This is a genomic window from Halobacillus ihumii, assembly GCF_902726645.1.
Classification (GTDB): domain Bacteria; phylum Bacillota; class Bacilli; order Bacillales; family Halobacillaceae; genus Halobacillus_A; species Halobacillus_A ihumii.
On record NZ_CACVAO010000001.1, the window covers coordinates 4,086,959 to 4,144,629 of the forward strand.

At 38.3% G+C, this 57,671-nt stretch carries 60 protein-coding genes and 1 pseudogene (2 of these 61 running past the window's edge); 46 read left to right on the forward strand and 15 right to left on the reverse strand.

The annotated features are described in order from the left end of the window. The 8 genes and pseudogenes from pglX to G6R08_RS22550 all read left to right on the forward strand — a co-directional run. On the forward strand, positions 1-1,631 hold the 3' end of the coding sequence (gene pglX, locus G6R08_RS20440; RefSeq protein WP_163530741.1) for a BREX-1 system adenine-specific DNA-methyltransferase PglX. 1,855 nt of this gene lie to the left of the window's left edge; the window shows 1,631 of its 3,486 coding nt (coding positions 1,856-3,486); its start codon lies beyond the left edge, outside the window; its stop codon occupies positions 1,629-1,631. Between the two features lie 51 nt (positions 1,632-1,682). Continuing rightward, positions 1,683-4,178, forward strand: coding sequence for a BREX-1 system phosphatase PglZ type A (pglZ, locus tag G6R08_RS20445; RefSeq protein WP_163530743.1), 2,496 nt, complete (start codon positions 1,683-1,685; stop codon positions 4,176-4,178). Positions 4,179-4,205: 27 nt separating this feature from the next. Beyond that, the gene (locus G6R08_RS20450; protein WP_163530745.1) at positions 4,206-7,379 is read left to right on the forward strand and encodes a DEAD/DEAH box helicase; all 3,174 of its coding nucleotides are present in this window, start codon (positions 4,206-4,208) and stop codon (positions 7,377-7,379) included. Further along, positions 7,378-8,103: pseudogene (locus tag G6R08_RS20455) on the forward strand (restriction endonuclease); the annotation flags it as partial. The gene G6R08_RS20450 and the pseudogene G6R08_RS20455, both read left to right, overlap by 2 nt. 79 nt (positions 8,104-8,182) lie before the next feature. Further along, complete coding sequence (locus G6R08_RS20460; RefSeq protein WP_163530747.1) at positions 8,183-8,773, forward strand: hypothetical protein; 591 nt, start codon at positions 8,183-8,185, stop codon at positions 8,771-8,773. 645 nt (positions 8,774-9,418) lie between these two features. Continuing rightward, positions 9,419-10,561 (forward strand): DUF3578 domain-containing protein, encoded by a 1,143-nt coding sequence (locus tag G6R08_RS20465; RefSeq protein WP_163530749.1) that lies wholly within the window; start codon positions 9,419-9,421, stop codon positions 10,559-10,561. 469 nt (positions 10,562-11,030) lie between these two features. Further along, the gene (locus G6R08_RS20470) at positions 11,031-11,321 is read left to right on the forward strand and encodes a tyrosine-type recombinase/integrase (RefSeq protein ID WP_163526120.1); all 291 of its coding nucleotides are present in this window, start codon (positions 11,031-11,033) and stop codon (positions 11,319-11,321) included. Then, a complete protein-coding gene (locus G6R08_RS22550; protein WP_163530752.1) occupies positions 11,275-11,541 on the forward strand; it encodes a tyrosine-type recombinase/integrase in 267 nt (88 codons plus the stop codon). Before G6R08_RS20470 ends, G6R08_RS22550 begins: the two co-directional genes overlap by 47 nt. Before the next feature lie 344 nt (positions 11,542-11,885). On the opposite strand, the gene G6R08_RS20480 is transcribed toward G6R08_RS22550, so the two are convergent. The 8 genes from G6R08_RS20480 to G6R08_RS20515 form a co-directional block, all read right to left on the reverse strand. Then, positions 11,886-12,632, reverse strand: coding sequence for a DUF4145 domain-containing protein (locus tag G6R08_RS20480; RefSeq protein WP_163530753.1), 747 nt, complete (start codon positions 12,630-12,632; stop codon positions 11,886-11,888). Positions 12,633-12,872: 240 nt separating this feature from the next. Continuing rightward, positions 12,873-13,625 (reverse strand): IS21-like element helper ATPase IstB, encoded by a 753-nt coding sequence (istB, locus tag G6R08_RS20485; protein WP_079526737.1) that lies wholly within the window; start codon positions 13,623-13,625, stop codon positions 12,873-12,875. Beyond that, positions 13,625-15,169: an IS21 family transposase gene (gene istA, locus G6R08_RS20490; RefSeq protein WP_163531415.1), complete on the reverse strand. Its 1,545-nt coding sequence runs from the start codon at positions 15,167-15,169 to the stop codon at positions 13,625-13,627. Before istA ends, istB begins: the two co-directional genes overlap by 1 nt. 95 nt (positions 15,170-15,264) lie before the next feature. Then, positions 15,265-16,272 (reverse strand): hypothetical protein, encoded by a 1,008-nt coding sequence (locus G6R08_RS20495; RefSeq protein WP_163530755.1) that lies wholly within the window; start codon positions 16,270-16,272, stop codon positions 15,265-15,267. A 259-nt stretch (positions 16,273-16,531) separates the two neighbouring features. Next, positions 16,532-17,635, reverse strand: coding sequence for an IS4 family transposase (locus tag G6R08_RS20500; protein ID WP_163528707.1), 1,104 nt, complete (start codon positions 17,633-17,635; stop codon positions 16,532-16,534). 101 nt (positions 17,636-17,736) lie between these two features. Next, positions 17,737-18,222: a hypothetical protein gene (locus G6R08_RS20505; protein ID WP_163530757.1), complete on the reverse strand. Its 486-nt coding sequence runs from the start codon at positions 18,220-18,222 to the stop codon at positions 17,737-17,739. Positions 18,223-18,225: 3 nt separating this feature from the next. Then, positions 18,226-19,491 (reverse strand): DUF3427 domain-containing protein, encoded by a 1,266-nt coding sequence (locus tag G6R08_RS20510; RefSeq protein ID WP_240339788.1) that lies wholly within the window; start codon positions 19,489-19,491, stop codon positions 18,226-18,228. A gap of 21 nt (positions 19,492-19,512) precedes the next feature. Beyond that, positions 19,513-20,451, reverse strand: a complete 939-nt coding sequence (locus G6R08_RS20515) for a COG2958 family protein (protein WP_163530758.1) — start codon at positions 20,449-20,451, stop codon at positions 19,513-19,515. 246 nt (positions 20,452-20,697) lie between these two features. On the opposite strand from G6R08_RS20515, the gene G6R08_RS20520 reads away from it, so the two are divergent. Next, positions 20,698-21,399 carry a hypothetical protein gene (locus G6R08_RS20520; protein ID WP_163530760.1) on the forward strand — a complete coding sequence of 234 codons (702 nt, stop codon included), beginning with the start codon at positions 20,698-20,700 and terminating at the stop codon, positions 21,397-21,399. 753 nt (positions 21,400-22,152) lie between these two features. Continuing rightward, the gene (locus G6R08_RS20525) at positions 22,153-22,734 is read left to right on the forward strand and encodes a cupin domain-containing protein (RefSeq protein WP_420810412.1); all 582 of its coding nucleotides are present in this window, start codon (positions 22,153-22,155) and stop codon (positions 22,732-22,734) included. A gap of 338 nt (positions 22,735-23,072) precedes the next feature. Here the strand turns inward: G6R08_RS20525 and G6R08_RS20530 are convergent, their stop codons facing one another. Then, positions 23,073-23,408: a DUF4363 family protein gene (locus G6R08_RS20530; RefSeq protein ID WP_079529963.1), complete on the reverse strand. Its 336-nt coding sequence runs from the start codon at positions 23,406-23,408 to the stop codon at positions 23,073-23,075. 95 nt (positions 23,409-23,503) lie between these two features. Here G6R08_RS20530 and G6R08_RS20535 point away from each other — a divergent pair, with 95 nt between their 5' ends. From G6R08_RS20535 to G6R08_RS20575, 9 genes are all read left to right on the forward strand, one after another. After that, positions 23,504-24,349 (forward strand): YetF domain-containing protein, encoded by an 846-nt coding sequence (locus G6R08_RS20535; protein ID WP_079529964.1) that lies wholly within the window; start codon positions 23,504-23,506, stop codon positions 24,347-24,349. Between the two features lie 215 nt (positions 24,350-24,564). Beyond that, positions 24,565-24,825: a metal-sensitive transcriptional regulator gene (locus tag G6R08_RS20540; RefSeq protein ID WP_079529965.1), complete on the forward strand. Its 261-nt coding sequence runs from the start codon at positions 24,565-24,567 to the stop codon at positions 24,823-24,825. A gap of 87 nt (positions 24,826-24,912) precedes the next feature. After that, entirely contained in the window at positions 24,913-25,392 is a 480-nt protein-coding gene (locus G6R08_RS20545; protein ID WP_079529966.1) for a DsrE/DsrF/DrsH-like family protein, read from the forward strand. 80 nt (positions 25,393-25,472) lie between these two features. Beyond that, the gene (locus tag G6R08_RS20550) at positions 25,473-25,772 is read left to right on the forward strand and encodes a rhodanese-like domain-containing protein (protein ID WP_079529967.1); all 300 of its coding nucleotides are present in this window, start codon (positions 25,473-25,475) and stop codon (positions 25,770-25,772) included. 12 nt (positions 25,773-25,784) lie between these two features. Beyond that, positions 25,785-26,357, forward strand: coding sequence for a sulfurtransferase TusA family protein (locus G6R08_RS20555; protein WP_079529968.1), 573 nt, complete (start codon positions 25,785-25,787; stop codon positions 26,355-26,357). A 27-nt stretch (positions 26,358-26,384) separates the two neighbouring features. Further along, entirely contained in the window at positions 26,385-26,783 is a 399-nt protein-coding gene (locus G6R08_RS20560) for a DsrE/DsrF/DrsH-like family protein (RefSeq protein WP_079529969.1), read from the forward strand. An 18-nt stretch (positions 26,784-26,801) separates the two neighbouring features. Then, a complete protein-coding gene (locus G6R08_RS20565) occupies positions 26,802-27,935 on the forward strand; it encodes an MBL fold metallo-hydrolase (protein ID WP_163530763.1) in 1,134 nt (377 codons plus the stop codon). Between the two features lie 19 nt (positions 27,936-27,954). Beyond that, a complete protein-coding gene (locus G6R08_RS20570) occupies positions 27,955-28,182 on the forward strand; it encodes a sulfurtransferase TusA family protein (protein ID WP_079529971.1) in 228 nt (75 codons plus the stop codon). Positions 28,183-28,237: 55 nt separating this feature from the next. Beyond that, positions 28,238-29,017 (forward strand): sulfite exporter TauE/SafE family protein, encoded by a 780-nt coding sequence (locus G6R08_RS20575; RefSeq protein ID WP_079529972.1) that lies wholly within the window; start codon positions 28,238-28,240, stop codon positions 29,015-29,017. Here the strand turns inward: G6R08_RS20575 and G6R08_RS22020 are convergent. Then, complete coding sequence (locus tag G6R08_RS22020; RefSeq protein ID WP_205439444.1) at positions 29,014-29,184, reverse strand: hypothetical protein; 171 nt, start codon at positions 29,182-29,184, stop codon at positions 29,014-29,016. The two genes, G6R08_RS20575 and G6R08_RS22020, sit on opposite strands and share 4 nt — an antisense overlap. A 109-nt stretch (positions 29,185-29,293) precedes the next feature. On the opposite strand from G6R08_RS22020, the gene G6R08_RS20580 reads away from it, so the two are divergent. From G6R08_RS20580 to G6R08_RS20610, 7 genes are all read left to right on the forward strand, one after another. Further along, positions 29,294-29,857: a class I SAM-dependent methyltransferase gene (locus tag G6R08_RS20580; RefSeq protein ID WP_079529973.1), complete on the forward strand. Its 564-nt coding sequence runs from the start codon at positions 29,294-29,296 to the stop codon at positions 29,855-29,857. Positions 29,858-29,915: 58 nt separating this feature from the next. Next, the gene (locus tag G6R08_RS20585) at positions 29,916-30,305 is read left to right on the forward strand and encodes a DUF302 domain-containing protein (RefSeq protein ID WP_163530764.1); all 390 of its coding nucleotides are present in this window, start codon (positions 29,916-29,918) and stop codon (positions 30,303-30,305) included. 201 nt (positions 30,306-30,506) lie between these two features. Beyond that, positions 30,507-31,163 (forward strand): hypothetical protein, encoded by a 657-nt coding sequence (locus tag G6R08_RS20590; RefSeq protein ID WP_163530766.1) that lies wholly within the window; start codon positions 30,507-30,509, stop codon positions 31,161-31,163. Then, entirely contained in the window at positions 31,164-31,907 is a 744-nt protein-coding gene (locus G6R08_RS20595) for a cytochrome c biogenesis CcdA family protein (protein WP_163530768.1), read from the forward strand. Between the two features lie 16 nt (positions 31,908-31,923). Further along, positions 31,924-32,520 (forward strand): TlpA disulfide reductase family protein, encoded by a 597-nt coding sequence (locus G6R08_RS20600; protein WP_163530770.1) that lies wholly within the window; start codon positions 31,924-31,926, stop codon positions 32,518-32,520. Between the two features lie 38 nt (positions 32,521-32,558). Further along, a complete protein-coding gene (locus G6R08_RS20605) occupies positions 32,559-33,239 on the forward strand; it encodes a response regulator transcription factor (RefSeq protein WP_163530772.1) in 681 nt (226 codons plus the stop codon). Then, a complete protein-coding gene (locus tag G6R08_RS20610; protein WP_163530774.1) occupies positions 33,229-34,305 on the forward strand; it encodes a sensor histidine kinase in 1,077 nt (358 codons plus the stop codon). The genes G6R08_RS20605 and G6R08_RS20610 overlap by 11 nt, the downstream gene beginning before the upstream one ends. A gap of 382 nt (positions 34,306-34,687) precedes the next feature. Here the strand turns inward: G6R08_RS20610 and G6R08_RS20615 are convergent, their stop codons facing one another. Continuing rightward, a complete protein-coding gene (locus G6R08_RS20615; RefSeq protein WP_163530776.1) occupies positions 34,688-35,617 on the reverse strand; it encodes a DMT family transporter in 930 nt (309 codons plus the stop codon). Between the two features lie 128 nt (positions 35,618-35,745). Between G6R08_RS20615 and pdxR the strand changes: the two genes are divergently transcribed. Both pdxR and G6R08_RS20625 read left to right on the forward strand, forming a co-directional pair. Continuing rightward, positions 35,746-37,134 (forward strand): MocR-like pyridoxine biosynthesis transcription factor PdxR, encoded by a 1,389-nt coding sequence (gene pdxR, locus G6R08_RS20620; protein ID WP_163530778.1) that lies wholly within the window; start codon positions 35,746-35,748, stop codon positions 37,132-37,134. A 66-nt stretch (positions 37,135-37,200) separates the two neighbouring features. Next, positions 37,201-38,100, forward strand: coding sequence for a DMT family transporter (locus G6R08_RS20625; protein WP_163530780.1), 900 nt, complete (start codon positions 37,201-37,203; stop codon positions 38,098-38,100). Positions 38,101-38,318: 218 nt separating this feature from the next. Here the strand turns inward: G6R08_RS20625 and G6R08_RS20630 are convergent, their stop codons facing one another. Together G6R08_RS20630 and G6R08_RS20635 are read right to left on the reverse strand one after the other, a co-directional pair. Continuing rightward, complete coding sequence (locus tag G6R08_RS20630) at positions 38,319-38,777, reverse strand: hypothetical protein (protein ID WP_079529981.1); 459 nt, start codon at positions 38,775-38,777, stop codon at positions 38,319-38,321. A 122-nt stretch (positions 38,778-38,899) separates the two neighbouring features. Beyond that, positions 38,900-39,907 carry a DUF3231 family protein gene (locus tag G6R08_RS20635; protein WP_163530782.1) on the reverse strand — a complete coding sequence of 336 codons (1,008 nt, stop codon included), beginning with the start codon at positions 39,905-39,907 and terminating at the stop codon, positions 38,900-38,902. An 861-nt stretch (positions 39,908-40,768) separates the two neighbouring features. On the opposite strand from G6R08_RS20635, the gene G6R08_RS20640 reads away from it, so the two are divergent. From G6R08_RS20640 to G6R08_RS20650, 3 genes are read left to right on the forward strand one after another with little or no spacing between them, the layout of a single operon-like run. Continuing rightward, positions 40,769-41,590, forward strand: coding sequence for an ABC transporter permease (locus tag G6R08_RS20640; protein ID WP_163530784.1), 822 nt, complete (start codon positions 40,769-40,771; stop codon positions 41,588-41,590). Between the two features lie 18 nt (positions 41,591-41,608). After that, positions 41,609-42,394, forward strand: coding sequence for an ABC transporter ATP-binding protein (locus G6R08_RS20645; protein WP_163530786.1), 786 nt, complete (start codon positions 41,609-41,611; stop codon positions 42,392-42,394). Positions 42,395-42,409: 15 nt separating this feature from the next. Continuing rightward, complete coding sequence (locus tag G6R08_RS20650; RefSeq protein ID WP_163530788.1) at positions 42,410-43,525, forward strand: ABC transporter substrate-binding protein; 1,116 nt, start codon at positions 42,410-42,412, stop codon at positions 43,523-43,525. 81 nt (positions 43,526-43,606) lie between these two features. Here the strand turns inward: G6R08_RS20650 and G6R08_RS20655 are convergent, their stop codons facing one another. Beyond that, entirely contained in the window at positions 43,607-43,966 is a 360-nt protein-coding gene (locus tag G6R08_RS20655) for a helix-turn-helix domain-containing protein (RefSeq protein WP_163530790.1), read from the reverse strand. A gap of 183 nt (positions 43,967-44,149) precedes the next feature. Between G6R08_RS20655 and miaA the strand changes: the two genes are divergently transcribed. The 7 genes from miaA to glnA all read left to right on the forward strand — a co-directional run bounded on the left by miaA (position 44,150) and on the right by glnA (position 50,902). After that, a complete protein-coding gene (gene miaA, locus G6R08_RS20660; RefSeq protein WP_163530792.1) occupies positions 44,150-45,076 on the forward strand; it encodes a tRNA (adenosine(37)-N6)-dimethylallyltransferase MiaA in 927 nt (308 codons plus the stop codon). A gap of 47 nt (positions 45,077-45,123) precedes the next feature. After that, complete coding sequence (hfq, locus tag G6R08_RS20665) at positions 45,124-45,348, forward strand: RNA chaperone Hfq (RefSeq protein ID WP_163530794.1); 225 nt, start codon at positions 45,124-45,126, stop codon at positions 45,346-45,348. A 150-nt stretch (positions 45,349-45,498) separates the two neighbouring features. Then, positions 45,499-46,440, forward strand: coding sequence for an AAA family ATPase (locus tag G6R08_RS20670; protein WP_240339789.1), 942 nt, complete (start codon positions 45,499-45,501; stop codon positions 46,438-46,440). Between the two features lie 79 nt (positions 46,441-46,519). Continuing rightward, entirely contained in the window at positions 46,520-47,758 is a 1,239-nt protein-coding gene (gene hflX / locus G6R08_RS20675; RefSeq protein ID WP_163530796.1) for a GTPase HflX, read from the forward strand. A gap of 14 nt (positions 47,759-47,772) precedes the next feature. Continuing rightward, positions 47,773-49,032, forward strand: a complete 1,260-nt coding sequence (locus G6R08_RS20680; protein WP_163530798.1) for a methionine gamma-lyase family protein — start codon at positions 47,773-47,775, stop codon at positions 49,030-49,032. A 118-nt stretch (positions 49,033-49,150) separates the two neighbouring features. After that, complete coding sequence (locus G6R08_RS20685; protein WP_163530800.1) at positions 49,151-49,552, forward strand: MerR family transcriptional regulator; 402 nt, start codon at positions 49,151-49,153, stop codon at positions 49,550-49,552. 18 nt (positions 49,553-49,570) lie between these two features. Continuing rightward, positions 49,571-50,902: a type I glutamate--ammonia ligase gene (gene glnA, locus G6R08_RS20690; protein WP_163530802.1), complete on the forward strand. Its 1,332-nt coding sequence runs from the start codon at positions 49,571-49,573 to the stop codon at positions 50,900-50,902. An 88-nt stretch (positions 50,903-50,990) separates the two neighbouring features. Here glnA and lexA read toward each other — a convergent pair whose 3' ends face one another. Then, complete coding sequence (lexA, locus tag G6R08_RS20695; protein ID WP_163530804.1) at positions 50,991-51,614, reverse strand: transcriptional repressor LexA; 624 nt, start codon at positions 51,612-51,614, stop codon at positions 50,991-50,993. Between the two features lie 312 nt (positions 51,615-51,926). On the opposite strand from lexA, the gene G6R08_RS20700 reads away from it, so the two are divergent. The 8 genes from G6R08_RS20700 to G6R08_RS20735 form a co-directional block, all read left to right on the forward strand. After that, complete coding sequence (locus G6R08_RS20700) at positions 51,927-52,586, forward strand: YneB family resolvase-like protein (RefSeq protein WP_163530806.1); 660 nt, start codon at positions 51,927-51,929, stop codon at positions 52,584-52,586. 75 nt (positions 52,587-52,661) lie between these two features. Then, positions 52,662-52,895 carry a DUF896 domain-containing protein gene (locus G6R08_RS20705; protein ID WP_163530808.1) on the forward strand — a complete coding sequence of 78 codons (234 nt, stop codon included), beginning with the start codon at positions 52,662-52,664 and terminating at the stop codon, positions 52,893-52,895. A gap of 182 nt (positions 52,896-53,077) precedes the next feature. Next, the gene (gene tkt, locus G6R08_RS20710) at positions 53,078-55,087 is read left to right on the forward strand and encodes a transketolase (RefSeq protein WP_163530810.1); all 2,010 of its coding nucleotides are present in this window, start codon (positions 53,078-53,080) and stop codon (positions 55,085-55,087) included. Between the two features lie 149 nt (positions 55,088-55,236). After that, positions 55,237-55,662, forward strand: coding sequence for a sporulation inhibitor of replication protein SirA (gene sirA / locus G6R08_RS20715; protein WP_163530812.1), 426 nt, complete (start codon positions 55,237-55,239; stop codon positions 55,660-55,662). A 74-nt stretch (positions 55,663-55,736) separates the two neighbouring features. Further along, positions 55,737-55,964 (forward strand): YneF family protein, encoded by a 228-nt coding sequence (locus G6R08_RS20720; RefSeq protein ID WP_079529997.1) that lies wholly within the window; start codon positions 55,737-55,739, stop codon positions 55,962-55,964. Between the two features lie 171 nt (positions 55,965-56,135). Next, positions 56,136-56,840 carry a cytochrome c biogenesis CcdA family protein gene (locus G6R08_RS20725; protein WP_163530814.1) on the forward strand — a complete coding sequence of 235 codons (705 nt, stop codon included), beginning with the start codon at positions 56,136-56,138 and terminating at the stop codon, positions 56,838-56,840. A gap of 65 nt (positions 56,841-56,905) precedes the next feature. Then, positions 56,906-57,334: a Na(+)/H(+) antiporter subunit B gene (locus tag G6R08_RS20730; RefSeq protein WP_163530816.1), complete on the forward strand. Its 429-nt coding sequence runs from the start codon at positions 56,906-56,908 to the stop codon at positions 57,332-57,334. A gap of 104 nt (positions 57,335-57,438) precedes the next feature. Beyond that, positions 57,439-57,671 carry the 5' portion of a CcdC family protein gene (locus G6R08_RS20735; RefSeq protein WP_163530818.1) on the forward strand. The gene runs 229 nt beyond the window's last position, so only the first 233 of its 462 coding nucleotides appear in the window; the start codon lies at positions 57,439-57,441; the stop codon falls past the right edge of the window.

The following is a 57,671-nucleotide window of genomic DNA, read 5'->3' on the forward strand; positions in this document are numbered from 1 at the left end:
TAGTCTCGTCAGATGTATTTAAAAACTTACCAAGTAACCCAATAGCTTATTGGATGAGTGAAAAAGTTCAAAATGCTTTTAAAAAGTATAGCAGACTTAAACAGATTGCTGATGTTAAAAAGGGTAGTTTTACTGGTAATAATGACTATTTTTTGAAGTTATGGTTTGAAGTCTCATATAAAAAGATTGGTTTTAATATTAATAATAGAGAGGAATCAAAGAACTCTGGGTACAAATGGTTTCCATATAATAAAGGAGGCAGTTTTAAAAAATGGTATGGCAATAACGAATATGTTATAAATTGGGAAAACGACGGCGAGGAATTGAAAAATTTCGAAAAGTTCGGGATGAGGAATCCTAGATTCTTCTTTAGAGAAGGTATAACGTGGTCATCCCTAACTTCAGGAAATGTCTCATTCAGATATTCGCCGCAAGGCTCCCTTTTTGATAGTAAGGGACCAATGATATTTCCAAAGGATGATAAAGACCTTTATTATATTTTAGCTTTATTAAATTCAAAGGTATCACATCTCCTTTTAACACTAATTGCCCCTACGATGGATTTTAACCCTACTCCCGTAAGTAACATACCAATTGCTGAAGTTACTAAAGAAAATAGCCAAAGCTTACAAGAATTGGTTGAGTCTAATATAAAACTGGCCAAATTTGAATGGGATTCTTATGAGGAATCTTGGGAGTTTATTAAACACCCATTATTATGGAAAAAGTATAAAGAACCTTTACTTAAGAATTCATACTTATACTGGAAAGATCTAAAACAACAGAATAAAAGGAAGATGAAATTTAACGAAGAGCGTATAAACCATATATTTATTAGTATCTACGGTTTGCAAAATGAAATTAATAATGTAGTCGAGGATAAGGAGATTACGATTTTGCAATCAGACAGAGAACAAGAAACAATATCGTTTTTATCCTATTTTATAGGGTGTATTATGGGTCGATACTCCTTAGATATAGATGGTCTTGCATATGCTGGAGGTGAATTTAATGAATCAAAATATCAAACATTTAAACCAAATCAAGGGGGACTTATTCAATTAAATGACCGTCATTACTTTAATACCGACATTATTGTTAGATTGCGCGAATTTCTATCAGTAGCATTTAGTGCAGAAACAGTAAACGAAAATATACAATGGTTAGCTGAATCCTTGAAGATGAAGAAAAATGAGACGCCAGAAGAGCGGTTGCGTCGCTATTTCTTAGATGAATTTTTCAAAGATCATTGCACAACATATCAAAAACGTCCAATTTATTGGTTGATTGATTCAGGGAAACAAAAAGGGTTGCGAACACTGATTTATATGCATAGTTACCAACCTGATACAATGGCTACAATCCGCTTTGAACATTTACAAGAAATACAGTCAAAGTATCAGAATGAGATTGATATGATTGATACACGTTTAGCTAATCCTAGCTTACCTGCGACTGATCGACGCAACTTAGAAAAATCTAAGACAGCTTTTCAGAAAAAGGTTGAAGAACTGCAGGAATTTGATAAGCATTTAGCTACTTATGCGAATGAACAATTTGATATTGATTTAGACGATGGTGTTAAAGTGAACTACGCGAAATTTGATAATGTACTAGCAAAGATTAAGTAACTGAAAGAGGGGGTCTTCTCCTCTTTTTGTTTAAATATAGAGGTGGAAGACGTGAATGTAATTGAAAAACTACAAGAAAAAATACAACAAGAAAAGGAAACTAAAGGTCGAGCGATTGTGTTTTGGTATGACGCTCAGGCTCAAGTAAGTATTGATGAACTAAGCCAACAATTAATGGGTGTTGAAGTTAGGTGTTTAACAGATAAAAACTTTTTTCAACTGAAGGTGGAGCTTGAATTTCAAAGAGCTACAGATTCCTTTTTAATCTATTCTGACTTACCAAGACCCGACGACAAGAATAATATAATGTTGGATATATTGTCATACAGCACAGAATTCAAAGCAGATGAAACAGCTATTCTATCAGAAACATTACACGTATCTGACCAGGTTTTACGTCCAATGATGGAAAAGTATCCGTCATTCTTTAATAGCAAAGAGCGTAAAAGAAAACTGTATAAAGTATTACCTGAACAAGCGAATGAAACTCAATTTGAGATTAGTATGATGGCCGTATTAACAAAAGCCTCGGTATCTGACGTCAGAGTTATTTCACGTCAAATTCTCTCGTCTGATTTACAGTTCGAAGATAATGAGTTTGTGAAGTCGATTAAGCGTAACTACTCCTTAGATCGCACATTGGAGATCGTTGGTCGCTATTTTGGTGTTTCTTTGGGTAATCTTAATCAACCTTTTAAAGAGCTGATAAATGTACTCATCTATCAACACTTTAAACAGAAGGCAAATTTTATTGTGGAAGAGTGGGAAAGGCGTTGGACTTCTTCATCTCCTAACGTTTGTTCGCTTTTCATTGAAGAGTGGCTTCAGCAGAGTGATGCAGATATTCTTGAAAAACACATTAAGGAATGGGAGAAGTCATTTCATGTAAGGGAGAAACTAGGTACACAAGACATCTCCAACTTTACTCTAACAGACACCTTCCCTGTTTCTGATGCTCTGATCATAGAAAAATGTATCGACGAGCTACTTCATCAAACAATTCAGGGGGAGGAACGCTTATCTTTAATTACGCAACGCTTGCAGACCCATTGGGGCTCAAAAGGTAAACTGAGAGCTTTGTATAAAACCATTTTCGAAGCTATTCGAATGGAGACTTTAAAAACTGTTGTACATCGAATTCACCAGAAAAATGATTTTTATAAAAATTATGCGGAATCTCTCTACGAAATTGATCAAGCCTATCGTCATTTCATGAATCATTTCACACGCCTTGATTCGAAAGAGATGTTAGAAGAGGTTGCTAATCGCCTGACAAATTGGTATGAAAATGAATATTTAGGTCGTCTATCAGGAGAAATGAATTTCAAACTGGAAGATGGGTATGTTCCAAAAATAATGCCGCAGCGAACATTCTTTTCTGAAAAGATTCAACCAATATTGGATAAAGAACAAACAAGAGTCTTCGTTATCATTTCAGATGCTTTGCGTTATGAAGCTGGCTATGAACTTCATGACCATTTAACGAAACGTGAAAATGGTAGCTCTAGTATCCAACCGATGGCATCAAGTTATCCAACTTACACACAATTAGGAATGGCGTCATTACTACCCCACCGTCAACTAGAGGTCGATGACAAAAACGGTGTATTAGCTGATGGTCAATCGACTAAAGGAATGGATAACCGCCGTAAGATCCTGCAAACAGTTGAATCACAAACAGAAGTTTTGAAGTTGAAGCAGCTGCTAGATATGAAAACAAGTGAAGCCGAGCAATTATTAAGAGGAAAGCGGTTGGTTTACCTATACCACGATCACATTGACGCATTAGGGGATTCAGCTAAATCAGAGCGTGAAACTTACGGGGCTGTACATCAAGTAATTCAAGATTTACAATTTGCCATTGATCGTTTGTCCCGCCTTCAAGCAAAAAGGGTTTTTATCACAGCTGATCATGGATTCCTATTTCAATTTAAGCAAATTGAAGAACATGGGAAAATTCCAGCTGTTGACGGGAAGGTATTAGATGGGAGTCGACGTTTTGCAATTGGACACGATTTGTCAGCTCCAGAAGGAGCAATTAAATTAGCTGAGCACCAAACCTCTTTAAAAAATGCTGAAGTCGTGCTTGCGAAGAGTCTCAACCGTTTTAAAACTGGTGGTGGTCTGCAATTTATCCATGGCGGAGCCTTACCTCAGGAAGCTGTTGTTCCTTTGATTGATTACCGTCGTATTGAAAAGGCCCAGCCAGTGGATATTGCGGTAGCCATGATCAATAAAGTAATCACGAACTACCGAGTGCTCGTGTCGTTATATCAGGAACAAAGTATCACTGATGAGTACACGTCTCGACAAGTGCGCGCAGCTTTTTATCAGGGCGATGAGCGAATATCCAATGAAGTTGAACTCGTGTTTGATTTAAAAGGTGAAAATAAAGAGCGTAATAGGCAAGTGGAGTTTAGCTTAATCGAAAAGCATTTTAAGATAGGTGAAAAATGTAAATTGCGAATTGATACAGTAACTAAAAAGGGGAAGGAAACATGTCTCGAAGAAGAATTTGTTTTACGCCTTTATGAAGCCTTGTATTAAACTTAAGAGGGAATTGGAGGTGTTTTTATGCTCAAGAAAGGTGAAATAGTCGGGGCATCTTTCTGGCCAGAGCCAGTTCAAATTAAACATATCGAAATCATTGATGATGAGTTGTTTTTGGTAGAAGCCGTCGGTCGTGAATCCAATCAATTCTTTGAAAATTATTTAGAAGAATTTCAATTAGAACAAGTGGAACATTATTCTGAGAACGAAACTTCAGATCAATGGAAGATTCGCTTTCAACACTATTTACAGTATCACGTATTGCGAACAGAAAAAGAATACTCTCAAGCACGGGCTCGCGGGAATAAGAATATGATACCACTGCCTCACCAAATTGAAGCGGTTTATAGTAAAATGCTTCAGGCACCTCAAGTGCGTTATCTATTGGCTGATGATCCAGGGGCAGGTAAAACGATTATGTCCGGCATGCTGATCAGGGAATTGAAAGCACGTAATATGATCCGCAAAACGTTAATTCTAGTTCCTCCACTAGTATTAAAACAGTGGCAGGCGGAGTTAAAAGAAAAGTTTGATGAAGATTTCTTAATTATCACTCGTGATTACTTGAAAGCATCGGGTGAAATCAATCCCTTTGAAATACACCAACAAGTGATTGCATCCATGTATTGGGCTTCTAGAGAAGATATTAAAAATATGATCTTAAATTCTCACTTTGATTTAGTGATTGTAGATGAGGCTCATAAAATGGCAGCTTACACAGTAGGACAGAAAAAAAGAAAAGTGAAACGCACGAAAATGTTTCAACTTGGGGAGAACTTGTTACGTCATTCAGAACATTGCATGCTTCTAACAGCTACTCCGCATAAAGGAGACAAAGAAAACTTCAGGCACTTAATGAGCCTTATCGATCATGATATTTTTTCTCAACTGAATCGGAGTGACTCCATTTTCGAAAAGAGTAATCCATACGTAATCCGTCGGTTAAAAGAAAAGATGGTTAATTTTGATGGAACACCCTTGTTTCCGAAACGAACGACAAAAACACTTGGTTTCGAGTTAAGCTCTGCAGAAGTAGAGCTTTATGACGCTGTGACAGACTATGTACGTCATTACTTTAACCGTGCGAAAAAGAATGATAAACCGAATGTTGCTTTTGCTATGATGATTTTACAACGGAGACTTAGCTCTTCTGTGGAAGCAATCTACCTTTCTTTATTACGTAGAAAAGAACGACTGCAAAATGTTTTAGAGACAGGACAGAGGTTGCAGCAATTAATAGATACAGAGGAATATGAAGAAAGCTCCTTTGAAGATCAGGAATTGATGGAGCAATATGCAGAAGGTGAATTTGAAGAGCTTGATATGGACGAACTTCAGGTAGAAATAGAAATGCTTGATCATTTGATTCGTAAAGCAAATGTGGTGAGGCAACAGGAGAATGAGCGAAAATTTCTTGAACTGGAAAGCACGTTATTTGGAGCAGACGGACTTCTTGCTCAAGGTGAGAAAATACTGATTTTCACGGAATCAAAAGATACATTGAATTATTTAGAAAAGAAATTGAAGGCTTATGTACCGGATATTGCTAAAATTGCTGGTGGCTTTTCCATGGACAGGCGTCAAGAAGAGGTGGAGAAGTTTCGCAATGATTTGCAAATCATGCTTGCTACGGATGCTGGTGGAGAATCCATTAACCTTCAGTTCTGTAATCAGATGGTGAACTACGACATACCATGGAATCCGAATCGATTGGAACAGCGAATGGGGCGTATTCACCGTATCGGTCAAAAGAATGAAGTGTTTGTATTTAATTTAGTAGCTACTAATACTCGTGAAGGGGATGTGCTTTCACGTCTTCTTACTAAGATGGAACAGATGAGAGAAGACCTTGGTCAGGAATTAGTATATGATTTCATCGGTGAAGTATTAGAAGATCATCAGGCTGATTTACCTTCTATTATGGAACAATCCATTATAGGAAGGGAAAATCTCGATAATGTAATTGAGCGTATGGAAAAGACCTTATCCGAAGAACATGAACGTTTGCTAGAGTTAGCTAAGAATGAGCGTCTGAATGAAAACTTTGATTTACCAGGATCTAAACGATCTTTTGATAAAGTATCAATCCATAGCATTCCTCGGAGGTTCTATGGTCACTTCGCTTTACAAGGTTTAGAAAATACGAGGACGCGGGTAAGCGTCTCGGGAGATAAGTCTACAGCTCGCATCGATCGTTTTCCCAAACGGATCCGTGACTTTGCCCGCGGACGAAAGTTAATGTGCAATTTTGATGAATCTATTCGCTTTGCATTAACTACGAACTCAGAAACTACTCAACTTTCCATGTTACAAAATGATAGTCCAGTGTTTAACATAATAATGCAATTAACCTCTAAAGAAATGCAGCAGGCTGTTTTGCCGTTTTACGTAGTTCAAGCCGCCGTACCTGAGGATTTGATAATTGAGTTGAATCAGGTAACAATTGTGGATGGAAATGGTCGTGAGCTTGAACAACAGTTAATGTTGACTGGGAAACGCGAAAATGGTGATTTTGTCCAGGTTTCTCCTTATTTCCTATTTCACCAATCATTAGAGGTGGAGGGTACGGTCGTTCAAGAAGACCAGGACATTAAGCGGTACGTCATTAAGGATGCGAGGAACCTTTTAAAAACAATTCAACGTAAGCGAGAGGATTATGCTAACAGAAAAAGAGTCTTTTTAAGGAAGTCTTTTGAAGAGCAGATTGAAACACTACAGCAACGTCTGGAGAAATATCAAAGAGAAAATGTAGAAAGAAAAAATAGTGCATTAATCAACCAGACTTATGCCCAAATAGATGAAATAGAAGACCGCGGTAAAGAACGGTTGAATGAAATTGATCGAGAACGATCCATCCAACTTAAACCAGTAAAGCGGATAGCACAATTTAAAGTTTTGTCCAATGGGGTATCTAATGGCCGTATCCTACCTGAAGACTTTCTCTCTTTAATTGAAAAGTATGAATTGGAGAATGGTAGATTGAATGTTCAAGTACAACCTGCTTTTGGAATCGTAGATTTCATTAGTGAAGAAGTTGATGGCGAAAATAAGTTGGTTGTAGTGACTGACGATTTATATCAGTTTAAACAACAGCTTGTGTTAGAGGATTATGGAGATATAGCAGAACGAGTTTACGTATATGAGGTCATGCAACATGGGATTATTGAGCATAAGTTGGATCAAGGGTTAATGTTTTAGAGAGTACATGGTAGGGACAGTTACTGGTGAGCATTATTTTGATAAGTCTATTGGAGATTCAAATTATCCTAATCATATAAAAGTTGACTGGGAAGAAGTTACAGTAGAACGGGATCTTTTGTCACAAGCAGCTAAAAACAGTTTAGGTTCAGTATTAACGGTATTTCGTGTTGATGAATGGGGGGAAGAAATTGAAAGGTTAGTGGAATCGCCTTTCTTAGAACCTGAGGATATAGATGAAGATGAGGAAGAAGAAAGTGAAATCATACAAGACCTGGTTAATAAAGCATTAGTGATGGTTCAAGATAAAGTAGATAAGCTTGATCCCTGGCAAATGCAAGAGTTAGTAGGTGGTTTATTACAAGCAATGGATTATAGTTCTCAGGTAAGCCCTAAAGGGCCTGATGGAGGAGTGGATGTACTAGCATTTAAAGATGCCTTTGGATTTGAAAAGCCAATTATAAAAGTGCAGGTAAAACACTGAAAATCATCTGCATCCGCACCCGAAATTCAGCAACTCCTCGGCGCTAACCCAATGGATGCGAATAGTCTATTTGTCTCTACCGGAGGGTTTACTTCGCATGCTGAAGCGGTCGCAAAACATAATTCTGTTAGATTAGTAGATCTTGAGGAATTGGTGAATCTAGTTGTGAAGTGGTATGAGCAAATGCCGAATGATATAAGGGCTTTATTACCGTTGCAGAAAATGTATTTTCCAGAATAAGATTATTAATTGAAAAGAAGTTTGAGTAGTTAATATCATATGACTAGTAATCAAAAAATGAGTATTAAGATGTAGGGTGATGGTTATTAGCCGAATTATTTATAACATTAAGCTTAAAGAAGGAAATTATATAGATGGGGTGTATATAAGGCACTTCGGGGATAAATTATGTTTTTTGAAGGTAAGAGAAGCTACAAAGAAGGAAACTGACTTTCATACTATGAAAAGGGCAGATGCCAAGAAGAAATATAATTTAAGCAAGAAAAGTATTAGGAAGGCTATTAGTAAGCAAGAATTTGTTAAAGGTAGAGGTCAAATACCTAATTTAATAATTGAAACCCAGAGGTTATACAAAATTCATAAGCATGATGTAAGAACTAAACAAGGGGATATACCTAAAGCGAACGTTCGACGGGCATATAAGCAATATAAATATAAGGCTGAACGACAAAAAATGTTTAAGGAACTAAAAGCCTTACATAAAGAAATCGAAATGAATAAAATGTTAAGTCAGAAAACAACCCATTTAGAAAAAAGAAGAGATGAAATTATGTCTCTATTAAATTTGAAAAATGAACGCAATAGAAATAGTGTTCCAATAACTTCCAATAAATATGTACCTCAACGAATGAAGAAGCGAGCATGGCATTATAGAGGAGATCATCAATAATTTTCCATAGTCGTCTCACTTTTTTAACTTCACCCTTAAACTAAATAATATCTACTCCTAGCTTTTTTCGCGACTGGATTTTGACTGGATTCAGTTCATATATCATTAATATTTATTATATTGATAAACTGGCTTTCATAAGAAATTGGTAGAAGTATCAGCTTTTATGGAGCTTATTTTTGTGCATTTATGCAGACTAGTGAATGGGCGGCGTTTTACCAAACTGATGCTTGAATCATTACGGTTCAAGCTTTTATTATTTTATATATTTATATTCTTGGTCATATATGGATGATTTTTTTCATCTTTGTTTAAAAAACCTTTACAATAATACTAAAAGATAGAGCTATTTATATTCAGAGAAATGATTTACATAAAGGAGTCGATGCAAACGGAGGTTACAAAGAGTATTCATAACTACCTAATTATGAAAAGAGAAGCATTAATAAATGATGGGGTTGTAGTCCCGAAAAATTTTAGTTAGGTTGAGTTTATTGAAGATTATCAATTCACTTCCCCAAGTAAGACAGCTGCTGTCGTATAAGGAACAGCTGCTAATGTGTGACCGAATGGAAAAATAAAACGGAAAAACACTTGATCAGTTGAAGAGAAAAGATCTGTGATAAGAATTGAGGTGGGTATCACGTGAGTTCTAACGTTGATTTACATGAGGCTTTTAAATACATATTAGAAGAATATCACTCGGCAAAGACAGAACAATTAAAAGAACATCCGATGGGATATCATGTTCGACAACAATTGACAAATAAACTGAAGGAAGCTGCAAATCTAAGTTCAGAAGAGTATTTGGTAACTGGATCCGTTGGACAAGGACAGTGGGCAGAAGTTCCTTGGATAGGCGTCTTCTTAAAACATATTACTACTACGGCTACCAAGGGATATGACGTTGTTTATCTGTTTCAAAAGGATATGAACGGTGTTTATGTAAGTTTAAATCAAGGTTGGACTTATTTCAAAGAAAAGTATGGAAATAAACAGGGTGGAAGAAAAATTAAAACTGTAGCAACTACTATTCGTAGAAATTTACATATGGTGCCGGATCGATTGAACTTACCACTAATTGATTTAAAAGGCGAGGGTCCTTTAAGTAGGGGGTATGAGAGAGGACACATTGTCGGTCGTTTTTACCCAAGAGAGGCTTTACCAAATTCAGAAGAAATCATTCAAGATCTGCATGATTTAATAGTTGTATATCGAGAAGTGGAAGCACTTATTGGGGAAAGGTCCATTGATCAGTTTAATGATTTTTTACTTTTAAGTGAAGAGGGGCAGTTTGTCGAAGGAAAGAAAGATGATACTTATCAAGAAAAGATCCAACAATATTTAGTGGCAGATGAAGGTAAAGTTAGCCAGGAAGATACTGGAATGCCTATACCAAGACCGGAGCCAGTAGTAAATCAAAGTGGAGAGGTCAGTTGGCCAAGAAACGCAGCCATTGCTGCTGAGGCCATACGACGAGCTCATTACCAATGTGAGCTTGCACCTTCTATACCGGCTTTTACTTCTAAACATACTGGCCAACCTTTTATGGAAGCACATCACTTGGTCCCTATGCACCTACAAAGTTACTTCGAGGTAAGTCTAGATCGAGCTGAGAATATTGTTTGTCTATCACCCTATGCTCACCGTTTAGTGCACCATGCATTAGATATAGAGCGGGAAATAGCTTTGAAGAAATTGTTTCAAGAAAGAATGGAAGGTTTAAAACAAGTGGGAATATACATCTCCTTTGATGAATTAAAAGAAGCTTATCAAATTAATAGCTAATCACGTTATTGACCTGGCTCACTTTACCCAATCACTGCGATGACTCTGCAGGGGGAGGTAAAGAGAGTTAAGTGGAGGGAGTTTGCTAATAAGTATCACCGACTAATGAGTAAAGAATTATCAAAAATTGATTTACCTACTAATAAAGACTGGAATATAGAGATTAGGAAACAAAAGGAGTTAGTAAAAGAAAAGTTAAGTGAGAAGAAATTTATAGGACTTTCAGCAAGGATATAAGTTTAAGTTAATCATTCTGCATTGGTAAATTATTTTCTATGAGAAAAAACTAAAGAAGCAATTGACTAAGAATCCTGCCCAACATTATGTTATTAATGAGTATTTTTAAGCTTAAACGATTGATGGCATTCCATATTGGATGTTCCATGAATTATGTAAGTTTGTATTCTAACTACTTAAAGGAGATCTTTTTAATTATAGCATTTACTAGAAATACCGGAATCAATCACTAATGCACGTGAGGGCATTCTATGATTATCTTGTAGACCTGGGAGTCGTCCCGGACAATCCTTTCAGTCAACAGGGACTAGTTACTGAACAAAAGAAAACACCTAAATGGTTAAGTCGATTAGACCAAAATAAGCTAATCAGAATGGTCAGGAAACATGGCAATACAAAAGAGTTATCTATTATTGAAGTATTGCTTCATACTGGTCTTCGTGTTCAGGAACTATGTGACCTACGGTTAAAAGGTATTGAAATGTCAGACCGTAAAAGGAACACTATTCATTCAAAACGGTAAATTAGACAGACAGAGAACAGTTCCTTTAAGTAGATCAGCAAGAAAGTCAATCACCAGGTATATAGAAGAGTATCAACCTGAAGGAACTTATCTATTTGAATCTCAAAGAAGCCCTCAAATGAACTGCAGGGCAGTACAGCATATTATTTCAAAGTATAAGAAACTAACAGGACTTGAACTGACAGCACACTCACTAAGACACACTTCGGTCATGAGTTAGTAAACAATGGAGTGAGCATTGATAAGGTTGCTATCATCATGGGGCATATGACCAATTCTGGAGAACCAAACATTCAACAAACGATTCAGTACACCAGACCAGGACAAGAATACCTTCAGGGAGCAGTTGAAACCACAAGCTGGATTTGATAATACCCGTGGTTCAAGATTAGTCTGTAAAGCAAAAAAGGTTTACCTTTATCAATTTTTACACAATATTTGAAATCCTAGGAGTCACACACACAATTTTATTATCTGATACCTTCCAGAAATTCTTCCCATCCAGGACTCGCTTTTTTGTCCTAGACGGGGAGTTTTTCTGTATTATCAAAGTGAATTTCGTATTTAAGATTTATTTTGTTTTTTGAAGTGTTTTTCCAAAGAACTGTACTTCTTAAATTCATATATATTCTTAAGAGTTTGTTCAATTATTTCTATACCATCAAGCATTATCTTACGAGTTGGATTTATTAAATCGTGGACTGTTTGATTTCCAAACTTTCTAATTAAATGTAAAATCTTAGTTTGATCTTCTGTGAGTATGCCGCTCTCTTCGAGACCGTTTATCTTGCCATTAAGGTTGTCACTTCTAACTTCAGTTCCATCCTTCTTAATTATTTTAATCCCCTTCTCATCTAAAACATAGCCATCATTAATTGAAAGGTCATTGCAAATTCCTTCAATAATCATTCTTAATCCAGCAGCTGATAGTAAATAATAATTAAGCTCAAAGTTAGCTACTACTTGATTATATAAAGTATCTAATAACTCAGGTAAATGCTTGAAATTAACCATATTATATTTCTCTTTTTCTTTTAATGGTTCAGGAGGGTAGACCTCAATATCATCTAAAGGTATATATTCATTAGAGGAGGGTATATAATAATGCATGTTTGAATCGTCATATTCTTTTATGAAATTATTAGTATCACAACCTCTACATTGACCAATCATATAATCTTCTTGCCAGCTAAAGCCTACATCATGTAACTCTTCTCCTATTGAATGAATAAGGATAATATCGTGATGTGTTTCCAATTTACATTTTCGACAATATACTTTTTTTCGAAATTTACAATTTATCTTATTCATATAACCATACTCCTAATTTATTTTATTATCATTTGTTTAGTTGTTCAGCTAAAGATTTCAAGTTCTCGAAGTTTCCTCTAGCAAAAGGATTATTATAAGTTTCTATTCGATATATTGAATCAGGGTCACTAAACATATCGTTTATAATATTTAACTGACGTTCTATTTTCTCTTTTAACACATTTGTAGACGTCAAGTTGAATTTTACACTTTTTGCTCGTTTCCCTTTTACACTTCTGCTTAAAAGATGCTTTTTCTGTTTTTCATACGATAACTTTCCTCATTCTCTCCGCCCTGTATAACTTCCACACGATGGAGTAAACGATCTAAAATCGCTGTCGTAATCCCCTGATCACCAATCAGATTCCCCCATTCCTCTGGACTTTTATTTGAGGTTAAGATGATCGAACTTCGTTCGTATAAATGGTTAATCAAATGGAAAAACAGATTTGCCTCTCGCTGATCCATCGCCATGTACATCAAATCATCAATAATCACAAGGTCAGCGTTTCTCATTCGTTTCAGTTGTACCTTTGATTTGTTCAGATATTCTTCCGTCTTTAAGAGCTGTACAAGCTCACCCATTGTAGCGAAGTAAACGTTGAATCCTCTGGAAACAGCTTCGAGACCCAGTCCAATTGCGATGTACGTTTTCCCAATGCCAGGTGGCCCAAGAATAATTAGGTTATACTGCTGTTCCAGCCAGCTTAATTCTCTGAGTTGTGTTAGCTGGCGGGCAGTCAGCACGTTTTGACCATTCAGTTCAAACTCATCTAATGACTTCACGAAAGGGAATCGTGCCCATTTCATTCTTTTTTCAAAGCTTTTGGCTTCCCGTTTTGCTAGTTCATATCGCGTAATAGATTCTAAGAATTCTAAGTAGGTCCATGAAGATTTTTCAGCTTCGCGAAGAAGCTGTGGAAGCTCCTCCGCAGTTTCTGATAGACGTAACTGACGAAATTGATCTTGTAATTCATTCACGGTCTTCTTCATCATGATAGACCTCCTAATATGCTGGTATAAGCATTTATAGAACGGGTAGAGGTCTTAATGTGACTATATTTTGCGGGATAGGTATAAAAGGATTTTGCCTCTTTTACCGGCTCATGAGGCAATCTATTAATGTGCTTGGCCATATCACGAAAGTCATTTGCACTAAACAGCTTTTCTCTCATACACTTGGTCAATACGGTCTCGATTACCGTTGGATACTGTTTGATGACCTGATGAATGATCGCAAACTGGTCTCGACGATACCTTGGGTATCTTTGGCTGATCTCATCAAAGTAACCAGATGCCTGTGTTTTATTTTCAAAAAAGGAGATCAAACGTCGTTTAAACTCTTCAACACCTTTGGATCGATCACGGATATGATTGCGATTTTGAATGAGTTTCCCTTTTTCTAAGCTGATAACGTGTTCCGCAATGATTTCACTTTCTGCTTCTTTTCGAATCACGAGCGTCGGTGGTTCTTCACCTGTAACTTCAATCAAAACATGGTTATCAGCGTTTGTTTGATAAGTCCCGAGAGGGACGGAATATCGATTGGACTTATACCGGATTGTATTGTCCTTGCTTACACTTCTTGTTATACTTTGATTATTGGTACTTTCATATGAAAGTAGGGAAGAGACTGGCTTTAAGTGTTGCTTTTCGACGAGAAACACTTCAGCTGGTCTTTTTTTTGTTGTCTGATGAACTTGATAATTTCCGGTACGCATTAGCCATTGTAGCCCCCGCTGATTCCAATCCTCTATATCACTGAACACTCGACTGTCTGCGAAATTACCTTTTATGTACTTCACTACATTTTCAATCATACCTTTAGACTCCGGATCAGCTCTTCTGCACAAATGAACCTTAAACTTACGTTCATTCCCATAACTTTGAAACTCAGCTGTTAAAAGAAGCTGTCCTGCATTTTCACTCACTGTAATTAAGTGATCCTGATCGTATACGATTTCTTCTGGACATCCTCCATAGAATTGAAATGCATTTTCATGACATCGGATCGCATCCCTCGTGGTAAATGGCCTTGTTTGCCATTCCATATACTTCTGTCTGGAGTGAGCGAGGACAAACGCAATGAAATACAACTTGATCTCTTTGCTCTCCGTTGTCTTCTGTTTTGTTTCACCCCAGTCTACCTGAAGTTGTTTCCCCATTGGTTGTTCAGGTATTGCTTCGTATTGGCGAACCGTTACCTTCTTCTCAATCTGGTAGAATTCCCTGATATCTTTAACATATGATCTCACCGTACTTCCACCGACCGCCAGGTTCGGGTATCTCTCTAGAAGCCAATCATGTATTTGTGCAGCACTCAAGTGAGGGTATTCTTCTAACCAGGCAAGGATCCAGTCTTTGTAGCTGTCTAATTTCTTTTTCTTCCCAATAGGCAGTTCTGTATAAGCTTTTGCTTCATCAAAAGTCATCTCTAAATATTTATAGACAGTTGGTCTTGAGATCTTAAGCTCCTTAGCGATTTGTGCTACTTTAAACTTCCGTTTATATAGGTCCTTAATTTTTAAATACAACACTAATTTCTCCTCCAAAATCCTAACCCCCAGTAAAATAACGTCACCAACTATTTTACTAAAGTATTAGGTTGATAGAGCAAAAGTGTAAAATCCTATCAAGCGAAAACTGTCAACTTTATTCTAGCGTTTACAACATTTACATCTTCTTGTTGCTTTATTACCTTTTCTTCAAGCTCATTTACTTCTTCTTCTCTTTGTTCTATTCTTTCCTTTAAATCCTTTATTTCTTTTGACTGAGTAACAAAATTGCTTATTTTTTCCCACTGATAATCATTCATGTGTTTTGGTTTTTCATCCGGTAATCGGTTAAAAACAATAGCATCTGATATAACATCTATTTGCTCCGTAACATCTTTTTGTTTGTCATCGACTGAGGTGATTCTTTCCACGATTTCTTTTAAGGTATTATAGTGATTTTCCTTCATCCATTCGGGTTTGACTGGAAGATTGCTTGCTTTTAATTTCGAATAGGTTAATATATTTGATATAAATTTATAATATTCAATATTGTAAGCAATATTATAAAGAGAATCTTTGCTTTCAAATAAAGAAGCACTTCTTTGGTGTATTATATCTTCATACTTATTATAAACTTCTAAAGGCTGACTAAATGATTTGTACATTTCTATTAATAAATACATATGTTGCAAATCACCTAGGTGGTTTGTGTATTTTTTCCAGTCTCCTTCAATGACAAAACTAGGTTTTTTCTCAGATAAACATTTATTAATACTATCAAGAATAAAATGATATTCATTCATTTTATATTCAACAAAACTTTTACTTATCTTTTTGTGTATTTCTAAGCTTAGGGAATCAGGAAAGTTCTCTAGACTATCATAAATACTACTATAAAATGTAAGTTGTTGTTCTTGTCCGTAAGTCTCCACTGCAGAATATTGAATCTTAGTTTTTAATACTTTAATTGCGTCTTCTGTTAATTTTCGCCAGCTATCTTCACTGAAATGGTTAGGTTTCTTACTTTTTATTATAAAAAAAGAGTTTAACTTTTCAGCTTTTAAATCATATGAAAGTTCCAAGTCATCCTTGAACTTCTTTGCAATAAAATTCTTTAGAAGTTGAACCCATTGCTTAACACTCATATAAAGTGGTTTCTTTTTATAAATAAGGTCAATGTTATCTGAACCATATAGCATTAACTTATTGATTTTATGATTAATGGTAATTTCTCTAAAATAATATAAAATCAGACACTAGCGTTGCATTAATATAGTCCAAAAATTCAGTAATCTCATATTTAGCTGTTAAAGTAAAAAAAGAGAACATCCACCTAAACAGGCGATTCTATCCATTTGGTATTTTTATACAGTTAAACTTGAGACAACAGCCATCGCGTCTGTATCAGGGGACACTCCGGAGGGCTTCTTTCCATTCCTGACAAGACTGCCATATCAGGGCTTTCAACCTTCTAGCGACTTTTAATGGGCTTAACTTCGATTGAGTTTCCTGACTATGTAGAACTAGTAAACAGAACGTAATCAATGCGATATAAATCTGGTTTTGAGCGGCTTCCTCATCAAAGCTGAAAAAACGTTTGATTGTGACGTGTTGCTTGATCCATCGAAAGAAAAGTTCAATCTGCCAACGATTTCGATACATTTCAGCTAAGGTTTCAGCCGGTGTTTCCATATCATTGGTCGTAAGCCGAAGAAGATTATGCTTCGTATCCCAAACTTCGATGACTCTCATCTCGGCATCCATCATATTTTGAAAAGATCCCAGCCGCACGACACGGTCCGATTTAATACGAGGCGAGTCTTCGACTGGGCACGCTTCAACTTCTGTCACGACAGTGTTTTTCTTGATTCGGGTTAAGAATGTATACCCTTCCCGACAAAGCTCATCGAAGCGTTCAAAGTCCATGTAGCCGCGGTCAAACACATACATGACATCTTTCTCATCCATTAAGATGTCCAGTTGATTGTTATCGTGCTCAAGTGCTGGCGTGATGACCGCTTGATCAGGGAACTGGTGGTTATCATCCATAAAAACCAATCTCAAATGAAGTTTTACTCCAGACTTTGTGGTTCGAAAAGATGCCCAGGGAAATTGGTCCTTATTCAGTGTGATTGTCGAGGAATCTATCAAATAGAGAGGCTTTCCGAATTTAGTCGGACCAGATTTCCCTTTGATTCTCATAGATAGTTCAGCGAAAATCGCTGCCAGAATGTCTGAATCGATGGCTCGATGCTTTCGTGATAACTGCGAGACACTAAGCGTTTCAAAACCCAGCTGAGCTTGAAGATTCTTATTAATCAGCGCATCTTCTAACGCCCGAAGGCTGTCTATTTCGTTTAAATGAGCGTAAATCATGAAATGGAGATAGGATTCAAACGAATATTTTTTCGTATACCGGTCCATCTCTTGGATAGGGACAGCTAAATTTTCTAGATTCATTACGTTTACGTATTTACCAAATGACGTTTTTACGGTATTCTTGTCCATGTGAGAGTCCTTTATATTGGATTTGGACAGGAACCCCTGCGCCAACCATTATAAAGGATTTTTTTATGGATCTGAATAAGTTCTGAACATTCAGATATTATTTATGCAACACTAGTGAAAATCAGAGCAATATATATAAGATAATAAATGAGAAAAGTAAAAAACGAGGAGGATTTATTGTTATCTTCCAAACCATTCCTAGCTAAGCCGTCTTTACTTTTTATTGTTAAAACGTTCTCATTTAACCCATTAAGGTTTGATTCAAATATCAGTTTAAAACTTCCCTCTGGCGGCAACTCAGGATAAACTAATTCATAATTATTTCCTTCAAAAGTGTTAATTTTATCTGATTCTGAATCTTTGATAACTTTTGGGTCTATTATGTCTGCTTGGATTTTTACTTGAATATCCTTTGCTGAAGTTTCCCCTATATTTTTGACTTCAATTTGTTGAATGTTACTATTGCTAGAAGTATTCATAGGGATATTATCTGACAGAGTATATACAACATCTGGGTTATCCTCACCTAAGTAAAAAATCGCAAAAGGAACCAGTATTGTAACAAGGATACCTATTAACCATTTCATAATTTAATGTCTCTCCTGTAGATTTTTAGAAAATTTTGCTTGTAAATCTTCAATTGAATAAGCAGGTTTTCTTCTATGAAGTATAGCATGGCAGTTAGGACAAACAGGACGTAAATCTTCAATAGGGTCAACTTCATATTCTTCACCAATCTCATGTAATTCTTTTAGGTGGTGAACATGTATAAAGCCCTTACCTATTTCACCATAGGCTTCCTCAAAGTTAAATCTGCAGATAACACAGCTACAACCATAGTGATCAATACATTTACTTCTTGCAGTTGGATTCCTTTCATAGACATTTACCGAGATTTGTTTTGTAGTTCCTTCTTTATACTTCTTCGGGTCAGTGACTTCTTCTGTAGTTTTTTCAGGGTGGTTTTCACTTTCGTCTATAAATTCCCAAAGAATATAAACTGGTTGAGTATCTCTATAATCTTTAACGCTAGCATTACCCTGATAAATAAAGTATGGATTTTGACTATCTTCACGTGTGAAAATATAAATATTTCCTTCAGGATTAAGCATTGATTTGATAGATGGAGTATTCAAGCTATGATTGTTTTTACTGAACCAATTAAGGTCATCACCTATAAACTTATTATCATAATCATGTCCCGTTCGACCTGCACTATTAATATTAGCAAAAATAAAAATATCACCATTGTATTGAGTATAACCAGTGTTCCATATCCCCTTTTGACTCTTTGTAGGAACTTCTATGATACGGTAAATATCATTTCTTGAATATTCTTCACCTACAACGAAGGGAGTGTAATCAGATTGAACTTTGCTTAGTATCTGATTGAAGGTAGTTGCTTTAAGTGGTATAGATGAACCCTGAAATCCATCAACTAGATAAGGGTCAAAATCAATATCTAATTCTTCCAGGTTCTCTAGAAGTATCGGGTTATCCAATAGGTTATGGAGGTACTTGATAGGCACTCTAAACCTTGCCTTTTCTGCTTCATCTCTATCAGCCCAAAAGCTCAAACTCTCATTAGACATAAATCTAGGTTCACCAATGATTTGCACGATAGCATAAACTCCAGGTTTTAACCTTTCCTTACCATTGAGTTGTTCTAAAGTTCTCCTATCTTTTCCAACTCTAATAATAGCTAAATCACCTATTTTAAAACTTTCCTTATCACTTTTTCTAATTGCGAAATAGTCGTATATCTCTTCTGATTCTAAGAAGTCATCAATAGCCCATTTCTCCGGGTTACAAAAGAATGTCCAATAACCTGTTGGTTTAAGTTTTTTAATAGCCACAGAATTATTCCTCCAGAAGTATTATTTAAATTTATCTATTAAATATTCGCTAGTGTAAATCTTGTCATAGTGTTCCTTAATTATTTCTTGACTGTTTAGGTCATTTCTTATTCTTCTAATGAATCTACTAAAATCAGGGTTCTCTTTACTCAATTTGTTTACTGTTTCCCAGTCAATATCAGCTTTTTCTTTAGCTGGAAACAATATTTCAGAAGCGTCAGGGTCACTAATATTTAGTTTGATTATTCCTATTCCGAAAGCTGATGTTAACCTTTTTAGTTCATTCATAAATTCTTCATCACTTAAAATTTTGGCTGTAACTAAAAACCCTTCATTAGCCCAAGAGGAATTTGATACAGACTGGAAAAATGCTTCTCTAATATTGTTGAAATTTAGTTCTTTCTTTAACTCGAAGGAATAGAGTTTTGCTAACTGCCCTCCTAAAGTTAATCCAAAATCCAATACTTCAGGCTGCCATTCTCCAATAGGAAAGTTTATACCTACTATGTCAGGATGTAACCATTGATTGTAAGAACGTTTTGATGATTTTTCATGATAAATGGTCTTTGTATAAACGTACAAATACGTATAAGCTACATATGACAATAATGGATGTAAATCACGCTCTTTAAAGGTGGGGGCTTTATGTACTTCTCTCTTTACTTTATTAACTACATTTTCTTTTACTGTTTCTAGTTTTTCAGGTTGTCTATTTTGTAAATCACGTAAAAAGAATTTTTTAGGTTTAGTATCAATCTTAATAAAAGGTGAAGAAGGATTGTCTTTTATATCAACATATATCTTTGCTCCCATAGTTCTCCAAGGAGTTTTACCTTTCGTTCCAACTTTATCAGCATATCCAGTAGTAAGAGCATACTCCCATATTTCTTCCACTGTCATTGGTTCACGTGTTTCATTTAATATTTTAATAGCTAATTCTCCAAAAGTTAGCTGTTTCATACGGAATTCTCCTTAACTTACATTTGTTACCATAGTACCATAAATTATATTTTGATATACAGATCCCTTTTATAATTAGCTAGATTTTAAAGCAGTACTCATTAGGTTTCCTGCTTTTTTCTATTCAGAGAGAAGCCATACAATAAAATGAATTATGTATTTACGGGCGGTAGTCCGCCTAATTTCAACATATAAAGAAGGGAAATGGCGACTATTGCCGAATATTGCTAAGGGGGAGGTCTACATATGAGAAGAGAAGAAATAGAAAGAATGATAAACGAAGGGAAAGTATCCAACTTACAATCACAAATTGATTTTTTACAAAACAGTATTACTAACACTTTAACTTTATTTGGCGTATTAATGGCTTTCTTAGGGATTTTAAGCACAGGGGTTATAATAGTGATACAAAGACAATCCAAAAAAGCAAAGGAAGCTATGGATAATGCCAGGTTACTTCATGAAAACGCTCATGCGCATATTAATGAAGCTAAAAAACAAAAAGACGAACTCAGTAAAAAACAAAATGAGGTTACAGAAAAACTAGAAGAATTAGAACAATATAATGAAAAAGTTGAACATAAAATAGTTGAACTTGAAGAACTAATAAAATCTACTCAATTAGAAGAGAAATTAGAATTACTCGAAAAGGTAAATAAAGCAGTTGATAGGCAATTTAGAAAGGAACAATTAGAACTATTTTTATCAATTATTGAAAAAAATTTACTTACTATTGAAAAGGAATTGTCAGATAGGTATACAGGGAAATATAGCCTACAATTAGAACGCCAAAACTTTGAAAACAAATTTAGAGATTTATCACAAGAAATGGCTTACTTTTATATAAAAAATGATTCTGAAATTGACATGTTGCAAAAGCAAATTGATTCACTTCAAACTGAGATTCAAGAGCATATCAGACATTTAATCGACGGGGGAAACAAATAAGTGAAATCAATGTACTTGTAACTCGGAATTACTATTAATTAACCTATTCGGTTGACTACTTGACGTTCTAGGACGATAACTTAACAATAAGACAGGAAATATATTGTAAATGGTGGTTTACCTACTATTTACCCTAAAATAAAGTGTTAGTCTACATATCCGGACACCTGGTGTAAACCTTCTTATAAACCTTATTACACTGCTGGCAGTGTAGAGGTCAGCGGTTCGATCGTGTTATGCTCCTTTTAATAGATAAACCTCAAAGCCTCGTAGCCATAATGGTTCTATGGCTTTGAGGTTGTTGTGCAATAGATATCGATAATAATTATTACAGAAGAAATGGCGGAATGACATACTCATTGGCATACTTTTTCTCACTTTTGATTAAAGCGTTTTAATCATGATAAGGGAGACATGCTTTTCCTAACTAATAATCACATTTGATTTGGACTTTATTTTTCATTATTTATTTTAGGGAAGCTATGGGCGGCATGATGTGATAGCCCCCAAAACCCTTTCATCATAGGGTTTGATAACAATTTGACTGGATTTTGGCTGGTTTAAAAATTGTTAACTAGATCTACAGGCCTCTCAAGAGTTCATAAACTTTTGAGAGATTCTTTTATCCTTAAATATGAGCCGGGGGAGGTATCTTCTACAAGTCAGTTACTATCTGTCGGAGAGGTAGCGTTAACATTCCAAGTGTATGGGCATATGATGGTTTATAATCATTTGCCCATGGAGGAATGTTGTGTGAATAACTTTTCTTATATGTATCCTTACCCGAACGCCTATGCTGATGTACCAATGTGTAATTGTAGAAGTATGATGGGTCCTGATGATTGGTACATGGCAAATAGACCAGGTTATGAAAATCAATGTTGGCGATATCCAAACACGCAGGTTTATACCGGTGCTAAATTTACAGATTATGGGAAAGAGCCCTTTGTAGTGAATATTAACCAAGTTACTCAGCAAAACAATACATTTCGAACTACTATATGGACGGGAAACCATTTGCAAGTAACATTAATGAGTATTAACGTTGGAGAAGATATAGGCTTGGAGGTTCACCCTGACGTGGATCAATTTTTACGTATTGAAAAAGGCCAAGGATTTGTTCAAATGGGCAATAGCGAAGATAATTTGAACTTCATAAGGCATGTCGGTGAGGACGCTGCTATTATGGTGCCTGCTGGTACATGGCATAATCTAACCAATACAGGCAATACGCCGTTAAAGCTTTACACAATCTATGCACCGCCTGAACATCCATTTGGTACCGTCCATCAAACAAAAGCAGATGCAATAGCTGCCGAAGATAGTTATGGTTAATTATCAAAAAATAGATTTATACTACAAAAGAGCACAATTCCTGAGTGGGTTTGTGCTCTTTAGGGTACGAAAAGCGCCATAATTAAACCGAAACTTGATATCAATAGAACTTCGCAGAGCAATACTTACAAATGTAGAGTCTCAATTTGCATATAAAATCATGATAAGTTTCTTTAAAGCTGTTTATGGTTCTAAACGAGCAATATAACCAAAAATCGGCTGCTTCTTTAGATAGGTTCGCTTTGAGTAGAAAGTAGGAGAGCCATCATTTATTTGCCTCACCTACATGAATCATCTCCTTCCTTCTGTAAATCAAGATTTAACAAGGAATTTAGGAGTTACATGGTATATATGTTTTGTAATAATGTTCTAACGGAGGCTAAAGAAACACGTGTCTGCGTTTTATCCTTTTCTTTGATAGCGGCGGAAAGTTGATTTATACTCTCATACAACCCTTCATACTCTTCCTCATCTCCCAATAATTGCAATGTCCATTTTTTCCCTTCATATAAACTTTTTAATTCTGTAGTCCCATTTGTTAATTGTTCCCACTCGGAATGATTTAAAGAATTTTGAAGCTCATCGATTTGATTAAAAAATATATCCCCTCCTATCCGATTTGTACATCCTGTTACGATTACCAGTAAGAATAGAAGGATTCCTTTTTTTAACATAGTTAATTCCCCCTTTTGAATGTATAGTCCTATGTTGTCCAATAATAAAGAATAGTTTCAGATCAATGTTCATTTGTTAATTGGAGGGATTTTGAATGCCAGAATTTTTATTAACCTTAATTCGTTCTATTGTTGCTTTTATCTTGCTTTTGTTCATGGCCAGAATTATGGGGAAGAAACAATTGTCTCAAGTCACTTTTTTTGATTACTGTGTAGGGATTACAATAGGGTCTATTGCTGCCAGTATGTCCGTTGATCAAAATATAAAAATCTCGAACGGGCTCATGGCATTGATTATATGGGGGCTTTTTCCCTTAATATTGGCTTTTGCAGGTCTAAAATCCAAAACAATTCTGCAGCTGACGGATGGAAAACCTTCTATTATAATCGAAAATGGGGAAGTGAACGAGAAAAATCTTAAAAAGAATCAAATGGCGATAGATGAGCTTATGCTTTTATTGAGAGAGAAAAACATTTTCAAATTGTCGGATGTTGAAATGGCTGTATTGGAAACAAACGGCCAACTAAGTGTTATGCAGAAAGCAGATCAACAGTCTGTGACGCCAAGCACCTTAGGTATGAAAGTAGAAGAGGAGCATGGTCCAACCGTTGTCATTATGGATGGAAAACTGTTGGAGAAGGGGTTATTGGCATTAGGTTATTCAAAAGGGTGGCTTCAAGATGAGATAAAAAAGCAAGGTGTTCAGGACATTGAAGATGTTTTCCTGGCACAGCTGGACTCAAAAGGAAATGTTTACGTAGACCTTTATGATGGAAAAGCTAAGTCGCCTTTGATTCCAAAAAGTTCTTTATTGGTCGATACACTTGAAAAGGTGCAGGCAGACCTTGAAAGTTATTCAAAACAGACAGACTCTGAAGCTAGGGTGCAAGTTATATACCTTCAGAAAGCGATTCGGAACGTGATACCTTATATAAAATGATAGCGTGATCTGCAACATTTGTGAGAAGAAGGAAGATAATTCATATTTGACTGAACTATTTTAAGAATAGTATCTACTCAAAGGAAAAGGGGTAAAACGAAGAGGCTTTACTCTCTTTTTCTTGATTATTGGAAGCATAAATCTAGACAATTTGTAAATGATATAATACACTACGGAGTATAGTATATAAAGCAATGTAAAGGGGGATATATAATATGGAGTTTTCACAGGATTTAAAATTACGATTAAAGCGGGCAGAAGGACAGGTCCGTGGCGTGCACAAAATGATGGAGGAAGAAAAAGAATGCAAAGATGTCATCAGTCAGCTGTCTGCAGTAAGATCGGCCGTTGACCGCACGATCGCCACAATCGTTGCTGAAAATTTGCAACGATGCATTCAAGAACAGGCGGACAAGGGAGAGGATACCACGAAAGTAGTTCAGGAAGCCATCGAATTATTAGTCAAAAGCAGATAAGAAAAGTTAAGAAGCAATTAGATTTGCTTTTTAATTTTCATCTGTTACCATACCCATAGATGTATAAGTATGAAAGGGGAGCTAAACATGTCAGATCAAAAGAAAACGACCATCGTTTTGTTTAGTGGTGATTATGATAAGGCGATGGCGGCGTATATTATTGCAAATGGAGCTGCAGCCTATGACCACGAAGTAACAATTTTCCACACGTTCTGGGGGTTAAATGCCCTGCGCAAAGATAATAAAGTGTCAATGAAGAAAGGGTTTATGAAGAAGATGTTTGGGAAGATGATGCCTAGAGGTGCCGATAAAATGGGGCTTTCTAAAATGAATTATTTAGGCATGGGGCAAAAGATGATCAAAAATGTCATCAAGAAACACAATGCCATGCCTCTACCTCAATTAGTAGAAATGGCACAAGAGCAAGATGTGAAATTGATTGGTTGTACGATGACCATGGATTTACTTGGCCTTCAAAAAGAGGAGCTCCTTGACGGAATTGAATACGCGGGGGTTGCTGCGTATATTGGAGATGCAGAAGAGGGCAATGTTAATTTATTTATATAATTTTTTTGGAGTTATTATACCTGAACACGTATAAGTATAATGGTAGGTTATAGAATTAATTGTAACTAGGAGGGAAAGTTATGAAGGAAATTACAGCAAAAGAGCTAGAGAAGAAAATAAGAGATGGAGAAAAGGTAAACATTATTGATGTGCGAGAAAATAAAGAGGTAGCACAAGGGAAAATTCCTGATGCCCAGCATATACCGCTAGGGCAAGTGCAGGATCGAATGGATGAAATCGATAAAGAACAGCATCATTATATCGTTTGCCGTTCCGGTGGTCGCAGTGGCAAAGCATGCGGTTTTTTAAGTAAGCAAGGCTATGATGTAACCAATATGGCTGGCGGTATGCTTGATTGGTCGGGAGAAATAGAGAAATAAGGAGGTATTCACATGAATATTGAAGCAAATGAACGATTAGATGCTAAAGGATTAGCGTGCCCTATGCCGATTGTCAAAACGAAAAAGGCATTAACAAACTTAGAACCAGGGCAAGTCATTGAAGTTCAAGCAACAGACAAAGGGTCTACTGCCGATATAAAAGCCTGGGCGGAAAGCACAGGACATCAATACCTTGGTACGGTTGAAGAAAGGGAGGTATTGACACACTATGTGCGTAAGGCAAGTGAATCCGAAACAAATGGAGAAACAAAACACGAGGATGTTACAGAACTAGAAGATCTTCGAAGTAAAGTAGATGGAGATGAAGATCTATCGATTTTAGATGTACGTGAACCAGCAGAATTTGCTTTTGGTCATATTCCGGGAGCTATCAATATACCCTTGGGTGAACTTGAGGAACGTTTTGAGGAATTAAATGAAGATGATGAGCTGCACGTCATTTGCCGTACAGGTAGCCGCAGTGATCTAGCTGCCCAAAAGCTAAGTGGTAAAGGATATAAACATGTAAGAAATGTTGTTCCGGGTATGGCTGAATGGGAAGGTCCAACTGATAAAACTAATTAAAAAATATATTTTTGGAGGGATAAAAACATGGCAAATACGAAAGTCGCAATTATAGCAGCTAATGGAAGTCTCTTTGATGCGTATAAGGTATTTAATGTAGCTACAGCTGCTGCAGCATCCGATGCAGAAGTAGGAATATTCTTTACGTTTGAAGGGTTAAACCTCATTCATAAAGAAGGGCACAAAAATTTGCCCTTGCCAGAAGGGAAGGAACACTTTCAAGAAGGGTTTGAAAAAGCAAACGTTCCCTCTATAGAAGAGTTAGTCGGGATCGCTCAAGAAATGAATATTAAATTAATTGCTTGTCAAATGACCATGGATGTTATGAGTTTAGAAAAAGGTGATTTTGTTGAAGGAATTGAAGTAGGCGGAGCTGCTTCATTCATTGATTATGCGAAAGACGCTAATATGTCATTAACATTTTAGGTAAGGGAGGAGAAACAAATGACTGTAAAAACGATCACAACTGGTGAGCTAGCAAAGAAAGTTGTCAATCATGAAGAGACCTTGATATTAGATGTTCGGAATACGGATGAATTTGATGATTGGAAAATTGAAGGCGGTCAAGTCAAGGTTATTAACGAACCCTACTTTAATTTGCTCGATGGGATTGAATCTGTAGAAGGGGACTTGCAAAAAGACCAAGAAGTGATCGTCGTATGTGCGAAAGGCGGGTCTTCCCAAATGGTTGGCGAATTACTTGAGGAAGCTGGCTATTCTGATGTTTATTCCCTAGAAGGTGGTATGAAAGCCTGGAGTGAACACTTAGAGCCAACAAAAGTCGCTGATTTAAACGGCGGGGGAAGCCTTTATCAATTTGTCCGTCTTGGAAAAGGTTGTCTCTCCTATTTCATTGAATCTGATGGAGAAGCTGCGGTTATAGATGCCAATCGAATGACGGATATCTATGAAACCTTTGCAAAGGAAAAAGGTGTGAACATTAAGCATCTGATCGATACCCATTTACATGCGGATCATATTTCTGGTGGACGTCAATTAGCGGAAAACGTTAAAGGTACCTATTATTTACCTCCTAAAGATGCAACAGATGTTACGTTTGACCATACAGCTCTTCAAGAAGGCAGAGATATCGTTGTAGGAAATACGACGGTAAAAGTACAACCGGTTTATTCACCGGGTCACACCCTGGGAAGTACGTCCCTCATCATTGATGACCAATACCTTCTTACAGGAGATATCCTGTTCATTGAGTCCATTGGTCGTCCTGATCTAGCAGGAAAGGCAGAAGATTGGGTTGGAGATCTGCGTGAAACATTATATAAACGATACAAAGAACTCTCTAATGATTTGGTAGTGCTCCCTGCTCACTTTTCCTTTGCCAAAGAACTTGGCAAAGGTGGTAAAGTGTCTGCCCGTTTGGGAGATCTTTATCAGAAAAATTCGGGTCTTCAAGTCGATGATGAAGGTGAGTTCAGGAAAATGGTGACGGATAACCTTCCGCCACAGCCAAATGCGTATGAAAAGATTCGCCATACCAACATGGGGAAAGTAAATCCGGATGAAGAAGAACGTAGGGAAATGGAAATTGGACCCAACCGTTGTGCGGTTCACGGGTAATTAAAAGGAGGAGAAAATCATGGAAGCAGTAAAAACATTAGATGCAACAGGCTTGGCTTGCCCAATGCCAATCGTCAAAACAAAAAAAGCTATTCAGGAATTAAACTCAGGGGACGTATTAGAAATTCATGCAACGGATCAAGGAGCTAAAAGTGATCTAGCGGCATGGGCAAAATCAGGTGGCCATGAATTATTAAAAGATACAGAGGAAGATGGCGTACTGAAATTTTGGATTCAAAAAGGCTAAGAGTGAAACAAAAAGGGGAGGACCGTGTTCTCCCTTTTTACTAAGGGGGAAGAGGATGGAACTAACGTTTATTTTAACGATATTTCTCATTGGCTTTACAGGATCCTTATTGTCCGGCATGCTGGGCATCGGTGGTGCCATTATCAATTACCCCATGTTACTCTATATTCCGATCTTGTTTGGATTTGAGGGATTAAGCGCTTACGAAGTATCCGGTGTTGTGGCTGTGCAAGTGTTTTTTGCGACATTATCTGGTGTTTGGGTCTACCGAAAAGGCGGATATTTAAACAGGAGTTTAATTGTAACCATGGGGATCAGCATATTAGTTGGAAGTTTGATCGGGGGATTTGGATCACGACTCTTAACAGAGGAAGGTATCAACCTTGTATATGGGCTATTGGCGATCCTCGCTAGTGTGATGATGTTCGTCCCCAAAAAAGGCATAGATAAAGCCAATCATGAAGAGCTTCATTATAACAAGTTCGTCGCGGCTGTTTTAACCTTTGCTGTTGGAATTGGGGCAGGCATTGTCGGTGCAGGAGGGGCTTTTCTCCTTGTTCCTATCATGTTAGTCCTATTAAAAATCCCAACCAGAATAACCATTGCGACTTCATTAGCTGTAACGTTTATTTCATCTATCGGTGCCACAACAGGGAAAATAGCGACAGGGCAAGTTCCGTTCCTTCCAGCCCTTGTTATGGTGGCAGCTAGTTTAATTGCCTCACCGTTAGGAGCAACTTTAGGTAAAAAAATCAATAGCAAGTATTTGCAAGGTATATTGGCATTATTAATTTTTGCTACAACCATTAAAATTTGGTTTGATATCCTATATTAATCTTGAACGGTCTCAATATAGGATTCAAGGGCAGGGTGATATTCTTTTTTGTAATGCCCCTTAGGACAGGATTTAACCACCTGGCTAGAGAGTAAACTTGTTCGATTTACTGTTAAATGTTCTTTGCATTGAGGGCATTTGTCTTTAAATAGATTCTTTATCGTCATATATTTTTACCCCCCCTTCAAAAGGAATTTTATAAAACTCATCTGTTTACTTGGTATTATAACAGGAAATTAAACATGATAAAAACGTTAGATTGGAGAAGTGAGTAGAGTGGGAGGACACCGATTTAATCCTGAAAAGGCTGATAAATTGTTAAGCGAGGACAGACAACAGCAATTACCTTATAAACAGATCATGGATATGCTGGAGTTAAATAAACATGATACTTTAGCCGATTTAGGTGCTGGAAATGGTTATTTCACTATACCTATGGCCGAGCATACGAAAGAACCTGTCTATGCCGTGGATATTGAGCCTAAAATGATTGAGATGTTAAAGAATAGGGCATCAGAAGCCCAGGTTAACAATATTGAGTATCTCGTTAGTGATTTAGAACATATCCCAATTGACTCACAATCGGTTGATAAAGTGATGGTCTCCTTGGTTATTCATGAAGTTCCGAGTATTGAGAATGCTTTAACTGAAATTAGGCGAATTTTAAAACCGGGGGGACTCGTTTTGTTTATCGAGTGGGAAGCAATTGAAGCAGACGATGGTCCACCAATCCATGAAAAAATTCCTTCAGAGGAATTGTCTGAGGCCTTACAAACTCAGGGTTTCGACACAACAATCTTTCAACTTTATTCAAGTCATTATGCCATTAAGGCAAAATGAGTTTAAGAGGTTAGGGTAAAGGGGACCTTATACAAAGTATTAGAAAGGGGACAGTACAATGTTTCATTATACAGTTGAAGCCAATCAAACAGTTGATGAATCAGTAAAGGTATTGGAAGAGGTGCTTAGAGAGGAAAAGTTTGGCGTTCTTTGGGATTTTGATATCAAAGATACTTTGAAGAGAAAGGGATTCGATTACAATCAGAACTATAGAGTTCTTGAAGTTTGTAATCCAGAGGCGGCAAAAGAAGTTTTAACACAAAACTTTATGGTCGGTTACTTTCTTCCTTGTAAGATTGTTGTGTATGAAGAGCAAGGAAAAACAAAAATTGGGATGCCTAAGCCAACAACACTCGTTGAGCTAACGGGAGATGAATCGTTAAAAACTTTTGCAGAAGATATTGAGTCTAAGCTTGTTGCATGTATGGACAAAGCCGCCAATAATTAATATCACTGCGTTAGAAGATAAATGGATAATGTTTGAATTAGAGCCTCATTTCACGGTTTATAATCGCGAAAATGGGGCTTTTTTTGCGCGCGGGTTATACCTCAATCATTATTACTTTTTAAATACACTTATTTTCATGAAACTTTCACATTCCAGTTTTATGATATACATAATTTGATTTATAAAGGAGGGAGTTCAACAGTGCCAACAGCTTGGGTAATAGGTCCTCTGATTATTAAAAGCTCCTTCATAGTACTGTTGGGGAGCTTTATACTAGGCTTTTTCTTTTTTCGAATCATTGGTCCCTTTTCAAAGTTAGAAACAAAGCAACGATTAAATGAACTAATTTCCCTGCTTATTGTATTTGTCATTTCACTTTGGATTGGAAAGATCATAATCAACTTTTCTACATTCTTAAGTGATCCACGTGCGATACTAGCCTATCCAAGTAATTCAGAGGCCTTTTATATTGCGCTATTATTCACTTTAATATATACCGAGTACAAATTAATTGATCACTATCAGGAGTTTCTAGTTCTACTCCTATCCTTTATATACGTTTTCCTATCTGCCTCCTTTGTTAATGAATTTATTCACATCACCTGGGGGTATGGTGTAGAGGATTGGGGCTACCTAATGTTATTGGTTACCCTCTTGATTGTCCTGATCCTGCTTCAGGGCAAGATAACAATTGCGCAACTGACGTCTGTCAGTATTTGGGGATGGAGTCTGGGGCAGTGGTTCCTATCCGTTTTTTATCAGACAAGTGTTTTTCAATTTGACTTAGACCAGTGGTTTTATAGCGTTACTTTTATTAGTAGTATAATACTATTTTTTTATAGAAAGAGGGTTACATAAATGGATGCTGCAGCTGATATTACGATATGGCTTGCCTTAGGTGCGGGTATTCTGTCTTTCCTCTCCCCATGTACTTTGCCTATTTTCCCAGCGTACCTATCTTACATTACGGGGATGAGTGTGAAGGAAATTCAGCATCAAAATGAATGGAAGATACGCAGCAAATTGTTGTTGCATGCTGCTTTCTTCTTGCTTGGTGTTTCGATGATTTTTATTAGCCTGGGTGTAGGTGTCTCCTTTTTGGGGCAATGGATCCAAGGACTGTTATCAGGTGAATCTGGATTATTCCTCCAACGGATTGCTGGTCTTTTTATTATCATTATGGGACTTTTCGTTGCAGGGTGGCTCCAAGTGACATCGTTTATGAAGGAAAAACGTTACCACTTTTCTAAAAAGCCAGTTGGGTATTTAGGGACTATCTTCGTTGGAATGGGTTTTGCAGCAGGGTGGACACCTTGTATTGGTCCGATCTTTGCATCAATTTTAGTTGTAGCTGCCAGTAACCCAACACAAGGAGCCTTGTACACAATCATGTATGTCATCGGTTTTTCGATTCCGTTTTTGATACTTACCTTTTTCCTTGGATCCACAAAATGGATTGTACGATATAGCCAAAAAATTATGAAAGTAGGGGGAGCCGTTATGATTGTTATGGGTGTACTTCTATTTACAGGGCAAATGGCTCGCTTATCTAACCTTTTATTGCGGCTGGTACAAGATAGTTGGTTCTCTAACTTAGGATAAAAGGAGGGATTTACACATGAAAAAGACGTTAATTATCATTGTTATGATTGGAATGTTTGGATGGGCAGTGTATGATCTTGCTTTTCAAGCGGATTCTATATCAAATCCAAATACAAATGAAGAAATGGTACAAGAGGAACCTGACTCTTCTAATGATAAGGTGAACAACACTTCCGGTACAGAAGCTTCCGTTGGCCTAAACATAGGTGATATCGCTCCCGACTTCAAGCTTCAGACGTTAAAAGGTGAGAACGTAAAATTATCAGATTACCGCGGAAAACGAGTAATGGTGAATTTTTGGGCTACTTGGTGCCCTCCATGTCGAGCTGAAATGCCGGATATGGAAAAATTCTATCAAAATAAGGACGTGGTAATTTTAGCTGTTAATTTGACTCAGACAGAGGGCAATTTGCAGGAGGTGAAAGACTTTGTGAATGAGTATAGGTTATCGTTTCCTGTATTATTAGATAATGAAAGCAAAGTGGCTATGAATTATGAAATACGCCCGATCCCAACTTCTTTTATGATTGATTCAAATGGAATCATTCAACACAAAGCCCTGGGTGCGTTAAATTACGAACGTATGGTTCAAGAGTTCAAAAAGATGAAATGATCCTCTCTTGTTAAGTACAATAAGGTGGAGGTGATCCCATGAAACAAACCATATTAGTTGTAGAAGATGATCCATTAATCCGTGAACTTGTTAGTATTTACTTAAAAAAAGCCGATTATGAGGTAATAGAGGCTTCTGATGGGGAAGAAGCAAAGAAGGTCTTTTTAACTTACCATCCATGTTTAATAATTCTCGATTTAATGCTGCCTAAACTGAGTGGGGAAGCATTGTGTAAATGGGTTCGGGAACAGGAACAAAATGAAGTGTCGATTATCATGGTCTCTGCTAAAACACGTACAAATGATAAAATTAGTGGATTAAAATTAGGTGCGGATGATTATTTAACAAAGCCGTTTGATCCAGAAGAACTTGTCGCACACGTTGAAGCAGTTCTGCGGAGAACGGGACAGTTTTGCCAAAAGATTGTCTATGAAGGCCTATGCATAAAGCCGCGAAAAGGAGAAGCTCTACTTTACGATAAGCCACTTAGTTTGACCAAACATGAATTCAATCTTCTTTATCATTTTATGGAAAATCCAAATGTGGTTCTTTCGAGAGAAGCATTAATTCATCAACTATACCCCTTAGCTGATAAAACGATTTTGGATCGTACCATTGATGCACACATTAAAAAGCTTCGGGTAAAAATCGAGGATAATCCTGCATTACCAAAACGTATTTGTACTGTTCGAGGAATGGGGTATAAGTTTGTTCAATAAAATATCATGGCTTCCAAAACGATTTTTATGGCGTCTAACCCTATTAAATATAGCTGTTGTTTCTGCTTTTATCGTTCTTAGTAGTTGGGCTATTTATAACACGGCTTGTTTTTTAGTCGATGGAATGGCATTTATGAATGTCGATAAACAGGCCCAATTTAATTCAACTCTCTTTCATTACTTATGGGTTTTCAGCCTTACGGCGATTGTTGTTGGTAGTATGATCCATTTTTACTTAACAAAAAAACTGATACATCCGTTAAGGGAGTTGATTGAGTCCACTAAAAGTATGAAACGAGGCCATTACCCAGCTCCTATTGAAAGTAACTCCAAGGACGAAACAGGGGAATTAATAGGACACTTTAATGGGTTAGTCAGGCAATTACAAAACAATCACCAACATCGACAAAAGCTAGTATCTGACTTATCGCATGAATTCCGTACGCCCTTATCTAATTTAAAAGGATACCTTGGTGCTTTAAAAAATGGTGTGATTGAAGGTGATCAACACCTGTACCAATCGCTTTATGAAGAATCCCAGCGTCTTACCAACATGCTTGAACAGCTGGAGCAATTAAAGGAATGGGATTATGTCTCACACCAATCTTTTTCCGCAAAGGAAGCTGTGCATATGGCTTTATTAATTGATCAGTCCGTAGAGATGTTTCGATGGCCTCTAGAGAAAGTAGGGGTTTCAGTAGATGTTCAAGCAGATCATGGGAAGGTGAATGTCTATAATGAAGGGATCCAGCAGGTTATCAGTAATTTGCTCGACAATGCCATTCGTTACTACCAAGGTTCTGGCCCAATTGTGATCAAGGGTAAATTACAGGAGTCCGAATACAAGGTTTCCGTTGCGGGTCCGGGTCAACCTATACCGACAGAAAAACAGAACAAAATATTTGAGCGATTTTATCGAGTGGATTCCTCTCGTAACCGCGAAACAGGAGGGACAGGGTTAGGGCTAGCGATAACAAAAGAAATTGTAGAACATCATAATGGAAGGGTTGGCGTCAGTTCAAGAGGTGATCATCATACCTTCTGGTTTATTTTACCTCTTTGTTAATATTGATTACCAAGGACTTCTCAGCAAAGGGCATTCTTATTATAAAACACCAATATGTAGATCCAATAATTTAGCAAAGTTAAGGCATACCTGTCCCTAAAAAGTATTTACAATCTGATATTTTAATTTTTAGGAGCTGACGATTCTTAAACAGAGCATAAACAATTAGAAATAAAGTTGCGGATAGAACACGCATTGTAACAACTTGTGTTGGTGTAAAGCCTATTTCATAGAGATACGTTACAAATACACTGATTATTCCTCATAACGATGCCCCGGCACTAATTAATAACAATGTGGATTTGTTTTCCATCGGTCTATTCCTCCACTGTAATTTTTTATGTCTTTTTATTACTTATACAAATGAAGAGACAGACGCCCCTCAGGATACTTTCTGTGTCGCTGCATAAAGTTCATCCTCTTTCTTCGGTATGGTTAAGAAAATGACAGCAACAATTATGCAAATACCTCCTAACAGTTGGTAGGCTCCGAATGATTCGTTTAACCAGGTCACTGAAATGATTGCGGCCACCAGAGGTTCAATGCTAGCTAAAATGCTGGTTTCTGTGGGAGATAGGTATTTTAAGCTTCCGATATAAGATAGAAATGAAAGAGTTCCGGTTATAATAATTAAGATCATCATAGAGAAAGTGTTCATGGTTAATGTTTCGGTTAGGGAGTAAACACTAAATGTTTGGTGAGATAAAAATAATACTACTCCTCCAATGAACATGCCCCAGCCGACAATGACTACGGTCCCCCACTGGTTGATAAGAGACGCAGGATGGAGTGTATAGAAAGTAAAACCAAGCATCGTCAGAACACCAAAGACGATGGCTTTTTTTGATAACACAACATTCTCCACTGATCCATTGGTAATCAAAAAGTAGAGTCCCGTTAATGCTGTAATGATAGCTAGGAATTGCGTAAGAGACGGCAGTCTTTTAATCTGAATGGCGACGTAAATGGTGATCAAAACGGGTCCAAAGAATTGAAACAGCATCGCAGTGACGGCATTGCTTACGTGGATGGCTTCAATGAAGGCATATTGAGCTCCCAGCATGCCAAAAACAGCAAAAATAATAAGTTGGATCCAATGACGGGGGTGCTTCCAAATCCCGAAAACATTCTTCTTACGGAAAAATAGGTAACTCAAGATAAAAAAACCTGCTAACAACAATCGAACGACCAAAAAGTTTATGGATGATAATTCAGTATGATGAAAGAGCCATTGAATCATAGGACCGGACAGTCCCCATAACGCTGCGCCACTAATAATCATTATAAGACCTATACGACGGGATTTCTTCATGATGGAGTCCCCCTTGTAATTTTTTCTTGATTTTAGCAAAAAGAACTGGTTAATATGGATGTATTATAATTAAAAACTGATACTATTGTAAGTATCAGTTTTATCAAAAATAATGGGGTCAGTAATATATGTTGGAATTAACACCGAAGCTTAATCCACATGGTGGAGAACCGTTATATGAACAGTTATATCACCATATTAAACAAGAAATGGAATTGGGAAATTTAACATCTGGGACAAAGCTTCCTTCTAAGCGAAAGCTATCCCATCATCTGCAAATCAGTCAGAATACAATTGAAACTGCTTACGGGCAGCTTGTTGCGGAAGGTTACATAGAAGCACGCCCCCGCAAAGGGTTCTTTGTATGTGAAATGGAACAAAACCTATACGAGATACAGAGAAGCGTTCAGTACGTAGAAGAAAGATTATACGGTGACCGTGATTATACCTTTAATTTTTCTTATACAGGGGTGGATACCGATTCATTTCCATTTGGACTATACCGTAAGTTAGCAAGTGAAGTAATACAAAACGATAATAAAGCTGTATTGATGATGGGGCACCCGCAGGGGGAATTGGAGCTGCGACAAACCATTGCGAAATATATATACGAATCCCGTGGTGTGCGATGTTCTCCAAGTCAAATTATTGTCGGATCCGGAACGCAATATTTAATGAAAATTTTATTTCAGCTGCTGCAAGGAAGTACTTTTGCTGTGGAAGATCCTAGTTATCACCGTAAAATGGTTACGTTCGAAAAGGAAGCAAAGCATGTAGAGATGGTCCCGCTTGATGGAGACGGGATGCTTATCTCACATTTAGAGGAAAACGAGGCGGATGTGGCAATTGTCACACCTTCCCATCAATTTCCATGCGGGATGATTATGCCTATTTCAAGGCGAATGCAGCTGCTAAATTGGGCAGAAGAGAAGGAAGAACGTTATATAATTGAGGACGATTATGATAGTGAATTTCGTTATAAAGGGAAGCCAATTCCGGCATTGCAAGGATTGGACTCAAATGACAATGTGATATATATGAGCACATTTTCCAAAGCGTTACTGCCATCGTTGCGTATAAGTTATATGGTTTTGCCTAAATCGCTTGCTCAAGTGTACCAAAAAGACTATTTCTTTTATGCGCAGACTGTTTCACGAATCGATCAGGAAATTTTACAGAGGTTTTTGCAAGAGGGGTACTGGGAAAGACATATCCAGAAAATGAGGGGCGTCTATCGCAAGAAAAGAGATGCACTTGTTTCAGCGATTTCAACATATTTTCCGAAATGCGCCGAAATCATTGGTCAAGATTCGGGCTTGCATTTATTGGTACGTGCCAACAATGGCATGACAGAGCATGAACTCATTGAACAGGCGGCAATATACAGTGTAAAAGTGTACCCTGTTTCAGATTATGGGATGAATGATAACAAAACAGTACTACTTGGCTTTGCGGCTTTGTCTGAGAAAAAAATACAGAACGCCGTTCAGCTGTTGTCGGAAGCATGGTTTGGTTAAATGTTAAATAAATAGTAGGCTAAGCTCATCTTCGAGATAAGAAAATAGGATTGGGAGGGGAAACCAATGAACTCAAAGGCTTTCTTGATGGCATTCATCACAATTATGATATGGGGGTCGACTTTTGCTGCTATTCGTGCCAGCTTACATGGCGGCTACACTCCAGGACATTTAGTCCTTATACGTTATCTTATAGCGTCAGGAGCTTTTCTCCTTTATGCTCTGTGGCCAAGCGTCCACTTTCGGTTACCGAAAAAGGAAGACCTAATCAATATCTTCATCCTTGGATGGATTGGTATTAGTATCTATCATCTAGGGGTAACGTTTGGTGAACAAACCATTTCAGCCGGAACAGCAGGAATGCTGATTGGTTCAGCTCCAGTCTTTACTGCATTAATTGCTGTCATGGTATTAAAAGAACGTCTGGGCTTTTTTGGGTGGATAGGTCTAGGGATTGGTTTAACGGGGATTATATTAATTACCCTTGGATCCGCAGGTCCAGCCTTAGACATCTCCGGAGGAGCATTTCTAGTATTAATGGCCGCTGTCGCCACATCGATATTTTTTGTATTTCAAAAACCTTTCTTAAAACGTTATCGTCCGATTGAATTGACGGCTTATTTTACATGGGCGGGGACGTTACCATTTTTTTGTTTCTTTCCTGGACTCTTTCAATCCGTTCAAACCGCAACGATGGAAGCCAATCTATCAGCCCTTTATGTCGGCATTTTCCCCGCGGCGATTGCTTATGTCACATGGGCAACTGCTCTTTCGTTAGGTAACGCTAGTTCCGTTACTAGTATGATGTATTTGGAACCAGCGATAGCGATCCTCATTGCATGGATTTGGCTTCATGAGTGGCCCAGTACCCTTTCCCTTGTTGGGGGAATTATTGCAATTTCCGGCGTAATTATCGTTAATGGGTTAGGAAGAAAGTCTCGAACGCCAATAAAGAACACAGTATAAGAATTGAATAGTTATGATCAGATTGAATTGTTTTCGCCTTAGGAAGCATACGTAATTAATCTATCAAGCGAGTGAATCCAATCATTAGTCTAGGAAAGCATATGAAAATTGTCGTGTGCAACTCGGTCTATTTTCCGTGTCGCGCAAAAAGGTGTTATATTTTAGGACTTATATTAATGTACTATTCCAGATAGGAAACATACCTGTAAAGGAATGAGTTAATGGGTTTGATTTATAAGCTTTTTAAATAGTAGCCCGATTCCTATCCCCGGCGCCACGCACAATATGGGTAACCACATGGGGCCCAATAATACACCCATGACCCTCAAATCCGGAGAATAGATTAGTCCAACAGTTACGAAGTAGGCAGAAATTACAAATGGCAAAAATGAAAAAGGTTTTTTTCCACCCCCGGCATCTTTATAAGCATCCCATGCCGAAAACATATAAAGACATGGATAAAACATTAACCATTGATAATTCGTTTGTTCAATCGCTTTGTCAATTTGCCCATGAAAACTTAAAAGGATTACTTTGTTAAAGTTGGATTGAACATTCACCAGAAATTCCAGTGCAATTAAAAGGAAGCCTTTAAGGAACTTACCATTTAAAATTTGTCCAAAACCTGGAAATGCAATACTCCAAAAAAGTCTTTCATATTTATTATATTTATTCATACTACCCATCCAAATAATAGAAGTTATGTTTATTCACTTATAATTCCCTAGGGGTATCTTCCTAATGCTACAGAAAGAGAAAGACAATGCGTATATGCATTGCCTATATACCTTTAACTAATCTATTCTTTTGATAGTTTTCTCCTGTCTGCTGCTTGAGGGGGTTCTTCCATCCACCCATGTTCAATCATGATCTTGCCTCCATCTTCAGCAAAGTCAAATGTATCTTTCATTATTTTATTCAATTTTAATGTTAAGTCATTCCGCATACTGAATGCAGATCCGAAAGTATTCCCACTGAGACTAAAGACAGATAACATATTGGTAATATACATCATTAACTTATCAGAAAAAGGTGAGAGGGTTGATTCTGTTATTTCACCAGCCCAAATGGAGGGCGGGTGAATATCACTTTCCAATAAGATATCTTGCATGGTGGTGGTGACCTGCTTGGCAAGTTCTTTTCCTCTAGCAAAGTATTTCTTCGATTGATCATTCTCGGCAACTTGTGCAAAGCTTGTCATCAACTGTGTTCCAATTGCATTAATTTCTAGAGATTGATACAGTAAACCAATTTCTACCGTATTAAGAACCCGTTTCGGCTTTAAAATGTTCATACCGCTCATATAGCTTGTCTTATCAACATACTCAACTTCTTTTGGTAAAGGAACAATTGGCGGGTGGATCAAAATTCCCTGTTCCAAAAGGTATTCCGTGACCTGATTAGAGGTATCTTGTAAATCATCAATAAACCTATTATATAACTGGCGAATATCCTTTCGGTAAGACATCCCCAGGTGCAAAGTATACAAGCCCATCAAAACCTCAGTCATCGTACGTATAAAAAACAAATCAAAACCACCGTCATATAATCGGGGAGCTTCTTTGTTTACGTCCTTTCCAGTATATCCTTCAGGAACCACGGCACCTTCCCTTTCAAAAACGGTTTTGATTGCCTCAACATTTAGGGTTTCCTTATTATAATGGTTTTGAAATATTGATTTTACTACTTCATCATTACTTAGTTCAAGAAAATACTCTAAGACTCTTAGCAGCATTGTTTTTTCCATATAAGCCTGCCACAAATTCCCTAATTCGGAAGCTGATATTTTGGCTTGTTCACTGTTCAAGTCTAATACCTCCCTAAAATTCAAATTGTATATCAATTATAACTTTCCCCATTTTATGGTTTTTAATAATGGGATGCTGTTCATACAAATTCAAAATCATAGGAGTGTTAAAAAAGCTGAGGGCGATCAGTTAAATAAGCTTAAGGTGTTTTATTGGCTATATTTTTACATGTTGGTGAAAGATGGCTAAACAAAAAGAGTAGACAAGCCATGATGTAATCTTTCTAAGATCCTTTGATCTACATGAGGAGTGGAACACTGCAAAGAATGTGGATTAGAATTTCGCTAGTTTTAGTCCATATTAGTTGGTTTTCCGTCTAACTGCATCCTTGAAAACGTTTTTTTAGGGCTTTATCCTAATAAATTACTGTTAGTCTTACTATGTGAAGAGACGCCTAAATGGGAGGTCAAATCGATCTGACCACCAAAAAGACGGTGACCACATAATTGACCACGTATTACCTAAAAGGGTATGAAAATGGACGAAATTGCTTTAGGTATTGGAAGGGGATTTATTGGTATTTGTCAGTTATGAATGGGAACGTATGTTTGTGAAGTCGTGTGATTAAACGAGTGATGTAAAATTATGAAAAGCCCCTAAACCTGGAATTTCCAGGTTTAGGGGCTTTTTGTATTTACTAAAGGATAATTGCAAGTAACCAAATTAAACCTGAGATGTAGCTGCATGTAAAAATCCTAAAATAAAACTGTCAACGATGGGATCAATTATCAACAATTTTTGTAAAAACAGCCATAGTTTAAAACCTTGAGGCTAGGTGCGAAAAGTTCCAGAAGTTATGCCACTCTTTTTCACACTTATGGGCGAACGTACATATTATTTGTCTAAAGAGGTGGTGAACGATGGAGGGAAAAAACGTGAATGTAGAACATGATCCCTTTGCGATCGAGCATGAAGAATGGAAAAAAAGACAAATAAGATCTAGGTTCAAACAATTACTTACAATTTCTTCGCCAATATTTATCTTAATTTTATGGGAGTTCTTATCTAGAACAGGGCTAGTTGATGCAAGGTTTTTCCCGCCGCCGACAGAAATAGTGGGAACGTTTGTGGCGATGGGAACGAGCGGGGAGTTATATAACCACATAGGTATCTCGTTATATAGAATATTTGCCGGGTTTCTGCTTGGGGTCATCCCTGGAGTAATCCTTGGCCTTTTAATGGGATTGTATTCTCCGCTGCGTCATTTCTTTTCGCCGCTTGTAATGGCGCTTATGCCGATCCCGACATTGGCCTTATTGCCCATAATTTTAATTATTTTCGGAGTTGGGGAAGTATCCAAAATTGTAACGATCGCAGGAAGTGTGTTTTTTCCGGTGGTCATCAATACAGTGGCAGGTGTCGTGAATATTGACCGGATTTATTTAGATGTAGCGAAAAATTATGGAGCTAACTCTAGAGACTTCTTCTTTAAAATTGCTTTGCCAGGTTCACTTCCGGTCATGATTGAGGGAATTCAAATGGGGCAGGCTATCGCGCTTCTAACTATTGTAGCTGCTGAAATGATGGGTGCCAATTCCGGGATTGGATATTTGATTTGGACCTCATACAATGCTTTCTTATTAAAAGAAATGTATGTCGGCCTTGTACTCATTTCGTTCTTCGGATATTTATTCTCGCTTATTTTAAGAGGGTTTCAGAGAAAGTTACTGCCATGGAGGTAACAGCAGAGAGGTGATGACATGGATCATAAACCGAAAATTGCGATTCAGGATCTGACGAAAGTTTTTTACAAAAAAGCCAGCAGTGTTACAGCCTTAGAAGAGATAACGATGGATATTGAGGATGGGGAGTTTGTTTGTTTAATTGGACCGAGCGGATGTGGGAAAACGACATTGCTGCGAATTCTTGCTGGTCTGGAAAACCCAAGTACTGGCACATTTACTATCGCCCAAGGGAAGGAAGACCGTCCGCTGCAATCTATGGTCTTTCAAGAACGAGGCGTAATTCCCTGGTTAACGGTTGAAGAGAATGTTGCCTTCGGTCTTAAAATGAGACATTTACCGAAACAGACCGTCAAAGAAAGAACGGCCTATTATTTAGCTAAAGTTGGACTTGATAAGTTTGCGAAGCTGTATCCAAAAGAGTTATCTGGCGGGATGAAGCAGCGGGTCAGTATAGCGCGAGCTTTTGCTAATGATCCGGAAATATTATTAATGGATGAACCTTTTGGCGCTCTCGATGAACAAAATAAATTTATTCTTCAAGAAGAATTATTAACGATATGGTCAGAAACGAAAAAGACAGTCCTTTTTATTACACATAGCATTGATGAAGCTTTATTGCTCAGTGACAGGATTCTGTTAATGAGTTCTCAACCTGGCAAAATTATCGCTGAAAAAATTATTGATTTACCTCGTCCGAGAACGATGGAACAAGTTCGAGCCAATCAGACGATGGCAGATAACTTCGTTGAAATTTGGAATCACTTGCAAGACGAAGTGCAAGGTTCGAGAGTAAGTAGATAAGAGGAGAGATGGAACATGAAAAAATTTACAATCCTTTATGTGCTGCCGTTGTTATTGCTTATTTTAGTCTTAGGTGGATGTTTACAAGGACAGTCCGATCAAGCTTCGGACCAAGGTAACTCAGGGGATAAAGTTACGAATGAAGTAAGTGAAAACAATCCATCTGGTGATTTAGCACCGCTTGAAAAGAAAGCAACTGTTGTCATCGCGGAAGATGGCTCGGCTTCTGGAGCGGGATTTTATATTGCTAACGAAAGAGGGTACTTTGAAGACTACAATATTGAAGTGGAATTTGTGCAATTCGCAAATAGTGATGACATGCTTCCAGCCCTGGCTGCCGGAGAAGTTGACATTGCAGGGGGGGTTTCAACGGCATCCTTTTTTAATGCTATTGCTCAAGGAATCGATGTAAAAATCATTGCTGATAAAGGGCACAATATTAAGGGTGATTCTTATTTTTCATTTGTCATTCGCAACGATTTGAAGGGCGAAATAAAGGAGTACTCCGATTTTAAAGGAAAGCGTATTGCTGTCTCTTCCCAAAATGCTGTAGATGATTATATCTTCCATAGAATGTTAGAACATGCCGGTTTAACAGAAGAAGATGTCGAGTTTGTATTGATGTCAGACTTTGGTAATATGCTCGCTTCAATTGGCAGCGGCTCTGTTGATGCAGCGCTTCAAATTGAACCACTTATTACTCAAGGAATTCAACAAGGGATTCATAGTCGATTTGGAGATACGACGGACTATGCGCCAGAAGCTCAGATCGCTATGGTGCTAGGGGCGCCTGACTTCATCAAAGAAGAAACCGATATTTCACTGCGGTTTATGGCGGCCTATTTAAAAGGAGTTCGTGATTACAACGATGCCTTTATTAAAGGGGAAGGAACCGATGACATCATAGAGATTATGACGGAGTATACGGCTCTGAAAGATCCGGATCTATGGGGTGAAGTTGCGGTCACAGGGTTAAATCCAAATGGCGAAATGTTTATTGAAGATATTAAGAAGCAATATAAGATGTATAAAAATAATGGAGCGATTCGAGGAGAGATTGATTTTGAGAAGGCGATCGATACCTCTATAACTGAAAAGGCGGTTGAAAAGATCGGAGAATATAAAAAATAAAAAAGGAAAAAGCAGCTGGAGTCGGAAGTCAATCCAAGCTGCTTTTTTTTATATATGTTTACATAATATTCTTCACGGAAATTAAGATGGATGTTTTTGTTGCAGCAGAAATCGGAAGTAATTTTCAATTTGGTTAATTTCTTCAGGTTGAACAGTAAGCCATGCTTCTTTATCGAAAATGACAGGTTTATCATAGCCTTTGTCTTTTAAGAAGAGTTTGATCTCTCTCATTTCATCCTCTTTTTCGTCGCTTAACCCCAGAAGGTAGTCGGCGGTCGTCCTTAGGGCATAAGCAATTTTTGAGAGATCCTCAAGATCTGGCGAAGTATATTGACGTTCCCAGTTCGATACAACCTGTGCGGAAACGCCTACCTTTTCAGCAAGCATCGTTTGAGTCAGATGTCTCTCTTTTCTTAATGACCGAATGCGTTGATAAATCACGTCAAACGCCTCCTTTCTGCTATTATAGCACATTAGTAACGAAAATCGATACCTTAACTAACGAGATATTTTACAAATACTAACGTATTACGTTAGTTAAGGTAACGGGATACGTTGCCTGATGGTTGGCAGGTGAGTGTAGAGTGATTTATACTGGGGGTAGCAGCAAAAGGAGGTGTTAATGTGAAAGAGAAGGTAGTAAGTATCGTCGGTCCTACTGCGGTCGGGAAGTCAAAGCTGGGCATTGAAGTGGCAAAGCGTTTTAATGGAGAAGTCATTAGCGGAGATTCGATGCAAATATACCGTGATATGGACATTGGGACAGCGAAGGTAACAGAGCAGGAAATGGAAGGTATTGTTCATCACATGATCGACATAAAGAATCCTGATCAATCGTTTTCTGTTGCGGAATTTCAAGAGCGTGTTCAATCACTGATTGCGGACATTACGTCGCGGGGGAAGTGCCCTGTGTTAGTGGGTGGCACGGGGTTGTACATAGAAGCAACCTTACATAATTTTAACTTTTCTAATCGAGAAAAAGATTCACGTGTTCAAGAACGTCTTGAAAAACAACTTCAAGAGTGCGGAAAAGATCAAATGTACCAGCGTCTAGTAGAGATCGACCCCATTCAAGCTGAGAAAATTCACCCTAATAATGAGCGCCGTGTTTTAAGAGCGCTAGAGGTCTATGAAACAACCGGCAAAACGATGAGTGAAAATATAGAACAGCAAAAGGCGGCCGCCCCTTTCCGTCCTGTTGTTATCGGTCTTGAAATGGAGCGGGAGTTGTTATACGAACGTATTAACGGCCGTGTTGATCAAATGATGGAGGAGGGTTTGCTTGAAGAGGTTCGAATGCTTTATGACCGTGGTTTGGAAAAGAGTCAATCAATGAGTGCGATCGGTTATAAGGAGTTTATTCCATACTTTAAAGGTGAGTGTACGCTGGCACGTGCTATAGAACTTTTAAAACGCAATTCCAGACGCTATGCTAAGCGGCAGTATACCTATTTCAAAAATAAACTGAGTGTTACCTGGTACGAGATTCACCCGAATGGTTATAAGGATAAATTTGAAAAAATATTAAACGATTTAGCAGGAATGCTGTAAAAAAGCTAGAATGATACTAATATAGATAGAAAAGAGGAGGAAGATTCATGGCTCAGTCCGTAAACATTCAGGATAATTATTTAAATCAATTAAGGAAAGAACGTATGCAATTGACAGTTTTCTTACTTAACGGATTCCAATTGCGAGGAATAGTGAAAGCTTTTGATAACTTTACGGTATTGCTTGAAACGGATGGTAAACAACAATTAATTTTCAAGCATGCCATTTCCACTTTCGCACCAGTGAAAAATATTGCGCTTGATAAGGAATAAAGATCGATAACGAGCACAGTTCTGTGCTCGTTTTTTCTGTGTAAAATCTTCTATGATTACTTGCGTTTTAGTACCTGTCGTGTTTTTACTAGGCGAATGCACAGATTCTTCGTACCTAGCGTATGATACAGGGAATGAGGAGGGATCGATGTGTATCCACAAGCTAAAGCGGCACGCCCAGGCGCGATTAACATCGTACTCAATGAAGCGAAAGGAAAGGCGGATGCCGTGCAAAGTCCTTCTGTGAAGGGAAAGCATATGGCTCCTTTTCGTAAAATTGATCACTACTTTAAGTCGATTATCGGCTTGCAAGAATTAAAGCATAGTGTAAAAGAAATCTACGCACAGGTACTGATTGCTCAGAAAAGAAAAGATATGGGTCTGAAATCGAATAGTCAAGTGCTGCACATGGTTTTTAAAGGGAATCCGGGAACAGGTAAAACCACGATTGCACGAATGGTTGCAGCACTGTTCCAGGAGATGGAAGTTTTAGAAAAGGGACATTTTATAGAAGCTGACCGCAGTGATCTCGTGGGGGAATATATTGGTCATACAGCGCAAAAAACAAAAGATTTAATCAAGAAGTCTCTTGGAGGGGTGCTTTTTATAGATGAAGCATACTCACTCGCTCGTGGAGGAGATAAAGATTTTGGCAAAGAAGCGATTGATACGATTGTGAAATGTATGGAAGACCATCATGATGAACTGGTGATTATCCTGGCGGGCTATCCGTATGAAATGGATAATTTCATGAGGATGAACCCGGGTCTTGCTTCGCGTTTTCCTATCCAACTCGATTTTGATGATTACTCAGCAATGGAACTATCAGCTATTGCAGATCATATGGTTCAAGATAGAGATTACGTTCTTTCCCATCAAGCCAGCAAAAAGCTGTATGAACATTTGGTGTCTGTTTGTTATCACTCGAAGCATAATTTTTCAAATGCGAGATATGTTAGAAATGTCATTGAAGAGGCAATTCGTAAACACGCTTTCAGAGTAGCGAGTTACTCTACTCACGAAAGAGCGATCTTAACGACACTTGAAGCGGAAGACTTTCAACTATTATCTGAGAAATCGAGCTATCACTAAGAGAATTGTGTATTCATCCACCTTCTCTGATATGATAGAACAAACATGTTTCATAAAGAAAAGGGTGAATCCAATAGGAATGAAAGAACAAATTATACTCGTGGCAAGAAAAGACCCTGCTCAACAAGAGGAACGGTTTACTTCTTCTCTGGAGGAGTTGCGATCGTTAACGGAAACCGCCGGAGGAGAAGTTAAAAAAATCATGGTTCAGAAGCGAGAACGAATTCAGCCGGCTACTTACATTGGTGAAGGAAAGCTAGCTGAAATAAAAGAAGAAATGGACCAGAGTGAAGCGTATATTGATATCGTTGTTTTTAATGACGAATTATCGCCTGGTCAACTGCGGAATATCTCTGATCGTTTGGAGAGGAGAGTCATTGACCGCAGTCAGCTTATTTTAGATATATTTGCACGCCGCGCACGAACCAAGGAAGGTAAGCTCCAAGTTGAACTTGCTCAGCTGCAATATTTACTGCCGAGACTTGCTGGGCAAGGTACGGAGCTTTCTAGACTTGGCGGCGGAATTGGGACGAGAGGGCCTGGTGAAACGAAGCTGGAGACGGATAGGCGTCATATTCAGCGTCGTATTGATGATATTAAACGCCGTCTTCAAACCGTTGTAAAACAACGGAACCAATATCGAAAAAGGCGCGAAGATAACTATGCCTTTCAAATAGCAATCGTAGGGTATACGAACGCCGGTAAATCTACATTTTTTAATAAAGTGACAGATAGTGATTCGTTTGAAGAGGACCTGCTGTTTGCTACACTCGATCCATTAACGCGGCAGGTCAGTCTGCCTTCGGGGTTTAAGGCGCTTATTTCTGATACAGTTGGTTTCATTCAAGACCTGCCAACAACATTAATTGCGGCTTTCCGTTCAACATTAGAAGAAGTGACGGAAGCGGATTTTATTATTCATATGGTGGATTCCTCTCATCCAGACCATTTAGAACAGGAAAAGACGGTCCATAAACTTTTGAAGGATCTGCAAGCAGATCATCTGCCTTCCCTGACTGTTTATAATAAAAGGGATCTCCTGCAAGATGACTTCATCCCGAATGCTTTCCCGTCCTTGACGGTAAGCGTGCAAGACCCGATTGATATCAAGCGAATTCTTGATAAAGTAGAGAGTGTTTTAAAAGAAGAATGGTATGAATATAACGTGTTTATCCCTGCTTCAGACGGAAAACAGCTTCAGCAATTTAAACAAGGCAGTATTGTTGCCTCGGTTAAGTTTCATGAAGACCAGGAAGGATATGCATTGCATGGTTTTATCCGTCCGGATCATCCACTGAAAAATAAGATTATACAATAGTTAGGAAGAGAAAGATGAATGAATATATAGAATCAGCAGAGCATCAAATTCGTTCGCAGCACGAAGGTATACAAGTATTAGTAGAAAAAAATCAACAAAAAGTACTGGATGCTTTTCAAAAGTTAAAAGTGTCCGATTCTCATTTCAACCCCACTACAGGCTATGGATATGATGATTTCGGAAGAGATACTCTGGAAGAGCTGTATGCAGAGATTTTTTCAGCGGAAGATGCTCTTGTCAGACCGCAAATAATTTCAGGGACACATGCTATTACCACAGCCCTTTTCGGTGTTTTAAGACCAGGAGATGAGCTCGTATATATCACCGGAGAACCGTATGATACGTTAGAGGAAGTTATCGGAGGTAAAGAGGGGCAGGATAAAGGATCATTGGCTGATTTCGGGATTACTTATCAAGCCGTTCCTTTAAAGGATAACCGGGAAGTGGATCTGGGTTTAGTGAAAGATGCGGTTTCGGAACGGACAAAGGTTGTCGCCATTCAGCGATCTAAAGGTTATGCGGATCGACCATCCTTCACAATAAGTGAAATTGAACAGATGATTCGTTATGTTCGATCTTTAAAAAACGATGTCGTTGTGTTTGTAGATAATTGCTATGGTGAATTTGTCGAGGAACAGGAACCTGTAGAAGTGGGAGCCGACCTTATAGCGGGCTCACTCATTAAAAATCCAGGTGGAGGCCTTGCGCGGATCGGCGGTTATATTGCTGGAAGAAAACAGTTAATTGAGTTGTGCAGTTATCGATTAACTGCTCCTGGTTTAGGTAAAGAAACAGGAGCCAGTTTAAATACATTACAAGAGATGTATCAGGGAATATTTTTAGCTCCTCATGTCGTTGGAGAGGCGTTGAAAGGGGCTATTTTTACAGCGAAGCTTCTTGATTCGCTTGGGTTTTCTACTTCACCACGATTTGATGAACCGCGAACGGATCTCATCCAATCAGTTGATTTTGATAATGCTGAACAGATGGTTCAATTTTGTCAGGCCATCCAGGGAGCCTCGCCGATTAATTCTCATGTAACGCCGCATCCAAGTCCAATGCCTGGTTATGAAAGTGATGTCATTATGGCAGCAGGGACGTTCATACAAGGAGCTAGTTTAGAGCTGACTGCTGACGGCCCTCTTAGAGCGCCTTATACAGCTTTTGTTCAGGGCGGATTAACATATGCTCACGTTAAAATTGCTGTTGGCCGAGCTGCAGAAAAATTAATCCAATCAGGCTTTGCCCAACCCAAAACATCCTTAAAAAACTGAAGGCTATCGTCTTCAGTTTTTATATACAAATTCATGTTAGCTTATCTAACATAACTTGACACATTAATTACAATAGCTATATAATAGTGGTAGAATTTCTTTTGGGGGTGGCAAATCGATGAGTGATCAAGTTCGTCGTTCCATGCCGTTGTTCCCGATGGGGATTGTACAATCCTTAACTGATCTTTCTGCCCGGCAAGTTAGGTATTATGAACAGCATCAGTTAGTAAATCCAGTAAGATCAAACGGCAATCAGCGGCTTTTTTCATTTAATGATGTCGATCGTTTGCTTGAGATTAAGGACCTTATAGAAAAAGGTGTGAACATGGCTGGAATTAAACAGGTGCTTACACTTACCCATCAGCCGGAGAAGGAAACATACAGTGGTGAAGAAGTGGAAGTTCGCAATGAACTCACTGACAAAGAACTTCGCCGTATGTTACAACAAGAACTTTTCACCGCGGGGAGGCAGGGCAAGGCTAGTATAAGGCAGGGAGAATTATCTAGATTCTTCCACTAAAGACATAGGAGGAGACACATGGGATTAACAAGAGATGAGATTTTCAAGAAGATTGATGAGGAAAATGTAAAGTTTATCCGATTACAATTCACGGATATGCTAGGTACGATTAAGAACGTGGAAATACCAGTAAGTCAAGTAGATAAAGCTCTTGAAGGTATGATGATGTTTGACGGATCTTCCATCGAAGGTTTTGTTCGTATTGAAGAATCAGATATGTACTTAGTTCCAGATCTTGATACATTCGTTGTGTTCCCTTGGTCATCTGAAAAGGGAAAAGTTGCACGCTTTATCTGTGATATTTATAACCCTGATATGACACCATTTGAAGGATGCCCGCGTTACAATTTAAAACGTAACCTGAAGAAGATGGAAGAGCTAGGATTCAACGCTTTTAACATTGGAACAGAGCCTGAATTTTTCCTATTTAAACTTGATGTGAACGGTGATCCTACCATGGAGCTGAACGATAAAGGCGGGTACTTTGATTTGGCCCCAACTGACTTAGGAGAAAATTGCCGCCGTGATATCGTGCTCGAGTTAGAGGAGATGGGCTTTGAAATCGAAGCTTCTCACCACGAAGTGGCTCCAGGCCAGCATGAGATCGATTTCAAATATTCTGATGCAGTGAAGCATTGTGATGACATTCAGACCTTTAAATTAGCTGTTAAAACAATTGCCCGCCAGCACGGATTACACGCAACATTCATGCCTAAGCCATTGTTCGGTGTGAACGGCTCAGGGATGCATGCCAATATGTCATTATTTAATGAAAATGGGAATGCTTTCTTTGACGAAAACGGCAAAGAGCAGCTATCTGATGTAGCTTATCAATTTACAGCGGGTATTGTGAAGCATGCGACTAACTTCACAGCCGTAACCAATCCAACGATCAATTCTTATAAGCGTCTGGTTCCTGGTTATGAAGCTCCTTGTTATGTGGCATGGTCCGGCCAAAACCGCAGCCCGCTCGTTCGTGTTCCGACTTCGCGCGGTCTGAGTACACGTATTGAAGTGCGCAGTGTTGACCCTGCAGCTAATCCGTATATGGCTATGGCCGTACTGCTTGCTGCTGGACTCGATGGTGTCGAGAACAAGCTGGAAGCTCCTGCTCCCGTTGATCGCAATATTTATGTAATGGACAAAAAAGAGCGTGAAGCACACGGCGTTAAAGATTTACCTGCAACACTTTCTGACGCGCTTCTTGAGCTGCAGTCTGATGAAGTCATGGTAAAAGCTCTTGGTGAGCATTTGTTTGAACATTTTATTGAAGCTAAAGAAATTGAATGGGATATGTTCCGTACGCAAGTCCATCCTTGGGAGCGCGAACAGTATTTACAAACCTATTAATAATGGTCCCCATGAAGCCGCCTGGCTCATGGGGCTTTTTATGTTGTCCATTAAAAATCCGGGAGCCATTGATCGGCTCCCGGATTTTTTAATGGACCGTGCGATAAAGGCCGACTACTTTGCCTAGTATCGAAACATCATCTAGTATAATCGGTTCCATTGTTGCGTTCTCAGGCTGTAATCGAATATGCGTTTTCTCTTTGAAAAATCGTTTAACGGTAGCTTCTTCCTCTTCTGTCATAGCCACGACGATGTCGCCATTTTCAGCAGTTTGCTGTTGGCGGACAATAACCATATCTCCATTTAGAATACCCGCCTCAATCATACTCTCTCCTTGAACAACAAGTACGAAAGTATTTTCATCTGCTCCTGCCAAAGAGTCTGGGAGAGGCACATACTCTTCAATGTTTTCTATAGCAGTGATTGGTGACCCAGCTGTTACCGTACCGATAACCGGGGCATAGGAAGCTTCGCCCCTTGGGATGCTCTGGTCTTCTTCTAAATCAATTACTTCTATGGCTCTCGGTTTCGTAGGGTCTCTCCTTAAATAACCTTTTTTCTCTAGTCGAGAAAGATGACCATGAACGGTTGAGCTTGAAGCAAGGCCGACAGATTGTCCAATTTCTCTTACGGAAGGAGGATAGCCCTTCAATAATACCTGTTCTTTAATAAAATCTAGTATTGCTTGCTGACGTTTTGAAAGTTTATTCATAGACTGCCACCTCGTACATAGGATTATAGTAACCACATTGTACCATGCGGTTTTAAAAAACGCAAACAAGCGTTCGAAAAAACTTGACAAGAACGACTGTTCGTATATAATAAAAGTAACAAACGCGAACAAACGTTTCTAAGAACGATTGTTCTAATCGGGAGGATGGATCATATGTTTAACAAACTTTCTAAGCTCGATATTACGTATATTCTATTGTTTGCGGCCAGTTTAGCTTTTTTATATTTCTCTATGGTCACAAGTATATAAGTAAGTTATCCTTGATTTGATTCAATCAAGAGGTGAGGCATCATGAAAGCAGTTCTTTATTGTCGAGTAAGTACTGAGAAGGAAGCACAGGTATCTTCCTTAAAAAGACAACGGAGTGAATTAATGCAGTTGGCTGAGCATCAATCCATAGAAATAGTAGATTGCATTGAAGAGCAAGCCAGCGGTTATGAAATCGAAAGAGAAGGTGTCTTCCGCTTATTAGACCATTTTGCAGATGGACGAGCAGAGGCCCTTCTTATTCAAGATGAGACAAGGTTAGGTAGAGGGAACACAAAAATTGCCCTTTTTCATCAGCTGCAAAAGCTCGGAATTCGTATTTATTCACTTTCCCATGAAGGGGAATTACAAATTTCTGAATCAGATTCGATGGTTTTACAGATTGTAGGGATCGTTGAAGAATACCAGCGAAAGATACATAATATGAAGATTAAGAGAGGAATGAGAAAGGCTGTCCAGGAAGGATACGATCCTAGTCATAACTTATCGAATCAGCACTTGGCTCCAGGAAGAGAACGGCTTGTTTTTCCGATAGAAGAAGTGGTGCGTTTAAGAAACAACAAGTTAACTTTTAAAGAAATAGCGGCAACGTTGCGAGGACTCGGCTATGATGTTTCCAAAGCAACCGTTCATCGCAGGTATCAGGAGTTCGTCTCCCTTGAAAAACAGCAAGAGGACAGGTAATATATGAAATAGAACAAGGGTCTTTTGGCGCTTGTGTTTTTCATGGCGAATACCAGGTAAGGGGGTATGGGCAAAATGTTATCTAATGAAAAGCTTAACAGAATCAATGAACTAGCCAATAAATCAAAACAGGAAGGCCTTAATAAAGCTGAAAAAGAGGAGCAGAAAAAGCTGCGTCAGGAATATCTGAAAAATGTTCGAAGCTCCTTCAAAAACCAGCTTAAGGGTATGACAGTTGTTGATCCAGAAGGCAATGATGTTACACCAGAAAAGGTTAAAAAGATGCAGCGAAACGAGAAAAAGCATTAATAAGAAATGCCGTACCGATTATAGGGTGCGGTATTTTTGTTTATCTTAGAGAAACTGGGGAAAAATACTTGAGAAGTTTAAGAGAAATTGTAGAAAAAACGATAACAATGCTTGTCACTTGTTCATTTTCATTATAGGATTATACATGGTACATATACGGAATTTGAAAGGAGAATGTTTACATGGCAGCAAGCCTTGAACAGACATCTATTAATACAATACGAACACTTACGATTGACGCAGTTGAAAAAGCACAATCGGGGCATCCGGGAATGCCGATGGGTGCCGCTCCAATGGCATATACACTTTGGACCCAATATATGAACCATAACCCGAAGAATTCGGATTGGTTCAATCGGGATCGTTTCGTGTTATCAGCGGGACATGGATCTATGCTTCTTTACAGTCTGCTGCATCTTTCTGGCTATAATGTCACGATTGAGGACATTAAATCGTTCCGTCAGTGGGATTCAAAAACCCCTGGTCATCCAGAAGTAGGCCATACTGATGGGGTAGAAGCCACCACTGGACCATTAGGACAAGGAATTTCCATGGCCACGGGTATGGCGATGGCAGAAGCTCATCTGGCAGCTAAATATAATCGCGACAACTATAATGTTGTAGATCATTATACATTCTCCATTTGTGGCGATGGTGACTTGATGGAAGGCGTGTCTCAAGAGTCTGCTTCTTTAGCCGGGCATCTAGGGCTAGGGAAGTTAATTGTCCTTTATGATTCAAACGATATTTCCCTAGACGGCGACTTAGACCGTTCCTTTAGTGAAAGTGTTGAAAAACGTTATGAAGCTTATGGCTGGCAAGTCATTCGCGTTGAAGACGGTACAGATACTGAAACCATTGCTCAGGCAATTGAGCAGGCAAAACTAAATACAGAGCAGCCAACCATGATTGAAGTTAAAACAGTGATCGGGTACGGCTCCCCTAATAAATCGGGTAAATCTGCTGCTCACGGTGCACCCCTGGGTGAAGAAGAAATTACGGCCGCGAAACAGCATTATAACTGGGAGCACGAAGAACAATTTCATGTACCAGATGAAGTTTATAATGACTTCAAATCAAAAGTACAGGAAAATGGTGAAGAGAAAGAAGCGCAGTGGAATGACCTTATGAAACAATACAAGGAAGCATACCCTGAGCTTGGAGAGGAACTTGAGCAAGCCATCAATGGCGACCTTCCGGATAATTGGCAGGAAAGTCTTCCATCATTTACGGCTGGCGAAGATAGCCTGGCAACTCGTGCAGCTTCCGGAAAAGTTATAAACGCTTTATCTAAAACAGTGCCTTACTTTTTTGGAGGAAGTGCTGATCTAGCCGGTTCTAACAAAACAACAGTAGAGGGAGAAGAAGATTTCTCCCGCAACGATTATTCAGGCCGTAATGTATGGTTTGGCGTTCGAGAGTTTGCTATGGCCTGTGCGTTAAACGGTATGGCTCTTCACGGCGGTTTAAAGGTTTATGCTGGAACATTCTTTGTCTTTAGTGACTACCTGCGTCCGGCATTGCGTTTATCTGCTATCATGAATTTACCTGTAAACTATGTATTCACTCATGACTCAGTAGCTGTTGGAGAAGACGGCCCAACTCATGAACCTGTTGAACAACTTGCTTCCTTAAGAGCAATTCCAAACCTATCACTGCTTCGTCCGGCAGATGGAAATGAGACAAGTGCTGCTTGGAGAATTGCTCTTGAGTCAAACACGACACCTACAGCTCTAGTGCTGACACGTCAAGGGTTACCGACACTTGAAGGTACAAAAGAGAAAGCCTATGAGGGCGTGAAGCACGGGGCGTATATCCTTAGCGATTCTGATAAGGAAACACCTGATGGCATTTTGCTTGCTTCAGGTTCTGAAGTACAATTGGCAGTGAATGCTCAATCCGAACTTAAGACAAAAGGGTATGACGTAAGGGTAGTGAGTATCCCATCATTTGATCGCTTTAGACAGCAAACCCGGGAATATCAGGAAAAGGTTTTACCAAATGCTGTTAGAAATCGTCTGGCTATTGAAATGGGAGCATCATTTGGCTGGGAGCGTTATGTCGGTCTTGATGGAGCCGTCATCGGAATTGATACATTCGGAGCATCCGCACCAGGAGATGAAGTCATCAAAAATTATGGCTTTACAGTAGAAAATGTCGTCAAACATGCTGAGAGTTTAATGAACAAATAAGTACAGCAGCGGACTACTGCATGCTAGTATGCGGTAGTCCCCTTTTAAGTTTTTATAATTCTGACAAAAATCGTAGATCAAGTAAGCCATAATGTGACAAATTATTCGCTCTATGCTCTGTATAATCATGAGCAAGGAGTGATAGAGCTATGCAATTTGTCATTTATGCGATTAAACAAGAAGTGTGCGAACACTATTATTATAAAGTAGAATTAATTAAGCGATTTTTCGAAGAATGCTTACATGCCCCTCATTCAGGGCTGCTCCAAAAGCAATTAGATTATATAACGGAAGATTTCTCGTTTAAGCAATGGTTTGCGGATCGCTATAATGGCTTGCGCAACACACCATTCTCTATTAATGCGAATGGAGAATTATTCAAACGCGGGCAAAATTATGATATCATTATCAAAAAGAATAGCAGTTGTCTATTACAGTGTGACAGTCTCTGGCAAGCAGAACGAGTGTTATTTCAACCATTAAGGATGTGCGATCAGTCGTTTTTTATTGTAGAAGAAAGTGGAGAGCATTACGGATGGATTTCCCCTCTTTCAAGTCAGCGTTTGTTATCGTAAAATGGTCTATTGTATTACTGTGAGCATTTTACTATACTGTTATGGGAGACAACACGAAGGAGGAAGACGTAGAGATGACTTTAGGCATAGTTTGGGTTATTATCATTGCCGTCTTGGCCCTCGTAGGTGGAGTAGCCTTGGGCTTTTTCATCGCGAGAAAATATATGATGAACTATTTAAAGAAGAACCCGCCAATTAATGAACAAATGTTGCGTACAATGATGATGCAGATGGGACAGAAGCCATCACAGAAGAAGATCAATCAAATGATGCGGGCTATGAACAATCAGCAGAACAAATAACAAGTCGGGACCTTCTCTTTCATACCATATGAAGAGAAGGTTTTTTTGTGGATGGTGGAGTTTTTGAAAGGGGATATGGGCATACTTCATGATATGTTCACATTTGATTCATCGTTTTTTAAAAGCTGATTTGATACAATAAGGTTCGAGTCTACAATTGGGGGCCGTGTTATGACAGATGTGAATATTTTATTAGCTTTTGGAGCAGGCTTTCTTTCTTTTATATCACCATGTGTTTTACCTTTGTATCCCGTATTTCTTTCCTACATAACCGGAATGAGTGTAAGTGAGTTAAAAGAAGATAATGGTATGCTTAAGAAAAGAAGCATGGTTCATACCATTCTATTCTTGCTTGGCTTTACTACGATTTTTCTGATCTTAGGTTTTTCTGGATCGTTATTTTCGCAATTTTTCATCCAAAACGAAGCAATCATAAGAAGGTTGGGAGCTATTCTTGTGATTTTCTTTGGTTTTGTGATTATCGGGGTATTTAATTTTAAATTCCTTATGCAGGATCATAAGATCACTTTTAAAAACCGGCCTGCCGGCTATATAGGTTCTTTTATTATTGGACTTACTTTCTCGTTAGGCTGGACACCTTGCATGGGACCGATATTGGCAGCTGTATTAGGACTGGCTTCAAACAGTCCCGAGTTATTTCTCGTTATGATGATTTCCTACTCCCTGGGTTTTTCTATTCCGTTCTTCGTTCTATCTTTCTTTGTTGGAAAATTGGATTGGATCAAACGACATAGTGGAAAAATTATGAAAATCGGCGGGTATATTATGATTCTGATGGGAGTTGCTTTGTATTTTGATTGGATGGCGAAGCTGACTTCTTATCTTGCTGGTTTATTTGGGTTCCAAGGCTTGTAAATCATAGCATTCCAATGGATTTTATATTATGATGAAGATATTGAAACTGTATAAGGAGTTTATTTATGATTAGGACGAATGATTTAATTTTAAGAACAACTACCTCCCTTATTGCGTTCATCCTGTTCGGGTTCTCAGCTTATTTATTTTTTGCCGGCCACAACGCGCCAGGAGGAGGCTTCATAGGCGGATTGATGGCTGCTGCAGCACTAGTCTTGATGTACATGGCATATGGGCTTAAAGCAATGGAGAAGGTTATTCGTGTTAACTTTCGGTATATGATCTTTACTGGATTATTAATCGCTGTTGCTACAGGGATCGGATCATTTATATTTGGAGAACCTTTTTTAAGTCACACGTTTGCCTATTTTCAACTTCCTGTTCTTGGCCGAACAGAGCTGGCTACAGCTCTATTATTTGATTTAGGTGTGTACTTGACGGTAATCGGGATTTCCATGACGATCATTTTGGCTGTGGCAGAGGACCGGGACTAATTTTTGCTAAAAAGAATCTAAATCGCAGGGATTTGCGGGCGCGTTAGTGGAGTGTACTCCATGATTATTATTGATCAGGAATCGGAAGAAAGAGTGAAAACTTTATGTTTTGGATAATTTCAAGCACAGTAGTAGCCGCATGTATGGCCACGGTCATGATTTTTGTTCGTCTAAGGGCAGCTAAAAAGCCGGCCAGTGTGAAAAAAATCATTTTACCGCCGCTTTTTATGAGCACCGGGGCCTTCATGTTTTTATTTCCAGTCTTCCGCGTTGGGTGGGGACAAGTTGCAGAGGCTGTTTTAGTAGGTGTGATCTTTTCGATTTTTCTGATTCGGAC

Bases quoted from the DNA above. Each gene is read 5' to 3' on its own strand.
- G6R08_RS20500 (WP_163528707.1), bottom strand. From the start codon at position 17,635: ATGGACAAGAATACCGTAAAAACGTCATTTGGTAAATACGTAAACGTA.
- G6R08_RS20570 (WP_079529971.1), top strand. From the start codon at position 27,955: ATGGAAGCAGTAAAAACATTAGATGCAACAGGCTTGGCTTGCCCAATG.
- G6R08_RS20480 (WP_163530753.1), bottom strand. From the start codon at position 12,632: ATGAATAAGATAAATTGTAAATTTCGAAAAAAAGTATATTGTCGAAAA.
- G6R08_RS20645 (WP_163530786.1), top strand. From the start codon at position 41,609: ATGGATCATAAACCGAAAATTGCGATTCAGGATCTGACGAAAGTTTTT.
- G6R08_RS22020 (WP_205439444.1), bottom strand. From the start codon at position 29,184: ATGACGATAAAGAATCTATTTAAAGACAAATGCCCTCAATGCAAAGAA.
- G6R08_RS20460 (WP_163530747.1), top strand. From the start codon at position 8,183: ATGGTTATTAGCCGAATTATTTATAACATTAAGCTTAAAGAAGGAAAT.
- G6R08_RS20550 (WP_079529967.1), top strand. From the start codon at position 25,473: ATGAAGGAAATTACAGCAAAAGAGCTAGAGAAGAAAATAAGAGATGGA.
- G6R08_RS20680 (WP_163530798.1), top strand. From the start codon at position 47,773: ATGAATGAATATATAGAATCAGCAGAGCATCAAATTCGTTCGCAGCAC.
- G6R08_RS20700 (WP_163530806.1), top strand. From the start codon at position 51,927: ATGAAAGCAGTTCTTTATTGTCGAGTAAGTACTGAGAAGGAAGCACAG.
- G6R08_RS20630 (WP_079529981.1), bottom strand. From the start codon at position 38,777: ATGAATAAATATAATAAATATGAAAGACTTTTTTGGAGTATTGCATTT.
- G6R08_RS20450 (WP_163530745.1), top strand. From the start codon at position 4,206: ATGCTCAAGAAAGGTGAAATAGTCGGGGCATCTTTCTGGCCAGAGCCA.
- G6R08_RS20685 (WP_163530800.1), top strand. From the start codon at position 49,151: ATGAGTGATCAAGTTCGTCGTTCCATGCCGTTGTTCCCGATGGGGATT.
- pdxR (WP_163530778.1), top strand. From the start codon at position 35,746: ATGTTGGAATTAACACCGAAGCTTAATCCACATGGTGGAGAACCGTTA.
- G6R08_RS20730 (WP_163530816.1), top strand. From the start codon at position 56,906: ATGATTAGGACGAATGATTTAATTTTAAGAACAACTACCTCCCTTATT.
- G6R08_RS20530 (WP_079529963.1), bottom strand. From the start codon at position 23,408: ATGTTAAAAAAAGGAATCCTTCTATTCTTACTGGTAATCGTAACAGGA.
- G6R08_RS20495 (WP_163530755.1), bottom strand. From the start codon at position 16,272: ATGAGTGTTAAGCAATGGGTTCAACTTCTAAAGAATTTTATTGCAAAG.
- glnA (WP_163530802.1), top strand. From the start codon at position 49,571: ATGGGATTAACAAGAGATGAGATTTTCAAGAAGATTGATGAGGAAAAT.
- tkt (WP_163530810.1), top strand. From the start codon at position 53,078: ATGGCAGCAAGCCTTGAACAGACATCTATTAATACAATACGAACACTT.
- G6R08_RS20560 (WP_079529969.1), top strand. From the start codon at position 26,385: ATGGCAAATACGAAAGTCGCAATTATAGCAGCTAATGGAAGTCTCTTT.
- G6R08_RS20535 (WP_079529964.1), top strand. From the start codon at position 23,504: ATGCCAGAATTTTTATTAACCTTAATTCGTTCTATTGTTGCTTTTATC.
- G6R08_RS20520 (WP_163530760.1), top strand. From the start codon at position 20,698: ATGAGAAGAGAAGAAATAGAAAGAATGATAAACGAAGGGAAAGTATCC.
- G6R08_RS20505 (WP_163530757.1), bottom strand. From the start codon at position 18,222: ATGAAATGGTTAATAGGTATCCTTGTTACAATACTGGTTCCTTTTGCG.
- G6R08_RS20585 (WP_163530764.1), top strand. From the start codon at position 29,916: ATGTTTCATTATACAGTTGAAGCCAATCAAACAGTTGATGAATCAGTA.
- G6R08_RS20540 (WP_079529965.1), top strand. From the start codon at position 24,565: ATGGAGTTTTCACAGGATTTAAAATTACGATTAAAGCGGGCAGAAGGA.
- G6R08_RS20605 (WP_163530772.1), top strand. From the start codon at position 32,559: ATGAAACAAACCATATTAGTTGTAGAAGATGATCCATTAATCCGTGAA.
- hflX (WP_163530796.1), top strand. From the start codon at position 46,520: ATGAAAGAACAAATTATACTCGTGGCAAGAAAAGACCCTGCTCAACAA.
- G6R08_RS20720 (WP_079529997.1), top strand. From the start codon at position 55,737: ATGACTTTAGGCATAGTTTGGGTTATTATCATTGCCGTCTTGGCCCTC.
- G6R08_RS20615 (WP_163530776.1), bottom strand. From the start codon at position 35,617: ATGAAGAAATCCCGTCGTATAGGTCTTATAATGATTATTAGTGGCGCA.
- G6R08_RS20545 (WP_079529966.1), top strand. From the start codon at position 24,913: ATGTCAGATCAAAAGAAAACGACCATCGTTTTGTTTAGTGGTGATTAT.
- istB (WP_079526737.1), bottom strand. From the start codon at position 13,625: ATGAAGAAGACCGTGAATGAATTACAAGATCAATTTCGTCAGTTACGT.
- G6R08_RS20625 (WP_163530780.1), top strand. From the start codon at position 37,201: ATGAACTCAAAGGCTTTCTTGATGGCATTCATCACAATTATGATATGG.
- lexA (WP_163530804.1), bottom strand. From the start codon at position 51,614: ATGAATAAACTTTCAAAACGTCAGCAAGCAATACTAGATTTTATTAAA.
- sirA (WP_163530812.1), top strand. From the start codon at position 55,237: ATGCAATTTGTCATTTATGCGATTAAACAAGAAGTGTGCGAACACTAT.
- G6R08_RS20565 (WP_163530763.1), top strand. From the start codon at position 26,802: ATGACTGTAAAAACGATCACAACTGGTGAGCTAGCAAAGAAAGTTGTC.
- G6R08_RS20470 (WP_163526120.1), top strand. From the start codon at position 11,031: ATGCACGTGAGGGCATTCTATGATTATCTTGTAGACCTGGGAGTCGTC.
- G6R08_RS20725 (WP_163530814.1), top strand. From the start codon at position 56,136: ATGACAGATGTGAATATTTTATTAGCTTTTGGAGCAGGCTTTCTTTCT.
- G6R08_RS20555 (WP_079529968.1), top strand. From the start codon at position 25,785: ATGAATATTGAAGCAAATGAACGATTAGATGCTAAAGGATTAGCGTGC.
- G6R08_RS20650 (WP_163530788.1), top strand. From the start codon at position 42,410: ATGAAAAAATTTACAATCCTTTATGTGCTGCCGTTGTTATTGCTTATT.
- G6R08_RS20515 (WP_163530758.1), bottom strand. From the start codon at position 20,451: ATGAAACAGCTAACTTTTGGAGAATTAGCTATTAAAATATTAAATGAA.
- G6R08_RS20600 (WP_163530770.1), top strand. From the start codon at position 31,924: ATGAAAAAGACGTTAATTATCATTGTTATGATTGGAATGTTTGGATGG.
- G6R08_RS20595 (WP_163530768.1), top strand. From the start codon at position 31,164: ATGGATGCTGCAGCTGATATTACGATATGGCTTGCCTTAGGTGCGGGT.
- G6R08_RS20640 (WP_163530784.1), top strand. From the start codon at position 40,769: ATGGAGGGAAAAAACGTGAATGTAGAACATGATCCCTTTGCGATCGAG.
- G6R08_RS20575 (WP_079529972.1), top strand. From the start codon at position 28,238: ATGGAACTAACGTTTATTTTAACGATATTTCTCATTGGCTTTACAGGA.
- G6R08_RS20705 (WP_163530808.1), top strand. From the start codon at position 52,662: ATGTTATCTAATGAAAAGCTTAACAGAATCAATGAACTAGCCAATAAA.
- hfq (WP_163530794.1), top strand. From the start codon at position 45,124: ATGGCTCAGTCCGTAAACATTCAGGATAATTATTTAAATCAATTAAGG.